At 63.9% G+C, this 47,741-nt stretch carries 46 protein-coding genes and 1 riboswitch; of the genes, 24 read left to right on the plus strand and 22 right to left on the minus strand.

Going from position 1 to position 47,741, the window contains the following annotated elements; genetic code table 11:
• Positions 1–105 precede the first annotated feature (105 nt).
• The 4 genes from ACYP01_RS18600 to ACYP01_RS18615 all read right to left on the minus strand — a co-directional run bounded on the left by ACYP01_RS18600 (position 106) and on the right by ACYP01_RS18615 (position 3,303).
• Positions 106–873 carry an adenosylcobinamide-GDP ribazoletransferase gene (locus ACYP01_RS18600; protein ID WP_134932273.1) on the minus strand — a complete coding sequence of 256 codons (768 nt, stop codon included), beginning with the start codon at positions 871–873 and terminating at the stop codon, positions 106–108.
• Between the two features lie 2 nt (positions 874–875).
• Positions 876–1,934: a nicotinate-nucleotide--dimethylbenzimidazole phosphoribosyltransferase gene (cobT, locus tag ACYP01_RS18605; RefSeq protein ID WP_459682223.1), complete on the minus strand. Its 1,059-nt coding sequence runs from the start codon at positions 1,932–1,934 to the stop codon at positions 876–878.
• 122 nt (positions 1,935–2,056) lie between these two features.
• Positions 2,057–2,644 (minus strand): bifunctional adenosylcobinamide kinase/adenosylcobinamide-phosphate guanylyltransferase, encoded by a 588-nt coding sequence (gene cobU, locus ACYP01_RS18610; protein WP_054828420.1) that lies wholly within the window; start codon positions 2,642–2,644, stop codon positions 2,057–2,059.
• A gap of 2 nt (positions 2,645–2,646) precedes the next feature.
• Positions 2,647–3,303: a DUF3043 domain-containing protein gene (locus tag ACYP01_RS18615; protein ID WP_007730051.1), complete on the minus strand. Its 657-nt coding sequence runs from the start codon at positions 3,301–3,303 to the stop codon at positions 2,647–2,649.
• Between the two features lie 134 nt (positions 3,304–3,437).
• Here ACYP01_RS18615 and ACYP01_RS18620 point away from each other — a divergent pair, with 134 nt between their 5' ends.
• The 3 genes from ACYP01_RS18620 (at position 3,438) to ACYP01_RS18630 (ending at position 6,180) form a co-directional block, all read left to right on the plus strand.
• Complete coding sequence (locus ACYP01_RS18620) at positions 3,438–4,505, plus strand: glycerate kinase family protein (protein ID WP_459681664.1); 1,068 nt, start codon at positions 3,438–3,440, stop codon at positions 4,503–4,505.
• Between the two features lie 150 nt (positions 4,506–4,655).
• Positions 4,656–5,006 carry a HesB/IscA family protein gene (locus ACYP01_RS18625; RefSeq protein ID WP_007730053.1) on the plus strand — a complete coding sequence of 117 codons (351 nt, stop codon included), beginning with the start codon at positions 4,656–4,658 and terminating at the stop codon, positions 5,004–5,006.
• Positions 5,007–5,202: 196 nt separating this feature from the next.
• A complete protein-coding gene (locus ACYP01_RS18630; RefSeq protein WP_308370771.1) occupies positions 5,203–6,180 on the plus strand; it encodes a carbohydrate kinase family protein in 978 nt (325 codons plus the stop codon).
• A 63-nt stretch (positions 6,181–6,243) separates the two neighbouring features.
• Here the strand turns inward: ACYP01_RS18630 and asnB are convergent, their stop codons facing one another.
• Positions 6,244–8,169 carry an asparagine synthase (glutamine-hydrolyzing) gene (gene asnB / locus ACYP01_RS18635; RefSeq protein WP_003941790.1) on the minus strand — a complete coding sequence of 642 codons (1,926 nt, stop codon included), beginning with the start codon at positions 8,167–8,169 and terminating at the stop codon, positions 6,244–6,246.
• A 319-nt stretch (positions 8,170–8,488) separates the two neighbouring features.
• Between asnB and ctaC the strand changes: the two genes are divergently transcribed.
• Both ctaC and ACYP01_RS18645 read left to right on the plus strand, forming a co-directional pair.
• Entirely contained in the window at positions 8,489–9,553 is a 1,065-nt protein-coding gene (gene ctaC / locus ACYP01_RS18640; RefSeq protein WP_030537048.1) for an aa3-type cytochrome oxidase subunit II, read from the plus strand.
• Between the two features lie 39 nt (positions 9,554–9,592).
• On the plus strand, positions 9,593–10,009 hold the full coding sequence (locus ACYP01_RS18645; protein WP_003941723.1) for a cytochrome c oxidase subunit 4: 417 nt from the start codon (positions 9,593–9,595) through the stop codon (positions 10,007–10,009).
• Between the two features lie 109 nt (positions 10,010–10,118).
• On the opposite strand, the gene ACYP01_RS18650 is transcribed toward ACYP01_RS18645, so the two are convergent.
• Complete coding sequence (locus ACYP01_RS18650) at positions 10,119–10,508, minus strand: DUF3224 domain-containing protein (protein WP_003941769.1); 390 nt, start codon at positions 10,506–10,508, stop codon at positions 10,119–10,121.
• A gap of 66 nt (positions 10,509–10,574) precedes the next feature.
• On the opposite strand from ACYP01_RS18650, the gene ACYP01_RS18655 reads away from it, so the two are divergent.
• Positions 10,575–10,871, plus strand: a complete 297-nt coding sequence (locus ACYP01_RS18655; protein WP_003941710.1) for an antibiotic biosynthesis monooxygenase family protein — start codon at positions 10,575–10,577, stop codon at positions 10,869–10,871.
• Positions 10,872–11,020: 149 nt separating this feature from the next.
• Here ACYP01_RS18655 and qcrB read toward each other — a convergent pair whose 3' ends face one another.
• From qcrB to ctaE, 4 genes are all read right to left on the minus strand, one after another.
• A complete protein-coding gene (qcrB, locus tag ACYP01_RS18660) occupies positions 11,021–12,625 on the minus strand; it encodes a cytochrome bc1 complex cytochrome b subunit (RefSeq protein WP_007730057.1) in 1,605 nt (534 codons plus the stop codon).
• A gap of 59 nt (positions 12,626–12,684) precedes the next feature.
• Positions 12,685–13,827, minus strand: coding sequence for a cytochrome bc1 complex Rieske iron-sulfur subunit (qcrA, locus tag ACYP01_RS18665; RefSeq protein WP_007730058.1), 1,143 nt, complete (start codon positions 13,825–13,827; stop codon positions 12,685–12,687).
• Positions 13,824–14,675 carry a cytochrome bc1 complex diheme cytochrome c subunit gene (gene qcrC, locus ACYP01_RS18670; protein ID WP_003941682.1) on the minus strand — a complete coding sequence of 284 codons (852 nt, stop codon included), beginning with the start codon at positions 14,673–14,675 and terminating at the stop codon, positions 13,824–13,826. Before qcrC ends, qcrA begins: the two co-directional genes overlap by 4 nt.
• 64 nt (positions 14,676–14,739) lie before the next feature.
• On the minus strand, positions 14,740–15,351 hold the full coding sequence (gene ctaE, locus ACYP01_RS18675) for an aa3-type cytochrome oxidase subunit III (protein ID WP_007730060.1): 612 nt from the start codon (positions 15,349–15,351) through the stop codon (positions 14,740–14,742).
• 127 nt (positions 15,352–15,478) lie between these two features.
• Here ctaE and ACYP01_RS18680 point away from each other — a divergent pair, with 127 nt between their 5' ends.
• Together ACYP01_RS18680 and trpD are read left to right on the plus strand one after the other, a co-directional pair.
• A complete protein-coding gene (locus ACYP01_RS18680) occupies positions 15,479–15,967 on the plus strand; it encodes a hypothetical protein (RefSeq protein ID WP_054826532.1) in 489 nt (162 codons plus the stop codon).
• A gap of 126 nt (positions 15,968–16,093) precedes the next feature.
• On the plus strand, positions 16,094–17,185 hold the full coding sequence (trpD, locus tag ACYP01_RS18685) for an anthranilate phosphoribosyltransferase (protein ID WP_459681667.1): 1,092 nt from the start codon (positions 16,094–16,096) through the stop codon (positions 17,183–17,185).
• An 8-nt stretch (positions 17,186–17,193) separates the two neighbouring features.
• Here trpD and ACYP01_RS18690 read toward each other — a convergent pair whose 3' ends face one another.
• Positions 17,194–17,469 carry an Lrp/AsnC family transcriptional regulator gene (locus tag ACYP01_RS18690; RefSeq protein WP_003941677.1) on the minus strand — a complete coding sequence of 92 codons (276 nt, stop codon included), beginning with the start codon at positions 17,467–17,469 and terminating at the stop codon, positions 17,194–17,196.
• A gap of 78 nt (positions 17,470–17,547) precedes the next feature.
• Positions 17,548–19,308 (minus strand): DEDD exonuclease domain-containing protein, encoded by a 1,761-nt coding sequence (locus ACYP01_RS18695; protein WP_459681669.1) that lies wholly within the window; start codon positions 19,306–19,308, stop codon positions 17,548–17,550.
• A gap of 521 nt (positions 19,309–19,829) precedes the next feature.
• Positions 19,830–20,008, plus strand: a riboswitch (cyclic di-AMP (ydaO/yuaA leader).
• 14 nt (positions 20,009–20,022) lie between these two features.
• Here ACYP01_RS18695 and ACYP01_RS18700 point away from each other — a divergent pair.
• From ACYP01_RS18700 to ACYP01_RS18715, 4 genes are all read left to right on the plus strand, one after another.
• On the plus strand, positions 20,023–20,580 hold the full coding sequence (locus tag ACYP01_RS18700; protein WP_003941754.1) for a C40 family peptidase: 558 nt from the start codon (positions 20,023–20,025) through the stop codon (positions 20,578–20,580).
• A gap of 324 nt (positions 20,581–20,904) precedes the next feature.
• Positions 20,905–21,957 carry a C40 family peptidase gene (locus ACYP01_RS18705; protein WP_459681671.1) on the plus strand — a complete coding sequence of 351 codons (1,053 nt, stop codon included), beginning with the start codon at positions 20,905–20,907 and terminating at the stop codon, positions 21,955–21,957.
• Between the two features lie 74 nt (positions 21,958–22,031).
• Positions 22,032–23,390: a peptidase MA family metallohydrolase gene (locus ACYP01_RS18710; protein ID WP_230691661.1), complete on the plus strand. Its 1,359-nt coding sequence runs from the start codon at positions 22,032–22,034 to the stop codon at positions 23,388–23,390.
• 78 nt (positions 23,391–23,468) lie between these two features.
• Positions 23,469–24,596, plus strand: coding sequence for a glycosyltransferase family 4 protein (locus tag ACYP01_RS18715; protein WP_064444143.1), 1,128 nt, complete (start codon positions 23,469–23,471; stop codon positions 24,594–24,596).
• Positions 24,597–24,692: 96 nt separating this feature from the next.
• On the opposite strand, the gene ACYP01_RS18720 is transcribed toward ACYP01_RS18715, so the two are convergent.
• Positions 24,693–26,504, minus strand: a complete 1,812-nt coding sequence (locus ACYP01_RS18720) for an AMP-dependent synthetase/ligase (RefSeq protein WP_070160817.1) — start codon at positions 26,502–26,504, stop codon at positions 24,693–24,695.
• Positions 26,505–26,663: 159 nt separating this feature from the next.
• Between ACYP01_RS18720 and ACYP01_RS18725 the strand changes: the two genes are divergently transcribed.
• The 8 genes from ACYP01_RS18725 to ACYP01_RS18760 all read left to right on the plus strand — a co-directional run bounded on the left by ACYP01_RS18725 (position 26,664) and on the right by ACYP01_RS18760 (position 33,294).
• Positions 26,664–27,050 carry an SRPBCC family protein gene (locus ACYP01_RS18725; RefSeq protein WP_003941776.1) on the plus strand — a complete coding sequence of 129 codons (387 nt, stop codon included), beginning with the start codon at positions 26,664–26,666 and terminating at the stop codon, positions 27,048–27,050.
• Between the two features lie 63 nt (positions 27,051–27,113).
• Entirely contained in the window at positions 27,114–27,551 is a 438-nt protein-coding gene (locus ACYP01_RS18730) for an SRPBCC family protein (RefSeq protein WP_459681673.1), read from the plus strand.
• Positions 27,552–28,802, plus strand: a complete 1,251-nt coding sequence (locus tag ACYP01_RS18735) for an ArsA family ATPase (protein WP_047270097.1) — start codon at positions 27,552–27,554, stop codon at positions 28,800–28,802.
• Positions 28,799–29,194 carry a hypothetical protein gene (locus ACYP01_RS18740; protein WP_042453569.1) on the plus strand — a complete coding sequence of 132 codons (396 nt, stop codon included), beginning with the start codon at positions 28,799–28,801 and terminating at the stop codon, positions 29,192–29,194. The genes ACYP01_RS18735 and ACYP01_RS18740 overlap by 4 nt, the downstream gene beginning before the upstream one ends.
• Positions 29,195–29,318: 124 nt before the next feature.
• On the plus strand, positions 29,319–30,359 hold the full coding sequence (locus ACYP01_RS18745) for an ROK family protein (protein ID WP_020969875.1): 1,041 nt from the start codon (positions 29,319–29,321) through the stop codon (positions 30,357–30,359).
• Positions 30,360–30,453: 94 nt separating this feature from the next.
• Positions 30,454–31,260 (plus strand): lysophospholipid acyltransferase family protein, encoded by an 807-nt coding sequence (locus tag ACYP01_RS18750; RefSeq protein WP_047270098.1) that lies wholly within the window; start codon positions 30,454–30,456, stop codon positions 31,258–31,260.
• A 66-nt stretch (positions 31,261–31,326) separates the two neighbouring features.
• Positions 31,327–31,818 carry a polyadenylate-specific 3'-exoribonuclease AS gene (locus tag ACYP01_RS18755; protein ID WP_003941683.1) on the plus strand — a complete coding sequence of 164 codons (492 nt, stop codon included), beginning with the start codon at positions 31,327–31,329 and terminating at the stop codon, positions 31,816–31,818.
• 90 nt (positions 31,819–31,908) lie between these two features.
• On the plus strand, positions 31,909–33,294 hold the full coding sequence (locus tag ACYP01_RS18760; RefSeq protein ID WP_007730070.1) for a class II 3-deoxy-7-phosphoheptulonate synthase: 1,386 nt from the start codon (positions 31,909–31,911) through the stop codon (positions 33,292–33,294).
• Positions 33,295–33,377: 83 nt separating this feature from the next.
• Here ACYP01_RS18760 and ACYP01_RS18765 read toward each other — a convergent pair whose 3' ends face one another.
• Both ACYP01_RS18765 and pknB read right to left on the minus strand, forming a co-directional pair.
• On the minus strand, positions 33,378–33,821 hold the full coding sequence (locus ACYP01_RS18765) for a protein-tyrosine phosphatase family protein (RefSeq protein WP_459681678.1): 444 nt from the start codon (positions 33,819–33,821) through the stop codon (positions 33,378–33,380).
• A 27-nt stretch (positions 33,822–33,848) separates the two neighbouring features.
• On the minus strand, positions 33,849–35,912 hold the full coding sequence (pknB, locus tag ACYP01_RS18770; RefSeq protein WP_007730071.1) for a Stk1 family PASTA domain-containing Ser/Thr kinase: 2,064 nt from the start codon (positions 35,910–35,912) through the stop codon (positions 33,849–33,851).
• A 303-nt stretch (positions 35,913–36,215) separates the two neighbouring features.
• Here pknB and ACYP01_RS18775 point away from each other — a divergent pair, with 303 nt between their 5' ends.
• The gene (locus tag ACYP01_RS18775) at positions 36,216–36,584 is read left to right on the plus strand and encodes an Rv2175c family DNA-binding protein (RefSeq protein WP_003941747.1); all 369 of its coding nucleotides are present in this window, start codon (positions 36,216–36,218) and stop codon (positions 36,582–36,584) included.
• Between the two features lie 20 nt (positions 36,585–36,604).
• On the opposite strand, the gene ACYP01_RS18780 is transcribed toward ACYP01_RS18775, so the two are convergent.
• The 4 genes from ACYP01_RS18780 to ACYP01_RS18795 all read right to left on the minus strand — a co-directional run bounded on the left by ACYP01_RS18780 (position 36,605) and on the right by ACYP01_RS18795 (position 41,970).
• The gene (locus tag ACYP01_RS18780) at positions 36,605–37,549 is read right to left on the minus strand and encodes a phytoene/squalene synthase family protein (RefSeq protein ID WP_007730072.1); all 945 of its coding nucleotides are present in this window, start codon (positions 37,547–37,549) and stop codon (positions 36,605–36,607) included.
• Between the two features lie 10 nt (positions 37,550–37,559).
• A complete protein-coding gene (locus ACYP01_RS18785; RefSeq protein ID WP_003941737.1) occupies positions 37,560–39,137 on the minus strand; it encodes an alpha-(1->6)-mannopyranosyltransferase A in 1,578 nt (525 codons plus the stop codon).
• Positions 39,138–39,235: 98 nt separating this feature from the next.
• The gene (crtI, locus tag ACYP01_RS18790; RefSeq protein WP_030537040.1) at positions 39,236–40,828 is read right to left on the minus strand and encodes a phytoene desaturase family protein; all 1,593 of its coding nucleotides are present in this window, start codon (positions 40,826–40,828) and stop codon (positions 39,236–39,238) included.
• Between the two features lie 2 nt (positions 40,829–40,830).
• On the minus strand, positions 40,831–41,970 hold the full coding sequence (locus ACYP01_RS18795) for a polyprenyl synthetase family protein (RefSeq protein ID WP_080961139.1): 1,140 nt from the start codon (positions 41,968–41,970) through the stop codon (positions 40,831–40,833).
• A 170-nt stretch (positions 41,971–42,140) separates the two neighbouring features.
• Between ACYP01_RS18795 and ACYP01_RS18800 the strand changes: the two genes are divergently transcribed.
• Complete coding sequence (locus ACYP01_RS18800; protein ID WP_003941803.1) at positions 42,141–43,130, plus strand: methylenetetrahydrofolate reductase; 990 nt, start codon at positions 42,141–42,143, stop codon at positions 43,128–43,130.
• A gap of 49 nt (positions 43,131–43,179) precedes the next feature.
• Here ACYP01_RS18800 and ACYP01_RS18805 read toward each other — a convergent pair whose 3' ends face one another.
• The 3 genes from ACYP01_RS18805 to ACYP01_RS18815 all read right to left on the minus strand — a co-directional run bounded on the left by ACYP01_RS18805 (position 43,180) and on the right by ACYP01_RS18815 (position 46,245).
• Positions 43,180–43,974 carry an LppM family (lipo)protein gene (locus tag ACYP01_RS18805; protein ID WP_064444269.1) on the minus strand — a complete coding sequence of 265 codons (795 nt, stop codon included), beginning with the start codon at positions 43,972–43,974 and terminating at the stop codon, positions 43,180–43,182.
• Positions 43,975–44,044: 70 nt separating this feature from the next.
• The gene (locus tag ACYP01_RS18810; RefSeq protein ID WP_042452826.1) at positions 44,045–45,643 is read right to left on the minus strand and encodes a phytoene desaturase family protein; all 1,599 of its coding nucleotides are present in this window, start codon (positions 45,641–45,643) and stop codon (positions 44,045–44,047) included.
• Positions 45,640–46,245 (minus strand): GNAT family N-acetyltransferase, encoded by a 606-nt coding sequence (locus tag ACYP01_RS18815; protein WP_003941672.1) that lies wholly within the window; start codon positions 46,243–46,245, stop codon positions 45,640–45,642. The genes ACYP01_RS18810 and ACYP01_RS18815 overlap by 4 nt, the downstream gene beginning before the upstream one ends.
• A 147-nt stretch (positions 46,246–46,392) precedes the next feature.
• Between ACYP01_RS18815 and ACYP01_RS18820 the strand changes: the two genes are divergently transcribed.
• Both ACYP01_RS18820 and ACYP01_RS18825 read left to right on the plus strand, forming a co-directional pair.
• The gene (locus ACYP01_RS18820; RefSeq protein ID WP_223304500.1) at positions 46,393–46,944 is read left to right on the plus strand and encodes an SAV_6107 family HEPN domain-containing protein; all 552 of its coding nucleotides are present in this window, start codon (positions 46,393–46,395) and stop codon (positions 46,942–46,944) included.
• 237 nt (positions 46,945–47,181) lie between these two features.
• A complete protein-coding gene (locus ACYP01_RS18825) occupies positions 47,182–47,628 on the plus strand; it encodes a DUF3040 domain-containing protein (protein ID WP_003941660.1) in 447 nt (148 codons plus the stop codon).
• Positions 47,629–47,741 lie beyond the last annotated feature (113 nt).

Below are 47,741 nucleotides of genomic sequence, written 5' to 3' on the forward strand. Positions count from 1 at the left end.
TCCATCAGCGACCCGATTCGCGATCAGGAGAAGGTCGGTGAAAACGAATATCTCGGCCGCCAGGCAACCTTCGTACGCAAGGACACCTACTCGCACGACGTCGGATCACAGTCCGAGAGTGAGGCCGACGGCCGTCAGCGTCACAGTGAGTTCGAGTGCGAATCCGAGAACGTCTCCGTTGAGTCCGCCGAATCTACGGACGCAGTGACGCACGCACAGCACACTGATCGCCAGCGCCGACGCGGTCACGAGAGGGCCGAGCCACCACCGGTCGGTGGCAAAGCCGGAAGCGGCGATCAGCGGAACCGACCACACGATTGCGGCCCACAGCGGTTGTGAATCGGCGACGAGCGCACCGAATCCGCTCGGGCTCGACGCGAGAATACCTCGGCGGCAGGCAAAAACGACGGCCACACGACCCGCAGCGACAGATACGAGAACGGCGATCCACTGCGTGGGGGAGTCGGCAACAGCGAGGACGCCGAAGGAGACCGATTGCAGCCCGAGGAAGATGAACAGCGCCGCGACCCCGAACGGTCCGGCACCGCCGCTGTGCATGACCTCGCGGGCGCGCTCCGGTGGACCGTAACAACCCAGTCCGTCGACGGAGTCTGCCAGTCCGTCCACGTGCATCCCGCGTGTCCCGAGAGCGAGCGCACCGACCGTCAGCAAGCCTGCGAGATAGGGATTCAGGCCGATACTGGTTGTGCCCCAGAGCAGAAACGTCGCGGCAATGCCGAGAGCGATCCCGGTGAGCGGAGCTGCCGCGATGGCGCGACGGCCGGCAGTTCGGTCGATGTCGGAGGGACCACGAACCGGAAGGACCGTCAGCCACGAGAAGGCCAGTGGCACTCCGGACAGCGGGCCCGCCACCCTCACTCCGCCGTATCGGTCTTGGTCAGGTCGATCGACTCGGGTTCGTCGGCAGGTGCGCTGCCCTGAGTGCTGACACCGGCTTCGGAGAATGTCGCCATCTTGCCCAGGATTGCCACTGCGCCCTGAAGAATCGGGAGCGCTGTGACTGCGCCTGAACCTTCACCGAGACGCATGTCGAACTCGACGATCGGGTCGAGACCCATGCGGGTCAATGCGATGGTGTGGGCGGGTTCGGTGGAGCGGTGTCCGGCGACCCACCATTCACGTGCGCCGAAAGCCAGTTCGTCGGCTACCATGGCGGCTGCGGTGACCACTACGCCGTCGAGGATCACCGGCGTACGACGCGAAGCTGCCTGGGCCAGAAAGCCGGCCATCGCGGCGAGGTCGGCACCCGAAGACGTGCGCAGCAGCGCGACTGTGTCGCGAACGTGCGGACGGGCACGCCGGAGAGCGTCGCGAATCGCTGCGGTCTTGCGGATCCATCCGGCGTCGTCGATACCGGTACCTCGACCCACGACCGCGACGGGTTCACTGTCCGTGAGTGCGGCGATGAGTACGGTTGCGGGCGTCGTATTGCCGATGCCCATGTCGCCGGCGATGAGAAGATCTGCGCCCCCGTCGATTTCCTCGTCCGCGATCGCTCGGCCGGCGGCGATGGCCTGAAGGGTTTCCTCGTTCGACATGGCGTCTTCGCGGTCGATGGACCCGGAAGACCTGCGCACCTTGTGGTTCGAGACGGACGGATCGGTATCGCCGTCCACTGCGATGTCGACGACGCGTACCGTGGCGCCGGCAACCTCGGCGAGGACGTTGACTGCCGCGCCGCCCCCGAGGAAGTTGGCGACCATCTGTGCGGTCACTTCCGGCGGATAGGCGGAGACCCCGTTGCGGGCGATTCCGTGATCACCCGCGAACACGACGACGCGAGGCCGAGCGAAAGCATGTGGGGGACAAACTCCTTGGCAGGCTGATGCCCAGCCGGCGAGAGCCTCCAGTCGGCCCAGCGAACCGGCCGGCTTGGTCAGATCACGCTGACGCGCATCGGCCTGCACTCGCACCTCGCGGTCGGGCGGGGTGACGGGTTCGAAGTCGGCGCTACTGACTGGCGCGACGTCAGGGTTGGATTCTGGGTTGGCAACTGAATTCGCCCCTGAAATGGCCCCTGGATTGGCCTCGGTACTCACATCGTGCCTTCCGGTTGTGCAGCAGTATCTTTCAAGATGAGCGGTAACCCTGCAACCACTAGTACGACACGATCGCACACCGCGGCGATACGAGCGTTGAGAGTGCCGATCTCGTCGCGGAACAATCGTCCCGACCGCGTCTCGGGGATGACGGCCAAACCCACTTCGGGGCTGACCAGCACCAGGTGTCCGCGATAGTTCTCGACACTGGCGACCAGGCTGTCCGCAGCGGGAGTGACGGTGCCGCGCGGAGCGTCCCAGGCGCCTTGCCGATCGAGTTCCGTGGTCAGCCACGTTCCCAGATCGTCGACCAACGTCGCTGTGTGTGAATCGCTTTCGAGCTGCGCCGCGAGATCGCCGGCATCTGCGGTTTCGACCGTCGACCAATGGGAAGGCCGCCTGTTGCGGTGCTGGTCGATCCGGCTCTCCCAGTCTGCGTCGGAGACATCGCGCCTTGCCGTCGCCAGGTACCGGATCGGTGCCGAACTTTCGGGTAGGTGGCCTCCACAAACCAAATCCTCGGCGTGCGCGGACTTACCAGACCGCGCGCCGCCGAGGACCAATGTTCTATACGTGTTCGTCACGCTCAGATTGCGTCGCCCGGCCCCACACGAGGCTTCGGTGCGCGCAGCTTACGGATCTGCGACGCGCGAACGAACGCGTACCAGCCGAGCTTGAATCCGCCGTCGGTGCTGTCGGGGAAGCGCTCGGCGACGCGGTTGTTGATCATGCGACCGAGCCAGATGCCTTCACCGACCATGAAGAGCATCATCACGAGCATTGCCAGTGTGACGATCTGCTGGAGCGCGGGCGTGACGAACATGGTCATGATGAGGATCAACGCGAGCGGCATGAACAGCCCGACGAGGTTGCGGCGAGCGTCGATGAAGTCACGGACGTAGGCGCGAACCGGTCCCTTGTCGCGGGGGAGCAGGTACTTGTCCTCGCCGGCGAGCATGCGGGCGCGGCGGTCTGCCGACGATGCGCGACGCTCGGCGGCTTCGGCCTTGCGGTCCTCCTTGGAGCCGCGGGTCGCCTTGCGGCGGGCGCGGGCTTCCTTCGCGGTCAGCGGGGCAGGGGCAACGGGGCCACGCCTCTTCGCCTCGGCGTCACGACGCTTGGGTGTGGGGCGGCCCTTGCCCACCTGCTCGATGGGCGCCTCTTCGGAGGCCGAGGATGCCTCAGTGCCCTCGACGTCACGTTTGTCGGAGTTGTCTGAGTCACCGCGGCGTAGCAATTTCACACCTCCAGGCTATTGGATAAGTGCACGGTCTGGGAAACCGACCTCGGTCTTTCTGAAAAACCCGATCGCCCGAGGCACTGAAACGCGCGCGATCGTGAAACATCGGGGTCATTCGCGACTCTTAGACTTCGGTTATGCGGGTAATAGTTGCTCCGGATTCATTCGGCGAAACCCTGACTGCCGTCGCGGCGGCCGAATCCATTTCTGCCGGCTGGCGGCGCGGTCGACCCGGCGACGACGTCGTCACCGCGCCACAATCCGACGGTGGTCCGGGATTCGTCGACGTCTTGGCCACGGCCGGGGGCGACATCCGGACTGCACGGGTGTCCGGGCCTTTGGCCGCCGCCGTCGACGCCACGTGGCTGTTCGATTCGGACACGGCGTACATCGAGTCCGCCGAGGCCGTCGGGCTCGGCCTGCTCGGAGGTCCGCCGACGCGGGACACTGCACTCGCCGCGCACAGTCTCGGTGTGGGAGAGCTGATCGCTGTCGCGCTCGAGGCAGGCGTGAAGACGGTTGTCGTCGGACTCGGTGGGAGTTGCTGCACCGACGGGGGACGTGGACTGGTGGAGGCGCTGGGCGGCCTGGAGGCTGCAACGGCGGCTACGGCAGGCATTCAGTTGGTCGCCGCCACCGACGTCGAACACGTACTTCTCGGCGAGCACGGTGCGGCAGCGGTGTTCGGCCCGCAAAAGGGCGCCGACGCCGAAGCCGTCGCAGTCCTCGAAGCGAGCAACGCGAGATGGGCCGAACAGTTGGAGTCCGTCACCGGAAAACGAGTGTCGAATTTTCCGGGTGCCGGCGCCGCGGGTGGTATCGGTGCCGCGCTCTTTGCGCTCGGTGCGCAGCGGCGATCCGGGGCCGACGTCGTCGCGGATCGCACCGGACAGGCCGCGCTACTGGCATCCGCTGACCTGGTGATCACAGGCGAAGGCAAGTTCGACCACCAATCGCTGCGCGGCAAACTCGTCACAACGCTCGCTTCGGCGGGGGCAGCGCACGGCGTTCCGACGCTCGTCTTTGCCGGCCAGGTGACGCTCGACGAGGCGGACTATGCGTCGACCTCGATAGTCGCGGCGAAGTCGGTGACGGATTTCGCCGGGTCGGTGGAACGTGCGATGGAGGAAGCGTCGGCGTGTCTCGAGGGACTCGCCGAACACACGGCACGCGAGTGGAACATCTGGCGCGGCGCCCGGAGGTGAGGATCCACAAGCGTCGACGCGCCGTTGCCGTGTCTGGAAGACCGGATAGGATGAAGACGAATCGCACCCGGTAAAGGACTGGCGGGAATAAGTCGGCAGCGGCGTACCGTTGAAGCGTTCACGGGTTGGTACGAACATTAGGGAGAGCCCATGACTGTGCAGAACGAGACCGCCACCCACGGCGTCAAGATGACCGAGGCCGCGTCCGCCAAGGCGAAGGCACTCTTCGATCAGGAGGGTCGCGACGACCTCGCGCTGCGTATTGCAGTGCAGCCCGGCGGCTGTGCCGGACTGAAGTACCAGCTGTTCTTCGACGACCGCACGCTCGACGGTGACCTCACTGTCGACTTCAACGGCGTCAACCTGGTTGTCGACCGGATGAGCGCGCCGTACGTCGAAGGTGCGTCCATCGACTTCCTCGACACCATCGAGCAGCAGGGCTTCTCGATCGACAACCCCAATGCAACAGGCTCCTGCGCCTGCGGTGACTCGTTCAACTGAGTCTGTCGATCACAACTCAATTCACGAACAACTGACGCGGAACCGACATTCGGTTTCGCGTCAGTTGTTTGTGGTGACTCGTACGTAGACCGTTCCGATCCGACAGCTCGGGCGCCGATGACGGCGCTACGGGCGGTAACGTGAACTTTTGCTCCTCTTTCATTCTTGTACTCACTTCGCTGAAAGGCCACGATCCGTGACTATTGCGGTAACCGGTTCCATCGCCACCGACCACTTGATGCGCTTCCCCGGCCGCTTCGCCGATCAGCTCCTCGCCGATCAGCTCGCCCACGTTTCGCTGAGTTTCCTGGTCGACGATCTCGTGATTCGCCGGGGTGGTGTCGGCGGCAACATCGCATACGCGATGGGCGTGCTCGGTGGGTCCCCGCTACTCGTCGGCGCAGTCGGTGCCGACTTCGCCGAGTATCGCACGTGGCTCGAGGACAACGGCGTCGACTGCAGCGCGGTCCGTATCTCGGACAAGGCACATACGGCGCGTTTCGTGTGCACCACCGACGAGGACATGGCGCAGATCGCGTCGTTCTACCCCGGCGCGATGAGCGAGGCTCGCGAGATCGAACTCGCGGCAGTGGCCAAGACTGCGGGCGCAGTCGAGTTGGTGCTGATCGGCGCCAACGACCCCGAGGCCATGGTTCGCCATACCGACGAATGCCGTCTGCTCGGGATTCCGTTCGCAGCGGATCCGTCGCAGCAGCTTGCCCGCCTGTCCGGTGACGAGGCCAAGGCGCTCATTCACGGCGCGAAGTACTTGTTCACCAACGAGTACGAGTGGGGTCTGCTTCAGCAGAAGACTGGTCTGAGCGAGGAAGAGATCCGCGCGCAGGTCGGCATCCGTGTCACCACCCTCGGCTCCAAGGGTGTGGAAATTGTTGACGCCGAAGGCAATTGGGTGCGCGTCGACGTAGTGCCCGAGACCGGCAAGGTTGATCCGACGGGCGTTGGCGACGGCTTCCGCGCCGGGTTCCTGCTCGCACACGGCGCCGGTCTGAGCTTCGAGCGTGCTGCACAGTTGGGATCCCTGGTCGCTGTGTTGATTCTCGAGACCGTGGGAACGCAGGAGTGGGTGTTCAATCGCGACGAGGCACTCAAGCGCCTTGCCGACGCATACGGCAGCGCGGCAGCGGACGAGATCGCAACGATCCTGCCGAAGTAAGGCTCCGCCCCGTGAGTGGTTGAGGAGTCCGGAGACTCCCTAACCGCTCACGGGGCCGAAGGCCTAGATATTGACCGGGTACACCGGCTCCTGGATCTGCGGCACGATGCGCTTCTCCACAAAGATTCCGTGCCAGACCATGAAGGTCAGGACGGTCCACAGGCGTCGGCTGTGGTCGGACACGCCCTCGCGGTGATCGTTGAGCATCTTCACGACGGCCTGCTTGTCGAAGATGTGGTCGGTACCCGACTCCTCGATCTGCAGATGTGCCCAGTCGAAGAGTTCGGTGCCGCGCAGCCAATGGCGCAGGGGAACCGGGAATCCGAGCTTCGCACGGTGCAGAACATGGTGCGGCACAATGCCTTCCAGGGCCTGGCGCAGTGCGTACTTGGTCGTGTCCTTCGTGATCTTCTGATCGAGCGGTACGCGTGACGCGACGTCGAAGACCTCGGGATCGAGGAACGGCACACGCAGTTCCAGCGAGTTGGCCATCGTCATCTTGTCTGCCTTGACGAGGATGTCGCCGCGCAGCCAGGTGAACAGGTCGAGATGCTGCATCCGCGCAACCGGATCCCAGTCCCGTGACTGCGCGTAGATCGGCGCGGTGACGTCCTGGTGCGTCCACTCCGGACGGAAGTCGCGCAGGACGGCGCGGAGCTGAGCGTCGTTGAAGCTACGAGCATTTCCGTAGTAGCGCTCCTCGAGGGTCAACGAACCGCGATTGAGCAGGCTCTTGCCGCGAGTGCCGTCCGGGATGCGTTCGGACAACTTGCCCGCGGCCCGACGCAGTCCCTTGGGGAGGTACTCGAAAGGCTTGAGCGACAACGGCTCACGGTAGATCGTGTAGCCGCCGAACAGCTCGTCGGCACCCTCGCCGGACAGCACGACCTTGACGTGCTTGCGCGCTTCCTTCGCGATGAACCACAGCGGAATCAATGCCGGATCGGCTACCGGGTCGTCGAGGTACCAGACGATCTCGGGAATGGCAGCGGCGAACTCGGCGGGGGAGACCACCTTGACGACGTGCTTCGCGCCGATCGCTGCGGCAGATTCTGCAGCGACGTCGACCTCGGAATAGCCCTCACGTTCGAAACCGGTCGTGAAGGTGATCAGGTTGGGGTTGTGCCGCATCGCCAGCGCCGCGATCGCCGTGGAGTCGATACCACCGGACAAGAACGAACCGACGGTGACGTCGGCGCGCATGTGCTTGGCGACCGAATCCTCGAGTGCCTCGGCGATTTCCTGGTAGCGCGCCTTCTCGGTGCCAGGTGCAAAAGGCTTGGCCGGGAACTTCGGCGTGAAATACCGCGTGAACGTGGGCTCCTCGCCCGGACGCACCCGGGCGAAGCTGCCCGACTCCAGGCGTCGGATCTGCTTGTGCAGTGTTTCCGGCTCCGGTACGTACTGCAGAACGGTGTAGTGCTCGATGGCACGCGGATCCAGCTCGGTACCGATGCCGATCAGATCGGTGAGTTCGAGCAGGCTCTTCTTCTCGCTGCCGAACGCGGTGCCGCCGGCGCCGGTCGCGATGAACAGCGGCTTGATCCCGAACGGATCGCGCGCGATGAACAGCTCGCGTGTGTCGGTGTCCCAGATCGCGAACGCGAACATTCCGCGCAGGCGCCGGACCGCGTCCTCACCCCAGTAGTGGAATGCAGCGACGATGGCCTCGGAGTCGCCCTCGGTGAAGAACTTGGCGTCGTGGTCCTTGACCAGTTCGGCGCGGATCTCCAAGTAGTTGTAGATCTCGCCGTTGAACGTGAGCGCATAACGCTCCGGGTTCTCCGGTGGGCCCCAACGCAGCGGCTGGTGGGAATGAGCGATGTCGATGATCGCCAGGCGGTTGAACCCGAAGACGAGGTGATCGTCGTTCCACGTCCCGTGTTCGTCCGGCCCGCGGTGACGAAGGCAATGCATCGCCTGGTCGACCCGCGAGACGGCGTCCTCGCTGGTTCCGCCAGATGTCAGTAGCCCGAGCAGTCCACACACAGCGTCCGGTTCCTCGATTCAGAATTTTTGTACAGAAGGCTCCCGGACACGAGTGTCGGGGAGAGGTCAACGAACTCTTGACGAAAGTATGCCGCAGATCGACGTCCCTGCCGATCGCGGCGGAACGAATCGACGTGATGTGCGTCGCCGAAACGACCTGAGCCGTTCCTGAGCAGCACCTGAGAGAGCTGTGTGACGTCCGCCGCGACACGGGCGAGGACCCGAGGATGGATAGCGCCCGGCTTTGGTCTACGCTGCGTAGTAATTGGGCCTTCCCTCCGGGCATGCCCTAGTTGAATTTTGTGGCGATCAGGAAGGCGTGAACGTGGCGCAAGGTCGGATCCTTCGGCGAGCGGGGCTGGCAGTATCTCTGGGCATTGCTGCCTTGCTGCTGTCGGGTTGCTCCATCGACAACGAAGTGCTTCGTTTCGGGTGGCCTTCGGGCATCACCCCGGAGGCGACGCGCATGCGTGAGCTGTGGACGTGGTCGGTTGTAGCCGCCCTCGTCATGGGTGTGCTGGTGTGGGGGCTGGTCTTCTGGGCCGTCATCTTCCACCGCAAGAAGAAGGACTCGCCGGAATTCCCGCGTCAGACGGCATACAACGTGCCGCTCGAACTCGGTTACACGGCAGTTCCCTTCGTCATCATCGCGGTTCTCTTCTACTTCACCGTCATCGTTCAGAACCATGTTCTGGACAAGACGGACAATCCTGACGTCGTCGTAGACGTCACGGCCTTCCAGTGGAACTGGAAGTTCGGCTACCGCTCCATCGAGTTCGGTGACGGCTCCGCCAAGTACAACGGAATCGACGTCGAGGCCGAAGAGGCTGCAAAGACCGAGGGCTCCACCGTGAACGAACACGGGGAAGAAGTCCCCGGCCCGATCCACGGCAACAGCACCGAGGACCTGAGCTACCTGCACTACGACAAGATCGAGACCGTCGGCTCCAGCCAGGAGATCCCGATCCTCGTTCTGCCCACCGGCAAGCGGATCCAGTTCGAACTTGCTTCCTCGGACGTCATCCACGCTTTCTGGGTGCCTGAGTTCCTGTTCAAGCGCGACGTTCTCCCGAACCCCAAGGAGAACCACTCGGACAACATCTTCCAGATCAGTGAGATCGAGAAGGAAGGCGCGTTCGTCGGGCGTTGTGCAGAAATGTGTGGCACGTTCCACGCGATGATGAACTTCGAGGTTCGTGCGGTTTCGCCGGAGGACTTCGCCAAGTACATCGAACTGCGCAAGGGTGACGCGGAGGGCAAGGGTGGTCTGACGACCGCCGAGGCTCTGCAGGCAATCGGTCAGTCGCCGGTGGCTACGTCGACCACGCCGTTCAACACCGACCGCGAGTACCGTCAGGCAACCGTCGCCACTGCAGGCAACTGAGCCGGCCAGCCTCTTCACTGAACAAGGACAAGTGCTGATATGAAGATCGAAGCCAAGCTCTTCGAGATCCTGACGATGTTCTTCATTCTCGTCGCGATCATCTACGGAGTGTTCACCGCTCTGTCACGCACAGGTATCGAGTGGGCCGGACTGACGGCCATCGTCCTGTCTGCAGGTCTGACGCTCATCGTGGGTACCTACTTCCGCTTCGTCGCCCGTCGTCTGGACACCCGTCCCGAGGACTACGACGACGCTGAAATCTCGGATGGTGCAGGAGAACTGGGCTTCTTCAGCCCGGGTAGCTTCTGGCCGATCCTGCTTGCCGCTGCTGCTGCACTCGCGGCAGTGTCGCTGGCGTACTTCCAGCCGTGGCTCATCGCAGTCGCAGTTGTCTGTGTGCTCGCCGCAGCCGCAGGCCTGGTGTTCGAGTACTACACCGGACCCGAGAAGCACTAGTTTCACCCGCACTCGAACAGAGGCGCCGCACCCACCCGGGTACGGCGCCTCTGTTGTCGTTTATGTGAGTTTCGGTGGTAGGAGGGTGCCTGTCAACAGCCGCTCTCTGTCAATCGTGGAGCGAGTATTCGAGGTCGTAGCGGTGCAGACCGGCGACGACCTCGAGCTCGAGAGTGCCTGAGATGCCCTTCAACTCGCCGGTTCCGGACCCCGGCACGATCTCGTACAGAAGCTTCTGCGTTCCGTCGATCATCTGACCGAACTGCTGCAGGGCGAACGATCCCACAGCTTCGTCGACCTGCCCCGTGACAAACTCCAAAGCGACATAGCCCGCTGCACCGGCTGTCGGATCGCCCGCGGACAGCATCAGTCCGGACGACGTGCCTTCGACGCCGCCGATGAACGTCTTGTCGAACTCGAAGCGTCCGACGCGTCCGGAGAGCTCAGGATCGGCGGGGCGAAGATCGATCTCGAAGGTGCCGCGTGCATGAGATGTCATGGTCCGAGTATCTCACCAGGCGACAACGCCTCGAGGGGACTCCCGAGAACGTGCAACACTCGGTAGATGATTCTCGAACATGCCGTCCTGCAGGTCGATCCGTCGCAGTCAGCGCAATTCGAGGCCGCATTCGACGTGGCCCGAACCATCATCTCCGAGGTTCCCGGATTCATCAGGCTGCGGCTCTCGCACTGCCTGGAATCACCGGAGCGATATCTCCTGCTGGTCGAGTGGGAAGACGTGGAGTCACACACCATCGGGTTCCGTAAGTCGCCAGGATACGAGAAGTGGCGAGAACTTCTCCATCACTTCTACGAGCCGTTCCCGACGGTGGAGCACTATTCGACTGTGCTCGAGGTCTAGCAAAGCGTAGTGCCTGCTGTTGTCGGCGCTCAGACGACGAACCGGGGGAGTGGTGCCCACTTGGAGGTTGTCCATACTGAATCGCTCAGAGAACGAGTGAGGCCCCGAACCGGAATCCGGTTCGGGGCCTCACTGGTCAACTGACGTTCTTAGTGGAGTTCTCCACTGGAACCATCGGACTTGCCGTTGGTTCGGTTCTGGTAGTCCAGAAGGATCTGAAGCTGCTCGTGCTCAGCTTCGTGATGAGCGGCTTCGAGAGCCTCGCTCTCCTCGACTGGGTCAGCGGTGATCAGGCTACCGCTACCGGGCTTGCCGGCGAGGCCGAGCTTGTTCATCTTCTTCGGGACAGCAGCACCCTGGTACTCGAGCGGGATCGGGTGTCCGTGCTCGTCGACGGGGCCGAGCGGCTGGTGGATCTCGATGTACTGGCCGTTCGGCATCCGCTTGATGATGCCGGTCTCGATGCCGTGTTCGAGGACTGCACGGTCACTGCGCTGCAGGCCGATGCAGAACCGGTACGTCACGAAGTACGCGATGGGCGGAAGGATGACCATGCCGATACGGCCGATCCACGTCATTGCGTTCAGCGAGATGTGCAGGTGGTACGCGATGATGTCGTTGATGCAGGAGATCGTGAGCACCAGGTAGAACGCGATGGACATCGCACCGATAGCGGTACGGACCGGCACGTCGCGCGGGCGCTGCAGGATGTTGTGGTGAGCGTCGTCTCCGGTGAGACGCTTCTCGATCCACGGGTACGCGATCAACAGTGCGAAGACGAGGCCCATGATCAAGGCGACGGCGAACACTGCAGGGATCGTGTACCGGTTGAACAGGTAGATCTCCCACGCCGGCCACAGTCGAGCAAGGCCGTCCGTCCACATCATGTAGATATCGGGCTGGGAACCTGCCGAGACCTGTGACGGGTTGTACGGACCGATGTTCCACACGGGGTTGATCTGGAACAGACCACCGAGCAGTGCGAGCACGCCGAAGGTCATGGCGAAGAACGCGCCACCCTTCATCGCGAAGACCGGGAGGATGCGGACGCCGACGACGTTCTGTTCCGTACGGCCGGGGCCGGGGAACTGCGTGTGCTTCTGGTACCAGACCAGCGCGAGGTGGCCGGCGATCAGAGCCAGGATGATGCCCGGGAACAGCAGCACGTGAGCGACATAGAGACGCGGGATGATGAGGTCACCGGGGAAGTCGCCGTCGAAGATCAGCCAGTGCATCCAGGTACCGACGATCGGGATACTCATCGTGATACCACCGAAGGCGGCGCGGAGGCCGGTGCCCGAGAGCAGGTCGTCGGGGATGGTGTAACCGAAGAAGCCTTCGAACATCGCCAGGATGAGCAGCAGGCAGCCGATGACCCAGTTCGCTTCACGCGGGCGACGGAAGGCGCCGGTGAAGAAGATGCGAGCGAGGTGAACGATGATCGACGCCGCGAACATCAGTGCAGCCCAGTGGTGAATCTGGCGAACGAAGAGACCGCCGCGCACCTCGAAGGAGATGTTCAGGGTCGTCTCGTAGGCGCGAGACATCGTGACACCGCGAAGCGGCTGGTATGCGCCCTGGTAGACGACGTGTGCCATCGACGGATCGAAGAACAGCGTCAGGAACACACCGGAGATCAGCAGGATCACGAAGCTGTAGAGCGCGATCTCGCCGAGCATGAAGGACCAGTGCGTCGGGAAGACCTTGTTGATCTGCCGGCGCATGCCTGCGGCGAGGTGGTAGCGGGAGTCCATAGCCTCCGCTTGTCCAGCCGCTGCCGCGCTGATCTTGGACGGTTTGGTTGTTGTTGTGGTCACGGTCGACGCTCCCAAAATGCCGGGCCGAGTGCTTCGATGAAGTCACCGTCGGCGACCAGGAAGCCCTCTTCGTTCACTGTAATAGGCAACTGCGGAAGTGCGCGAGCAGCGGGACCGAAGATCGGCTTGCCGTAGGTCAGTGCGTCGAACTGCGACTGGTGGCAGGGGCACAGAATACGGTTGCTCTGCTGTTCGTAGAGCGAGGTGGGGCAACCCAGGTGGGTGCAGATCTTCGAGTAGGCGAAGTAATCGCCGTAGTTGAAGCTTTCCTGGCCCTTACGCTTGGTGACACGCGCGGTGTCTTCCGTGCGGAGGCGGATGAGCATCACCGAGTTACGAATGCCGCGCAGTGCTGCGAGCAGAGCGTGCTCGTCGCCACGGTCGGACTCGCGGAACGGGAAGACCGTTTCCATCGAACCGGCATCGAGATCTTCCGGGCGAACGAGGACGATGTCCTCGGGACGGCCGGTGTCACGACGCAGGTAGATGGTCTCGCCCGGGTAGTTCGGGGTCCAGCCGGACACCCACAGAGGTGAGTCGTCGCCCTTGGCCCACGGGTTCTTGATGAGTCCGCCGAGGGGCATGACCATCATGACGCCGAGTGCGCCGCCGCCGAACATCAAGCTGCGCTTGATGGCCTTGCGGCGGGGGAGGGTGGACGTCTCGAGGGTGTCGCCGAGCTCGGCGACGATCGTGCGACGATCGACCTCGGTGGAACCACCGTCGTGGCGGTCCTGGATCGAGACCTCTTCGGGGATGAACTTCTTGGTGAACTGAACGGCACCGATGCCGACGCCGAGGATCGCCAGACCCATGGTCAAGCCGATCAGCGGGGTGTACAGGCTGTACTTGCCGTAGTTCTCGTCACCGGCGCCCGCGTACTCCCAGGGCCAGAACAGGTAGATCGCGATGAACGCGATCGCCGAAACGCCGGCGAGGCCGAACCAGAAGGCGACGTTGCGCTCGGCGCGCTTTTCCGCCCTGGTGCCCTTTACCGACCAACGATCACGGCGGTAGACGACATCGACGCCATCGAGATTGGTACCCAGCTTGACCAGGTCGTCGCGTGACATCGCGTCGAGCTCTTCATCTGTGTACTTCTTAGGCGTATCGCCGCCATGCTGGCCAGCGTCGCTCATGACCTTGCTCCGATCCACAATGCTGCACCGACGACAGCGATGATTCCGACGGCCCACATGGCGAGACCCTCAGAGGCCGGACCGAGGCCACCGAGCCCGTACCCACCGGGGTCCTTCGACTCGCCCGACGACTTGACGTAGGCGATGATGTCCTTCTTCTCCTCGATCGTCAGCTGACGATCCGAGAACTTCGGCATGTTCTGGGGACCGGTAACCATGGCAGCGTAGATCTGCTGCTCGCTGGCCGGATCCAGGACCGGGGCGTACTTGCCCGAGGACAGTGCGCCACCGCGGCCGGTGAAGTTGTGGCACGACGCGCAGTTGAGCCGGAAGAGCTCACTGCCGCGTCCGACGTCGCCACCGCGCAGCGAGGACTGGGCGATTTCGCCGTTCTCGTCGCGGATGAGCGTCGGGCCGCCGCCGTTGGCCTGGATGAAAGCGCCGAGGGCGTCGGTCTGCGCAGCATCGAACTTGGGGTCCTTGCGTGCAGCCTGGGCCTCGTTGCGAGCTGCCGGCATACGACCAGAGGAGACCTGGAAGTACACGGCTGCTTCGCCGACGCCGATGAGGCTGGGACCGCGGTCCTGCACGCCCTGCAAGTTCGCGCCGTGGCACGTGATGCATGACGTGTCGTACAGCTGCTTGCCTTCACGAATCAGGGCTGCTGAATCGTCACTGGCGGTCGCAACCTGCGGAGCTGGTGTCAACGCCGAAGCGAGGAAACCTGCGCTGATCAATCCCATCATCAATACGAGCGCGCCAGTGACGCGCCGGCGGATTTTCCGCTGGCGACGCGACTTCGCGGCATTCGCTGAGTTATCGGATGCGGGAGGGGGGGATGAACTCATCTGTATCCCTTTGGTATGTCGGGACGGAACTGGACGTCAGGGGCTGCCTGGGGCGTACAGCTGATTAACGGATGAAATAAATCGTGGCAAACAGCGCGATCCACACGATGTCGACAAAGTGCCAGTAGTACGAAACAACGATCGCGGCGGTGGCCTGGGCGGGCGTGAACTTGCTGACCCGGGTACGTGCGATCAAGAAGACGAAGGCGATGAGACCGCCGATGACGTGCAGACCGTGGAAGCCGGTGGTCATGTAGAACACCGAGCCGTACACGCTGCTCGAAATCGTGGTGCCCTCGTGCACGAGGTGGTAGTACTCGTAACCCTGGCCGGCGACGAAGAACGCCCCCATGACCAAGGTGATGGTGTACCAGCGACGAAGTCCGAAGACGTCGCCACGCTCAGCCGCGAAGACACCCATCTGGCAGGTGAACGAAGATGCGATAAGCACCAAGGTCACCGGCACGGCCAGATACAGGTTCAATTCGGTTGGCTCCGGCGGCCAATTTCCGTTCGCCTGAGCTCGTGCCACGAAGTACATGGCAAAGAGCCCTGCGAAGAACATGAGCTCACTTGACAACCACACGATGGTGCCAACGCTGACCATATTCGGCCGGTTCAGCGAGTGCACGCGTTGGGTGATTGCCGATCCTGAAGTCCCTACTGCGCTCGTCACAGACAGAAGTATGACGCTTCGTCGTAAGAGACGACCACTCGGGTCCACCATCGGCGCGTCGCTCGGCTCGAGTTCGCGGGATCGGGCGGCGAACGCGCTGGTGGCGTGGTCGGAATATGCTGGCGCGATGGCAGCTACACACAAGAGTAGACCGTGGTTCCTGAGAATTTTCGGCACGAAGATTCCGACACCGCTCGATGCAGGGCGGTCGGATCTGGTCGTCGTTGCCGAAGGCTTCGACGACGCCGAGGCGAGCTCGACGGCTCTCGAACGTGCCGCCTCCACCGAGCCGGAGTTCAGGGCGGAGTCCGAAGTGGTTCTGCGGCATCATCTCGACCTCCCGGAGGGCTCGGTAGCCGATGCCGAGAGCATCGTCGCCCAGGACGGATATGTGCGAGGCTCGAGTCGGCCCGAGGACGTGACTCCGGTGGTCGAGAATTCGGTTCGCGTCGTCTTCGAGCGTGTCCAGGTGCTTGACGCCCTGCATTGCTCCCAGGAGCGGTCACGAATGGCTGGTCTGGCGCAGCGACTCGGTGGTTCGGTCGCCGGGTGGGACGCGCTCCAGCCCCCGATACTTGCGGAGGCGCCGCCCAAACGCGGTCGCAGAAAGTCCTGAGCGGCCCTATTCGGTTTCCTCCTTACCTCACTGACTAGGCTGCGAGGGTCATCGGCAGCACAAAATGGCAGCGCGAAACGACAGCTCGAAATCCAGCCCACTTGAACGACAGGGGACCAAGGCACTATGGCCGGCACCGACGCATCCAACGCCGTGAACGTCGATTCGAGTGCAGTGGTGCGGTCCTGGCCGTTGATTCTCGGTTTGCTCACGGACGGCAGTGACTTGTCGGAAGCCGACAGTCGCTGGGCGATGGGCGAGATCATGTCGGACAACGCCACCTCCGCTCAGATCGCTGCTTTCGGGGTCGGTCTGAAGATGAAGGGCGAAACCCCCGCGGAGTTGGAAGGGCTCGCCGCCGCGATGCTCGAACACTCCAGGCGCGTGCCGGTCGATTCCGACGTCGTCGACATCGTCGGCACGGGTGGTGACCGCTCCAACACGGTGAACATCTCGACGATGGCCTCGATCGTGGTTGCCGCGTCCGGTGTGCGAGTTGTCAAGCACGGCAACCGCGCTGCTTCGTCCAAGAGCGGTGGCGCCGACGTGCTCGAGGCGCTCGGCGTTCGCATCAACCTCGGGCCGGAGCAGGTTGCGAGGTGCGTCGAAGAGGTCGGCATCGGCTTTTGTTTCGCGCCGGTCTTCCATCCCGCACTGCGCTTTGCGGCGGCGCCTCGCAAGGAAATCGGCATTCCGACGGCATTCAACGTGCTCGGTCCACTGACCAATCCGGCTCGTCCGCGTGCCGGGCTGATCGGGTGCGCATTTCCGAAACTGATCTCGGTCGTCGCGGGAGTCCTTGCGCAGCGCGGCAATTCGGCGTTGGTGGTACGGGGAGACGACGGACTGGACGAACTGACCACATCGACGACGTCGACGGTTCACATCGTCGGCGGTGGAAGTGTGCGAACTGTCACGCTGGATCCGCGTGACCTCGGAATCGACCGCGTTCCTCTCGAAGAGTTGCGTGGAGGCGACGCCGAAATCAACGCCACCGTCGCCAGAACGCTGCTTTCCGGGCAGAAGGCGCCGGTCCGGGACGCGGTCCTGCTGAACGCGGGAGCAGCCATCGCGGCATTCAACGGTGTCGGCGACGATCTCGAGAGTGCGATCTCTGCCGGGATGACTGCAGCCGCTGCCGCGATCGACAGCGGCGCGGGCGCTGAACTGCTTCACAAGTGGGCGGCGCTCACCGCCGAGCTGGCCGACCAAGCCTGATCGAGGGGCTATTCACCCAGCGAGAAACCGGCCTCGACGTCTGCGCTGGAGAATGACTGGAACGCAATGTGTGTGGCGGTTCGGAGAACGCCGGGCACCTTGTTGATTCCTCCGGTGACCACGTCGGCGATCTGGGCGTGGTCACGCACTTTCACGATGGCGATCAAATCGACGTCACCTGCGCACGAGTAGACCTCGGTCACTCCGGACAGGTCGGCGACGGCCTGCGCGGTTTCCGGGATCCGAGCAGACTCGGCGTGAATCATGACGATGGCGTTGATCATTTCTCTCCTCGATTTCCCTGCGGGTTGTGATGACCCGGTGGTTTCGATCGAGCTTAGGGGTGCCGCCCCGCCGTTACGTCATCGATGTTCGGATTCGGTTCCGGCTCGGGCGAGTCGGCACCAGGCTTCCCACTTGCCGGCGCCGCTCACAGGTTCGACGTATCCGGATGTCGCCGACACGATTCGGACACCGTCCGACGAGAGCCACCGTGCGATCAGTCCCAGTTCTTCGGGTGACGCGCCGCGGAACGGGGCGTCGTCCGGTAGGACGGTTTCGGCCGCCGCGGTGATGGCGTCGACGACGGGCATGGGGTGAGTCCCACGTCTGGCGAGCCCGGCGGACGCGAGACGCCCGGACCGGATCACCGACAGCTCCCAGCCGCCGTCTCCGGTGGGGCCGGCGAGAACGAGTTGTTCGATCGCCGCGACTGCAGCGAGTCGCTGAGTGCGCCGCACTGCGGTGGCGACTGCGACCGTTCGGTCACGCAGACGCGCAGCATTCTCGAACAACGCGTGTGCGGACAGCTCGTCGATCCGGGCCTGCATCTGTTGGAGGGGAGTGTCGTTGGTTCCTCGGAAGAATCCACGCACGGCCTCAGGGGCGGCCGCGTAGTCCTCTGCGTTGATTTCCGGGGTCCAGGAGGCTGGACACGCCCCCAGTTCGCGAGCGGGGCAGTCAGGGCCGTGAACGGCGCCGCGTCCGAGACGCTTGGTACACGTGCGCAGACGACTGAACTCTGCGACGGTGTCGGCGACGTCGACTGCGTCGGCGCGAGAGGTGAACGGGCCGATCGAATCGGCCGTGGGCGTGCGAACCACGGACAGTCTCGGAAACGCCTCGTCGGTGAGGGTGATCCACCATCCTCGCTTGGGAAACTTGGAGCGACGGTTGTACGGCGGCGCATGCGCGCTCAGCAGTCGTAGTTCACGCACCCCGGCTTCGAGAGCGTGCGCGCACTCGACATGGTCCACGCGGGTGGCCAGCGCGACCATTTCCTTCATCCGGCCGCGGGTCTCCGAACCGGTGAAGTAGTTGCGGACGCGGCGTCGAAGGTCGGTAGCAGTTCCTATGTAGAGGGCTTCGTCGGAAGGACCGCGGAAAAGGTAGACACCGGGGCTTCGCGGCAGGTTTGCGGCGAAGGACCGTTTAGCCCGTTGATGCGAGGAAATGTTGGGCAGGTAGTCGACTAGTTCGCTGTAACTGTGGACACCCTGGTTTCCGACCCTGTCGATCAGTCCGTGGAGGACGTCGACGGTCGCACGCGCGTCGTCGAGAGCCCGGTGCGTCGGCTGGGTGGTCACTTGGAAGAGATGGGCGAGTGCGGAGAGCTTCACCGAAGGTGCTTCGTCGCGTGTGAGTACGCGCCGGGCGAGTTTGACGGTGCACAGGACGCGGAACGCAGGCCACGGGCGCGCGCTGCGTGACGCCGCTGCTTTGAGGAAACCGATGTCGAACGGCGCGTTGTGTGCCACCAGCACCGCGCCCTCGGCGAACTCGAGAAATGCAGGCAGGACACGTTCGATGGGAGGTGCGCCGATCAGCATGGCCGTGGTGATTCCGGTCAGTTCGACTATGTAGGGCGGAATCGACCGGCCGGGGTCGACGAGTGTTGCCATTTCGCCCAGTACCTCGCCGCCGCGGATCTTGACGGCGCCGATCTCGGTGATGGAGTCCTGGTCGGCGCTGCCCCCTGTGGTCTCGAGGTCGACGACGACAAATGTTGTCTCGCTCAGCGGTGTGTCCAGTTCGTCGAAGCTCAGTTGCCGCCCGACGTCGAACTTCTCCCCGTCGGAGAACGGGGGCGGAGACGGAAATTCTCGGGCCGAGGCGGGACTCACACCGCAGACAGTAGAAGTACCCCCCGACACGAATTCGAGAGTGCAGACACGGAATCCGACCCGCACGGACTTCCGTTGCGAAATCGGTGGATGAACGCCCGACAAAAGTAGGAGAGACGAGGATCACACTTGCGGTGGGAACTCGCGAATGTGGACGCGCGCCTACTTGTGAGTAGGGCGAGTCGAGGGGTCTTCGGTGCGTCTGTCGACGGCTGAAACCGCGTCCGTGATCGGAACAGGTTCTAGTTTCAAGTAATCATCGTTGAACTGCATGGAAGATCGGATTGTCGGGTTTGGTGAGCCTTGGCAGTGGGTAGCGGGCGCGGGTTTGACGTCCAGGAGTGGGTCGCCGAACCGACCTGTTGTTATCTCCCCGTGACCCGCCGGGCGTATCGCGGGCGCGGCACCACGATTTCCGGCGAATCGGGCGCGATTGTCACGAAGCGGTCGACATCGTCGCGATCATTTCGTAACCTTCCTGAGACCTAACGAAGTCTTGCCGGACCAAACAGGACCGGCATCGTCAGGAACCGCCTAATCGGGATCTCCGCGAGGAACCCGAACCGGGAACCCAAGTTTCCACTGGGGTGAATCCCGCCTGGGGTGCAGCACGCAGGATCGCTGCAGACCACGCGGGTAGGGCTGATCTTCCCAGCCCGAACCCGTCAGCTAACTCGGTCGGCGGATGAATGGAAGAAATGGAGCACCCCTTAAGTGGCGTCACAGAGTTTCAAGCGTTCAGCGCAGTTGGCAGTAGCCGGCGCGCTCGCAGTCGGAGCATTCGCTGCAACCGCTGCACCTGCCTCGGCAGACCCCATCACCATCCCCGGCGTCGGCACGTTCGAGGTTCCGGGCGTTTCTATTCCTCAGTTGCCGGTCATTCCGGGCATCACCGACATCGCACCGGCTGCACCGGCCGCTCCCATCTCCAGTGTTGGTGAGCAGGCAGTTCGCGCCGCAGAGAGCAAGCTGGGCTCCCCGTACGTGTACGGCGCAGCCGGCCCGGACGCATTCGACTGCTCCGGTCTCGTTCAGTGGGCATACAAGCAGGCCGGTCTCAACCTGCCTCGCACGAGCTACGACCAGGCTGCAGCCGGCGTTGCCGTCGCACAGTCCGATCTTCAGGTCGGCGACGTGATCTCCTTCTACGGCGGATCGCATTCGGGCATCTACGCCGGTAACGGCAATGTCATCCACGCGTCGACCGCTGGTCAGCCCGTGAAGCTCGCTCCGGTGTCCTCGATGCCGTACGACGGCGCTCGCCGTTACTGATTTCTGAACACGCTCGACGGCTGTCTCCGGTAGGCAGTCGGAACGATCCGCCGCTGTGATGCGGCGGAGCTCGGGGGAGCTCCGGATCTTCGAATGTGGGCCTCGAATCTTCGATTCGGGGCCCACATTTTCGTTTCGCGACAATTCGCCCGGTACTTCACCCCGACACGCCTACCGGCGAGTAGACACAAACGTATGCCGTTCCGTAACCTTATCGAGACATTGCGCGGCCGAGACAGGTACTGTGGATAGTTGACAGCCAGCTAACAGATCGTCGACCGGTCCCGGTCGACGTCGCTTCACCGAGACGGAGAGTTGCATTCCGTGGTTTCATCGAAAAACAACAGTCGAGTACGGGTCGCATTGACAGTGGGAGTGCTGGCGTTCGGACTCGTTGCAGGGCCTTCGATGCAGGCCGGTGCCGACCCCGTCATCACCAACCCCACCGAGGCGCTCGACAAGCTCGGTGAACTCTCCCGGGTTTCCGAGCAGACCAACGAAGCGCTGCACAACGCGCAGATCGACCTCGACGCGAAGCTGGCAGTCGCGAATGATGCGGACGTGCGATCGGCAGCCGATCAGGGTCTTCTCGACGCGGCTTCGGCGCGCGTCGCCGAGTTCGCTCCGGCGGTAAACCGTATTGCCACAGCGAATTACCAGGGTGCGCGAACCAATCGCCTCTTTGCGTTGATGGTGAGCGACTCGCCGCAGCAGTTGCTCGACCAGATGTCTGCGCTCGACGTGATTTCCAACGACGCGGCAGTACAGGTCTCTCAGTTCAACCAAGCCACTGCCGATGCGCGTGCCGCCTCGGAAGCATCGAAGCGATCGGCCGAAGAAGCGCGAACCGCCGCCGATCAAGCCCGCGCGCTCAGTGACGATTTGCAGCGCAAGCAGAGTGAACTGCAGACGCAGATCGCCGACGTGACCAAAGCCTTCCAGAATCTCACCGACGACGAACGTAACCAACTGAGCGGTACGCCTTTCCCGCCGGACGTCGATCTCAGCAAAATTCTGGCTAACTTGACCCCTGGCTCGGGTGCTGCTGCTCTGCAGGCAGGCCTCACGCGGATCGGTGACCCGTACGTCTGGGGCGCGACCGGCCCGAACGAGTTCGACTGCTCAGGTCTGGTGGTATGGGCCTACAAGCAGATCGGAAAGACTCTGCCGCGATCGAGCCAAGCGCAGGCGCAGGGCGGTGTACCGGTGTCGAGGGACCAACTACAGCCCGGCGACGTCGTGACGTTCTACAGCGACAACTCGCATGTCGGCATCTACGCCGGCGACGGAAACATTCTGCATGCGTCGACGTTCGGCGTACCGGTGAAGGTCCAGTCGATGGCAGGCATGGAGTTCTCCACTGCGCGTCGTTACTGACGGCTTGCTGCGCCCGAGCGGCGTGTGGCCAGCCGCCGTGAAGCGTCGAGTCGAGTTCTCCTACACTCGGCACCGTGCCGACTGAACCGATGACGACGCCCGACGTCGGCGCAGATCGACCACGCCGTTGGGAGTATCCGGCCCTCGTGGCGCTCGGTGTAGCCGTGGTGCTCGTTCTGGGCCTGACGATCTTCCTGACGAACAGGTCCGATTCCGACGAAAACGCCGCCGCCGAACAGGACGCGGAACGCAGCGCTCAAGTCCAGAGCTTTCTCGATGCATGGGCCGCGGCTCAGATGTCCGACGATCCGTCGGGGCTGGCGAAGTTCGTCGACAGTTCTGCCGCACCCGGTGTGCTCGAGGCGGAAGTTCGACGAGCCACTGCAGCGGGAGCGCTCGAATTCTCCGATTGGGGATACGAGATTCCCAGCGGTGGCCTGACTCCGGCGCCGCGAACCGGTGCGCCGGGCGGAGACGTCGAAGTATGGAATGCGCAAGTTCTGTTGCGGTACGCCCTCGACGGCGTCGACGCATTGCCCACGCGCAAGGCAGTGTCCATGACGCTCGCGAAACGCGGCGATCAGTGGTCGGTTCTTGCGGACGGGTCGATCGTCGGACTGGACGGCGCCCGAACGGCGGGCGAATCCTGGAACGGCCCCTGGGACTTCGGCCCGCTTGCCGTCGCCGAGAATTCTGCGGGTAACGCGCTGGTGATCGGCCACCCGGGTCAGCAGGCGTTCGTCGACGCTTTGGCTGCCGATGTGGACTCAGCCATCGAGAACACGACGCAGTTGTGGGGGCCGTGGTGGTCCGAGCGCGCGGTGCTCATGGTGGCGGGGTCCGCTGAGGAATTCACCGCACTGGTCGGCTCCCATCACGACGGCGCTTCGATTGCCGCAGTGTCGGTCGCGGATGCGACGGCGGACGGGTCTTCCGACGTGAGCGGCCAGCGGGTGGTCTTCTCGCCTGCCGCGGCTTCGAGGTTGACCGACATCACCAGGCGAACGGTGTTGCGCCACGAACTGATGCACATAGCCGCCCGATCGAAAACCCGTGACGGGTCGCCGATGTGGGTATTGGAAGGGTTTGCCGAATACGCGGGAAACCGTGGATCCTCGCGGGCCTGGGGTGAGATCGCGCCGACTCTGGCAGCAGCGGTACGCTCCGGCGATACTCCGACCGAGTTTCCGGACGACACGCAGTTCAGCGGTGTACCGGTCGTGAGTTCACTGGCGTACGAATCGGCGTGGTCGATCAACGCGTATATCGCCGATCGATTCGGAGAAGCAAAGCTGACCGACCTCTTTCGCGCTCTCGCCTCCGGAAAGATGACGGCCGAAGACCTCGATTCGCGGATCCGAGCGGTCGTTGGCGTCGGAACCGAGGAACTGCGAGCCGGATGGGTCGACTGGACCAACAGCCATCTGGGCTGAGCGGTTCGCGGCTGGGTCGATTGCAGCGGCGAGGTGCCCTTCGCACGTTTGAAGCACCGAGTGCCCTACGGTGGACGGATGCGCCGGACCCTCTTGGTGACCAACGATTTTCCTCCTCGCCCCGGAGGTATCCAGTCCTATCTCCACACGTTCGCCGGGCATCTGCCGCCGGACAAGTTGGTGGTGTACGCACCGCGGTGGCGGGGCGACTCACACAAGAAGTTCGATGCGGCACAGCCTTTCGAGGTCGTTCGGCACCCGACGACGCTGATGCTGCCGTCGCCTTTTGTTGCTCGTCGAGCCGCGAAGTTGGTCAAGAAGCACGACTGCGAGTCGGTCTGGTTCGGTGCGGCAGCGCCGTTGGCGTTGTTGGCACCGGTTGTTCGACGCGCCGGAGCGAGCCGAGTGATCGCGAGTACTCACGGCCACGAGGTCGGATGGTCGATGATTCCCGGTGCGCGGCAGTCGTTGCGTGTGATCGGTGACCACACCGATGCGGTGACGTTCGTCAGCAAATACACCCGTGGGCGGTTCTCGGCGGCCTTCGGCCCGCAAGCGGCGCTCGAGCACCTTCCTTCCGGAGTGGACACGTCAGTGTTCCACCCGGACTCGGTCGCCCGCGCGGAACTGCGTAAGCGATACGGGCTGGGCGAGCGGCCCACGATCCTGTGCCTGTCGCGGCTCGTGCCACGCAAGGGGCAGGACATGCTCATCAAGGCGCTGCCGACCGTACGCAAGAGCATTGACGGGGCGGTACTGGTGATCGTCGGAGGTGGGCCGTACGAGGACTATCTCCGCCAATTGGCGCGTAAGACCGGGATGGACGATCACGTCGTCTTCACGGGCACGGTGCCCGCCGCAGAGTTGGCGGCGCACCACACGATCGCCGACGTGTTCGCCATGCCGTGCCGTACCCGAGGCGCCGGATTGGACGTCGAAGGACTGGGAATCGTCTACCTCGAGGCCTCGGCTACCGGTGTGCCGGTCATCGCCGGGCGCAGTGGTGGCGCTCCGGAAACGGTGCAGCAGAACAAGACCGGGCTCGTGGTCGACGGCACCTCGGTTCGCGACGTCGCCGAATCCGTGATCGAGGTGCTGTCCGATCGTGATCGCGCGGCCGCGATGGGAGCAGCCGGCCGGGCATGGGTTGCCGAAGACTGGAAGTGGGACACGCTCGCTTCGAAACTGCGTAATCTCCTCGGCTGAGCAGCCGGGACTCGAACGCGAACGGCCCGCACCGAATTCGGTGCGGGCCGTTCGTGTCGGCACGTTCGTGTCGGCAGAGGACTGATCGGCGAAAGACTACTTGGCGTAGATCTTTTCGATGTCGGCGGCAAAGCTCTCGTGCACGACGTTGCGCTTGAGCTTCATCGTGGGCGTGAGTTCGCCTGTGTCCTCGGAGAAGTCGACCGGAAGAATGCGGAACTTCTTGATCGCCTCGGCGTGTGAGACGAGCTTGTTGGCCTCGTCGATGGCGTCCTGGATTTCGCCGACCAGTTCGCCGTCCGAAACCAGGTCGGCCGCTGTGGTTCCTGCGGCCTTGTTGTTGCGCTCGTTCCAGGCGGGAAGAGCTTCGGCGTCGATGGTGATGAGGGCGCCGATGAAAGGCTTCTGGTCGCCGACCACGATGGCCTGGCTGATCAGCGGGTGCGCGCGAAGGGAATCTTCGAGCTGAGCGGGGGAGACGTTCTTGCCGCCTGCCGTGACGATGATTTCCTTCTTGCGGCCGGTGATGGTGATGTAGCCGTCCTTGTCGACGGTGCCGAGGTCGCCGGTGTGGAACCAGCCGTTCTCGATCGACTCGGCGGTGGCCTTCTCGTTGCGCCAGTAGCCGGTGAAGACCACCGGTCCCGAGAGGAGGATTTCGCCGTCTTCTGCGATACGAACGGAGTTGCCGGCCAACGGCTTTCCGACAGAACCGACCTTCTGTGCGCCGATGGTGTTGACGGCGAAGGCCGCGGTGGTTTCGGTCAGTCCGTAGCCCTCGTAGATCGTGACGCCGATACCGCGGAAGAAGTGGCCGAGTCGAGCGCCCAGAGGTGCACCACCGGAAATGGCCAGCTGGCACTGCCCGCCGAGCGCTGCGCGCAGCTTCGAGTACACGAGCTTGTCGAAGAGAGCGTGCTTGGCCTTGAGAACGATGCCGGCGCCGCCCTTGTCCTGCGCCTCGCTCCACGCGACGGCGGTGTCTGCGGCCGCGTCGAAGATCTTTCCCTTGCCGTCGCCGTGCGCCTTGGCGCGTGCGCTGTTGTAGACCTTCTCGAACACGCGCGGCACCGAGAGGATGAAGTCGGGCTTGAACTCGCCGAACGTCGGAACGAGGTTCGGGATGTCACTCGTGTGCCCCAGCGCTGCACCGGCGTCGAACGACGCGATGCTGACTGCGCGAGCGAGAACGTGCGCGAGCGGCAAGAACATCAGCGTGCGGACGCCAGGAGTCTTGAGCAGCGTGCCGAGGTTGGAGTCGAGGATGCCCTTCGACTCGGCAATCAGGTTGGAGTGCGTCAGCTGGCAGCCCTTGGGTCGGCCCGTGGTGCCCGACGTGTAGATCAGGGTCGCGGGATCGGATGCCTTCAGTGCCGCGACGCGGGCGTGGACGTCCTCGTCGGAGATGTCGGCGCCCAGTGCGGTCAATTCCTCGACGACACCCTTACCGCCCGCCGCGGCATCGATCTGGTAGACCGTGCGCAGCGCGGGGGCGGCTGCAGCGACGTCCTTCACGGTCGCGGCGTGAGTGTCGTTCTCGACGATGAGGTCGATTGCTTCGGAGTCCTCGAGAATCCAACGAACCTGCTCGGCTGCGGAGGTTTCGTAGATCGGAACCGTCACGCCACCGGCTGCCCAGATGGCGTAGTCGACGAGCGGCCATTCGAAACGCGTCGCCGACATGAGGCCGACGCGGTCGCCCTGCTCGACTCCGATCGCGATGAGGCCCTTGGCGACGGCAGTCACCTGAGCGGCGAAATCGCCTGCAGTGACATCGACCCATGCATTTCCGACTTTGCGCTTGTAGACAACCGCCGCCGGCTTCGTCTTCGCGAAGGCGAAGACCGAGTCGACCGCGGAGGCATCCTCGGGAATGGTGAACGTCTGGGGTGCGCTGAACTCAGGCACGAAATACCTCCGACACTGCGAAATACTGACGAGTAGGGTTTTCGTCTCCTACTGTAGTCGCATGTCCGACGCAGTTGTGGCCAGGCTTACAGTCTGTCCGGTATGTAGTGTTGCGACACCCCTCGACGCTTCGCGGACGCGATATGTGAAGCTACTTCGGTGAGCAGCATTCAGGTCGCAGACCAGACTTTCATCGCCGCCCCGCCCGAGCGGGTCGCCGAACTGTTGTCCTCGCGCGCGCAGTGGCGTCGCTGGTTCAGTGATCTCGAGCTCGAAGTCCGGGAAGATCGCGGTCCCGCAGGATTCCGTTGGGGAGTGTCCGGTCAGCTGGTCGGCACCATGGAGGTGTGGCTCGAACCGGTCATGGACGGGACGATCGCGCACTACTTCCTGCACTGTGAGCCGGTCGGCGTATCGCCGTCCGATCTGGCGACCCTCGACCTCGCCGGGATGAACCGCAAGCGTCGGGTCGATGGCAAGGTCATGTCGTTCCAGCTCAAGCGCGAACTCGAAGCGGGACGTGCCGCCGGAGTAGCACCGGACTGATAATCGAAGCACTGCACGTTGTGCAGGTTCTGGACTTTTGACGAAGGAAGGTAGCGCAGTCGTATGGCCGAGAAGACCAAGGGGTTGATCAGCATCGACGCTCCTGCCGACGCCGTGATGGACGTCATCGCCGATTTCGAGCGGTACCCCGACTGGGTGGCCGCGGCGAAGTCCGTCGAGGTGACGGCGCCGGGACAGGGCGGCCGCGCGGACCGAGTACGTTTCGTCCTCGACGCGGGGATGGTGAAGGACACCTACGAACTGCAGTATTCGTGGGCACCGGACGGTATGGCGGTGAGTTGGGAGCTGATCTCGGGCGAGATTCAGAAGTCCCAATTCGGTTCGTACACACTCGAGCCCGGCCCGAACGGCACCACGTCGGTCACCTACGAGTTGACGGTCGACCTGACGATTCCGATGATCGGTCTGTTCAAGCGCAAGGCCGAGAAGATCATCACCGACACAGCTCTGAAGGAACTGAAGAAGCGAGTCGAGGGCTGAGTGCCGGAGCAACGATCGCGCGTTCAACTGTTCGTCGGTAAAGGCGGAGTAGGCACGACGACGCTTGCCGCAGCGACTGCTGTGTCGGCTGCGACCGATGGGGCGAGAGTGCTGCTCGTGTCGATCGATCAGGCAGGTTCTCTTGCAGACGTCCTGGGCGTGCCGAATCCGCGAACGACCACATCTCTCACCGAGGGTCTCGACGTCCGGCAACTCGACACGTCAGCGCTCCTCGAGGACAAGTTCCGAGGATTGTCGGGGTTGATCGACGCTGCAGGAACTTTCGGAGCGGGAGATCACGAACACGGTTCGTCGTTCGAGGGCTTGGAACCGGAAGAGTTGACGGGATCCCTGGGCATCCAAGACATCCTCGGGCTCGCCGAGATCGTCAACTTCTCGGACAGCGGCGACTACGACCTCGTGATCGTGGACTGTCCGGCCGCCGCCGAAGCGCTGCGGATACTCGGCTCGCCGTCGATGGTGTCGGAGTATCTCGAGCGATTGTGGCCGCGGCACAGGCGGATGGTCGCTGTGACAGGTACGGACATGCGGCTGCTCCTGCTCGTGTCCGTCGTCGAACGCGTGCTCGCGTCGGTGGATCGGATCGCGGTTCACCTCTCGGATCGGGAGAACACCGGCGTGCGTGTGGTGACGTCGGCCGACGGCGTGTCGGTCGCGGCGACTCGTCGGACGTTGTCCGGGCTGGCTCTGGCCGGGTTGCGAGTTGACGGGATTGTGGTCAACAACCTTGTCCCGCAGTTCAACTCGTCCGCCGGGAAGGGTGTCGACGATTCACCGGCGGCGCAGTGGCTCGCGTCGATCCGGGCGGCTCAGGCACTCGTCGTGGACGAACTGCGTGGATCAACCGATGGAATGTCCGTCACAACGGTCGAACGCGCTTGCGCCGAACCGGTAGGGTTGGCCGCTCTGGGCGAGATCGCGGCCACGTTCGAGGGTGGAACGGGCACGGATTCGGGCACCGTCGGTACCGCGGACAACATCGTGGTGTCGTTGGAGTCCGGGACCGGAGTCGATTCGGTGTACGTGATGCGGATGTACCTTCCGCTCGTGGATCCGTCGTCGTTGTCGTTGGGCCGGGTGGAGGACGATGTGCTGGTGGGAGCAGACGGCGTACGACGCAGAGTTCGTTTGGCGTCGGTGCTGCGTCGTTGTGTCGTGAACGGGGCGGAGTTGGACGGCAGTTACCTGATCATCCGGTTCAGCCCGGATCCCGCGGTGTGGCCGGTATGAGCGAAGAGCACGAGCGCCTCGTCGCGGAGTTTCGCGCGCTGGCGGAAACCGTTCTGACGCGCCTGGAACCGGTGCTGCAGAAGGCCGCAGCAGCGACGGCAGACGTTGCGAGTGACTCGGCGTCCACGGACACGCAGCCGGTGTTCACCGGCTGCAGCTGGTGCCCGGTGTGCGCCCTCGCCGCACTGGTTCGCGGTGAGCACCACGAACTGTTGGCATTCCTCGCGGGTCAAGCAGCAGCATTCCTTGCGTTGCTTCGTGAGATTCTCGACGAGTTTCTCGGGGGGCCGTCAGGTCCCGATCGTGGACCGGACGGCGGTCCGACGACGCCAGGTGCGGAGCGAACTCGCACGGCGGCATTTGTCCCGATCAACGTGACGGTCAAGGACTGACTCAGTACCCCGGGTAGAGCGAACGGCCCGAGATGAGCACAATCGACACAATGGTCACCGACGCACGAGGCACCGATTCAGGGTGCGCACTCCAGCGGACGCCGCTCGCGCGGGAATCGTCGCGATGAGCGCGCGCCGCTTGAAAGCGGTCTCCGACTCCACCATGGACGACATCTTGACGGTCGGCATCGACGTCGGCGGGACGAGTATCAGGGCCTCCGTCGTGGACGTCGACGGACAAGTGCTCGAGATGATTCAAGCCCCGACCCCGCAGTCGGCCAGGGCACTCGAAGACGGTCTCGATCGCGTCGTGCGCGAATTGGTCACCAGGCACGAGGTATCGGCCGTGGGGTTGGCGGTCGCCGGCTTCATCACCTCCGATCGAAGCTCGGTTCGGTTCGCTCCGCACTTGCCATGGGTGGACGCGCCGGTCGGAAGTGACTTGAGCAAGCGGCTCGGCTTGCCGGTCGTTCTCGAACACGACGCCAATGCAGCGGCGTTCGCGGAGCACCGATTCGGCGCGGCCGCAGGTGGCCGCAATGTCGTGATGGTGGCGATCGGGACCGGAATCGGTGGAGCGCTGCTGATCAACGGTGAGCTGTACCGGGGGAGTCACGGCGTCGCTCCCGAACTGGGCCACATCCAGGTCGTTCCGGGCGGGCGTCAGTGCGCGTGTGGCAAACGTGGGTGTTGGGAGCGCTATTGCAGCGGAACGGCGCTCGTCGACACGGCAATCGAACTGCTTGCCGCCGACCCGGCCGCGTCGACGGTCCTGGCGCGTGAGGTAGCGGTGGATCCTGGTTCGCTCACCGGTCGCCGGATCGCCAACGCCGCGCAGGACGGTGACCCACTCGCGCTGGCAACGATCGCCGAGTTCACCCGTTGGCTGGCCGTGGGTCTGGCCATGGTCGGTGACGTCTACGATCCCGATCTGGTCGTGATCGCCGGCGGCGTCGCGAGTTCTGCCCCACTGTTTCTCGACGACGCCCGCGAGCAATACGCGACATTGTTGACCGGGGCGAAGCACCGCCCACTGGCCCGCATCCGTTCCGCTCAGCTGGGCGAAGCTGCGGGCATGGTCGGCGCCGCCGCTTTGGCCCGATCGGTAGTGCCTCAGGATCTCGGTGGGGTCGACGGCGCTGGAACCACGTCTGCCGGACTGTGATCGGGTCGATCCTGCAGGGGCGTGTGTAGCGGGGGTTACCGGTCGGCAGTAAGGTCGTACTCAGCGAAATTCAGCTGTGAATGGGAGGGACGCCGTGTGGTATTGGCTCTTCAAGTATGTGTTGCTGGGGCCGATTCTCTGGCTGCTCGGGCGTCCGACGGTCAAGGGTCACGAGAACATTCCGACTGACGGGGCGGCCATTCTGGCCAGCAATCACCAGGCGGTTCTGGACTCGTTCTACCTTCCGCTTCGCGTCAACCGCCGCATCACTTTCCTTGCCAAGAGTGAGTACTTCACCGGTTCCGGTCTGAAGGGCGCTTTCCAGAAGTGGTTCTTCACCGCGGTCGGTCAGGTCCCCATCGACCGAACCGGTGCAGACGCGGCGCAGGATGCACTCAACGCCGGTCTCAAGGTCCTCGGTTCGGGCAGCCTGCTGGGTATCTACCCCGAGGGGACGCGCTCGCCTGACGGTCGCCTCTACAAAGGCAAGACCGGAATGGCGCGCCTCGCACTTGAATCGGGCGTCAAGGTGATCCCGGTAGCGATGGTCGGCACCGACAAGATGAATCCGATCGGCTCACGGATGTGGCGTCCCGCCAAGGTCACCGTGATCGTCGGCGAACCCATCGATTTCTCCCGCTTCGAAGGCATGGGCGGAAACCGCTTCGTCGAGCGCGCTGTGACCGACGAGGTGATGTACAAGTTGATGAAACTCTCCGGCCAGGAGTACGTGGACATCTACGCGGCGAGCCTCAAGAACCAGGCGCCCACGAAACCCGAAGCTGCCGTCGACGTTCCGGCGGAAGGCAGCGAGTCGGTTGTCGATCTCGTGGCCTCGGCCGAGTCGAAGGAATCCGCGAAGACCGACAAGGATTCGCTCCCGGACGCACAAGCCAGCTAGAGATTTCCCACACCGGCCGCACGCGCATTGGCTCCAGAGCCTGCGCGTGCGGCATAGTTTTCGGACGTGCGCTACTTCTACGACTGTGAATTCATCGAAGACGGTCGAACCATCGATCTCGTGTCCATCGGCGTTGTCTGTGAGGACGGCCGAGAGTACTACGCGGTTTCGACGGAGTTCGATCCCGCCCGTGCAGGTAGTTGGGTGCGCAAGAACGTGCTGCCGAAGTTGCCGCAGCCTTCGTCGCCGCTGTGGAAATCACGCGAGAAGATCCGCGACGATCTTCTGAAATTCTTCGTTCCGCGGCCGATGGTGGTTCCGGAGCTCTGGGCGTGGGTCGCCGCCTACGACCACGTCGCGCTGTGCCAGTTGTGGGGCGACATGACGGAACTACCGCAGTCGATGCCGCGGTACACCCGCGAACTCCGACAGTTCTGGGAAGACAACGGCAGTCCTGCCCTCCCGTCGGCGCCCGCCGACGCACACGACGCACTTGCCGACGCCAGGCACAACCTCGTGAAGTTCGACGCCATTTCGGCTGCACGGTCACTTCGCTGACCCAGGTTTCGGTGCGCGGGAAGTGTTCCGATTGGGCTGCGATCGAGAGCCTGTGTGACGCGCCGACGAGCGAGCGAATATCCTGTAGAGGTGAACTGGACTGTCGACGTGCCGATCGACCGCTTGCCCGAACTCCCGCCGCTGCCTGCCGGACTGCGTAAGCAGCTCGACGAGGCGCTCGCGAAGCCCGCTGCTCAGCAGCCCTCGTGGCCCGCTGACCAGGCGGCCGCCATGCGGACTGTGCTCGAGAGCGTGCCTCCCATCACGGTGGCCAGCGAAGTCGAGGCGCTGCAAGAGCGTCTCGCGCAGGTCGCGCGTGGTGAGGCATTTCTGCTCCAGGGCGGTGACTGCGCCGAGACCTTCGCGGACAACACCGAGCCGCACATCAAGGGAAACATCCGCACGTTGCTGCAGATGGCCGTCGTGCTCACCTACGGTTCCTCGATGCCGGTCGTCAAGGTCGCTCGCATCGCCGGCCAGTACGCCAAACCGCGCTCGGCCGACATCGACTCGTTGGGTCTGAAGTCCTACCGCGGCGACATGATCAACTCGCTCGTCGCCGACGAGGCAGTCCGCGCCCACGATCCTTCGCGACTGGTGCGTGCATACGCCAACGCCAGCGCCGCGATGAACCTGGTTCGCGCACTCACCGGCGCCGGCATGGCCGACCTGCACAAGGTGCACGATTGGAACCGCGAATTCGTCGCAGCGTCGCCCGCGGGCGCACGCTACGAGCAACTGGCAGCCGAGATCGACCGCGGCCTGCAGTTCATGAACGCGTGTGGCGTCACCGATCCGAGCCTGCACCAGGCACAGATCTTTGCCAGCCACGAGGCCCTGGTTCTCGACTACGAGCGCGCGATGCTGCGTCTCGACAACGACAGCGATCACCCCAAGCTCTACGACCTGTCGGCTCACTTCCTCTGGATCGGTGACCGCACTCGTCAGCTCGACGGCGCACACATCGCCTTCGCCGAGTTGGTGTCCAACCCGATCGGCCTCAAGATCGGCCCGAGCACGACGCCGGAAATGGCGGTGGAATACGTCGAGCGTCTCGACCCCACCAACAAGCCAGGTCGTCTGACTCTGATCTCGCGCATGGGCAACGGCAAGGTCCGCGACCTGCTGCCGGCGATCATCGAGAAGGTCCAAGCCACCGGTCACCAGGTCATCTGGCAGTGCGATCCGATGCACGGCAACACCCACGAAGCCTCCACCGGGTACAAGACGCGCCACTTCGACCGCATCGTCGACGAGGTCCAGGGATTCTTCGAGGTCCACAACGGTCTCGGCACGCATCCGGGTGGCATCCACGTCGAGCTGACCGGTGAGAACGTCACCGAGTGCCTCGGCGGCGCGCAGGACATCTCCGACCTCGATCTCGGCGGTCGCTACGAGACGGCGTGCGACCCCCGATTGAACACCCAACAGTCGTTGGAGCTCGCGTTCCTCGTGGCCGAGATGCTGCGAGGCTGAAACCCTGCTTCGCCGAAGCTGATTCGCGCCGGCATAGATTTTCGGCAAACGCCCTCACCCGCTCGCGCAGGTGGGGGCGTTCGCTATTGCGTGAATCGTGTGACGAATCGGCGCTGCCAGGGCATTTCGACGGCGCGAGGTGAGTAACGTGCGCGAACGTACGCGGTGGCGTCCTTACTGGGCACTCCGTCACTGGGCACTCCGTCCATGACGGCAAGAGCGGCCAACGCTGTTCCGGTGCGGCCGTATCCACCACCGCACGCGATCTCGACTCTTTCGGTTTCCGAGCGCACCCACACTTCGTGCAAGGCCCTGCGCAGCGCATCGGGATCGCTAGGCAACCAGAAATCTCGCCAGCGGACCCACTCCGACTCCCACTCGGTGTCGGGAGGTTCTTTACCGGTCAGATAGACGCCGAAGGTGGGGAGAGGTCCCGAAGGAAGTGGATTGCGGAGTCCTCGACCCCGAATCGATCTCCCCGACGGCAAGTCGAGTATCCCAATGCTCTCGGGTTCCCACGTGGCCATGAATTCAGATTAGGCCGAAGCGGACTGTCAGGGAATTGCGACGACGCTGATGTCGGTGCCCTTGGCAACGAGGTCGTTCTTGACGCTCTGGCTGATGATGACCGAGCTGTCGTTCTGGGTGAGCTGACGCACGGTGATCTCGAGGCCGAGGCGGCCGAGTTCTTCGCGTGCTGAAGAGACGGAGCGGCCGATCAGCGAGGGAACCTTGACGGAGTCGGAGATGAGCAGAACCACGGAGGTGCCGGCGTTGACGGAGGACCCGACTGCGGGATCGGTGCCGATCACGCCTCCGCCCTCGACGGCGTCGTCGAACGTTGTTCTGGTGGTGCTGACTGAGATACCTACCTTGTCGAGGGCGGCGCGCGCAGCGTTCTCGGACATGCCCTTCACATCGGGAATGTCCACGGGCGGTGACCCTTTGGATGTGATGACCTTGACCGAGGAGCCCACGGCAACTTCGGTTCCCGGTGCCGGGTCGAGCGCGGCCACGCCGCCGATCGGGATCTTGGAGCTGAATGTGTCCCCGCCGTCGACCGCGACGAGAGTGCGATCGGCGAGTTGTGCGCCCAGGGCCGAGACGTCGCCGCCGGCCGGAATGGGCGGGACAGTCGGACGCCCGAGCGAAGTCAGCAGCGCGACGGTCGAGCCTTTGGTAACCCTGGAGCCGGAGGCCGGGTCTGTCCCGATCACCGTGTCGATGGGTTGGGCGTCGGAGTACTGACCCTGGACGTCGGGGGAGAGCCCGGCGTCCTGCAGAGCGGTGACCGCAGTGTCCTTTGTCAGCCCGTCGATCGAGGGAACGGCTGTATAGCGGCCCGATCCCATCCACCATCCGCCGAAGCCCAACGCGAGCGCGAGGACCGCGATGACGAGCAGCCAGATCAGGGTGGCTCGTCGCGATTTGCGTCGTGCCTCGACAAAATGAGCATGCGGATCGTCGTGCCCCGGGTGGTCGTCGCCGAAATCGGAACCGTCGTCGAAATCCGAGTCGCCGTCGACCATCGCCGGACGAGCAGTTTGTGCGGTGACCGCGCGAGTGTGCTGGATACCGCCAGGGGGAGGAGAGCCCGTGCCGAGCGCCGTGGTGGCTGCCACAGCCGGGGCCACGCCGGACGCCAATACAGTCGTGGCAGCAGGGTTCGGGCGCGCAGCAGAGTTCGGGTGTACCTCCGTGGGAGGCGCAGGCGCCGGTTGTGGCCGGGCCGGGGCAACTTGCGCGCTCTGGTGCTGGGCGCTTCGACGCGGAGCGGGAACGCGGTATGACGGAAGTTCCAGTTGCTCGCTCACACTGCGAAGTGCAGCTGCCATCTCACCGGCGTCGGCGAAACGATGTGCGGGCTCGCGGTGAGTGGCTTCGGCAACCAGACGATCGAACTGCGCCGGTACACCGGGGATACGTGAACCTGGGCGCGGGACATCGTCGTGGATGCGTTGGTAGGCGATGGAGAGTGACGTATCGCCGGTGAACGGTGTTGTACCGGTGAGAAGTTCGAACATCAACACGCCGGTGGAATAGACGTCGCTTCGAGTGTCGGCAATTCCTGACGTCACCTGTTCCGGCGACAGATAGGCCGCGGTGCCGAGGATCACGCTGTTGGAGGTGGTGGTTGCTGCCGCAGCTGCACGCACCAATCCGAAGTCGGCGATCTTCACTTCGCCGGTGTCCGAGATCAAGATGTTCTCGGGTTTGACGTCACGGTGCACCAGTCCCGCTCGATGCGCCACCGCCAACGCGTCCAGGACAGGTGCCACGACTGCAGCGACTGCGTGTGGCGGCATCGGTCCGCGCTCACGAAGGAGTTCACGCAAGGTTCCACCGTCGACGAGTTCCATCACGAGGAACACGTGATTGCGATCGCTGCCTTGGTCGTAGACGGCCACAAGGGCCGGATGCTTGAGTCGGGCCACGGCCCGGGCCTCGAACTCGAAACGAGTCAGGAACGCTGGATCGCCGGCGAATTGCGGGTCCATCACCTTGATCGCGACAGGTCGATCCAACCGTGTATCGAGGCCTCGATACACGGTCGACATACCGCCGCGCGCGATCGGTGCGTCCACTCGATAGCGGCGCTCGAGCATTTCGCCGATCAACCCTCGACCTCCGTAATGACTGTTCCTCCGTGCTTGCGATCTGTCTGCTTGCGGTCTAGGTGGTAGCTGTCGGCATGTGGGTGGTTGTTTACCGCGTACTGGCTCCCGCAGTGAGGGCACCCATTTACATCCACCGCGAAATCCCGGTTACTGATACGCCGCATCCCGTCCATCGTAGCCAGCGATACCGACGCGGAAGTCTCGAGAACGTCACAGAGCGCTGTGACCTGAGCGGAGCGGCAGTTTCGAGCACTGCACCGGGCGGTACACAGCGGGCTCGCCGGACCGGATAAACTTCTCGCGGTGAGCGCGATTCCTTATTGTGATGATGTCCTGGATTCTTCGGTTTCCCTGTTCCAGCTGGTGGATGTGGCGAAGAACGTCGGGTTGCCGGTGAGCAAGGTTCACCAGTTGCTTCGCGATCACAAGATCATCGCAGTCAAGCGGCATGGCGTTCTCGGTGTCCCCGAAGTGTTCTTCGGCGAGGACGGCCAGATCGTCAAGTGGCTGCCCGGTCTGCTGGCGGTGCTGCACGACGGCGGCTACACCGATGTCGAAATCCTCCGCTGGTTGTTCCTGGCCGACGATTCCCTGCCGGGGCGCCCGGTGGACGCACTGCATGGTGATCTCGCGCGTGAGGTCATCCGCCGCGCACAGGCCATGGCTTTCTGAGCTGCCGGCCTTCTGACAACTCACCGCATGCGGTTTTTCGCCGCGTAGGTTGCCGACCGGACCAGACCCGGCGCAGCGACTCGAAGTCGCGTGCGTCCGGGAACGGACACACGTCGATGCAGTATCCGGAAGTCGGCGCGCTCGACCTGGTCGAGAATTGCTCCGTACAACACGAAAGCCGTGCGGATCGACGGCTGGACCCGCCGATCGAGCATCGGGATGCCAGATTCGGCAGACCGATACCTCCCCCGCGTCACGGCAATGAAGTGTGCCAGCGCGCGCTTGACCCGAACGTCCACCGTTCCGGTTCTGCGCCCGTGCTCGAGCATCTCGATGTCGACCCCGAATGCGGCGAACTCGCCCGCCGGTAGATACAGACGTCCCCGGTCGAGGTCTTCACCGACGTCGCGGATGAAGTTGGTCAGCTGAAACGCCTCACCGAGATTCGACGCGGGCACTACAGCTTCCTGCTGCGGAACGCTCACTCCGAGAATCGGGAGCATCTGCAAACCGATGACGACGGCAGAGCCGTACATGTACTCGCTGAGTTCGTCCATCGTGTTGTAAACGGGTCGAAACTTCGCCGTGTCGGGGGCGTCCATCCGCATGGACTCGAAGAAGGCGTCGAAATATGCGCGCGGGATGTCGAACGTCTTCACAGCATCCGCGAAGGCCGGGAGTACGCGTGTCAGGTCGAGGGGAACCGTCGACGGGAAGCCACCTGTCGCAGTGGGGTTGTCGAGTGCGTTGACGGCTGCACGTTCGACGTCGGCGAGCACCGTGCCTCGTTCATGCGGACCCGAGGGTTCGTCCACGATGTCGTCGACGACGCGAGCAAATGCGTAGAGCGCGTGAACTGCGCGGCGTCGAGGTACGGGCAACAACCGGGTGGCCAGAAAGTACGTTCGGCCGTGTTCCCTCGTCACGTCCTCGCAGAATTCATAGGACGCAGGCAGTGCGTTCATGACACGCGGATCACGCAGATCCTGACGTCGAGGGCGCCGAGGCGGCTGACGTCATTTCGATCGGTTTCTCGTGTTTGCGTCCACGAAGTCGCAGTGGGTCTTCCGTCTGCAAGGACATCGCCGCGATCACGGCAGCGACGATGGCCAGAGCCACGTGCGGGAACGTGTAGAGGCCGATCGATCCGTCCGGCTGGAACACCAGCATCAGCCAGGTGGACAGCCCGGTCAGTACGGCGAGAGTCGTCGGCGACATTGCGAAACCGGCAGCTACTGCCAGCGGCCAGGAGTAGTACCAGGGGAGTGCTGCGGGGGACAGAACGACGATGGCGACCATCACGATCACGATGCCCATGACGGCGTCGCGCTCGGTCTTGCGGTAGCGCCACCACACGACGGCGATGATCGCGATCAACACAACCGCCGAGATGGTCCGGGAGACTTCGAGGATGTCGTTGAAATGGTCGCCGGCGAACCAGGAGGTTGCCATGGTTCCGATGTGCGCCACGATCGTGGGCAGCGAGAGCCAGTTGATGATCTTTGCCGAACCGGAGAGTGCCGTCGTCCAGCCGAGGCCGACTCCGGCGATCAGTGAGGTGGATCCGAGTACCGCCACGAACACCGCGAAACCTGCGCCGGCCGTTTTGACGAACGATCGGATCGGTGACGCCGGTTCTCGCCCGGCCGCTGCGGCGTCCTCCCGCTCGTGGATCATCCAGATCCAGACTATGAAGGGAAGTGCGACGCCTGCGGTTGCCTTGATCGCGACGGCGAGCGCGATCAGCCCGATCCCGAAGAGGTGCTTGCGTTCGAGAGCGAGCGCAATGCCTGCGGCCATGAGGCCGACCATGAGCATCTCGTTGTGAACGCCGCCGATCAGGTGGATCAGGACGAGGGGATTGAGTACTGCGAGCCACAGGGCGATCGAGGTGTTTCCGCCGAGCTTCGTCGCGAGATGGGGAACGGCCCACATCATCAGGGCGAGTCCGGGGAGCATCGTGATCCGCAACAGCATCGTGCCGGCGATGACGTTCTCACCGGTCAGCCGAACGATGGCGTCGGCAAGGAGAAGGTGAACCGGACCGTACGGGGTAGTTGTCGTCGTCCACACGTTGGAGACGTTGTCGAGCAGGATTCCCGGATTGACGACGGGGCCGACGGCATACGGGTCGAAGCCGTTGCGCAACAACGCGCCTTGCGCCAGGTAGGAGTAGGCATCACGGCTGAACATGGGCACCGCGAACAGCAGCGGAAACGTCCAGACCGGGACGACGTAGCGCAATCCGCGCAACGAGACGTCACCGCGCAGAGTCGAGCGGCCCAGTCGAACCCAGGCGGCGATCATGCACAGGACACCGATCCAGACGATGGCCGCCGACAGAATCGATCCGTGTCCGAAACGGAGCCAGGACAGATGCATCGACTCGAGCAGCGGATCTTGGCGCCGGACGCTACCGGCACCGAATCCGCCGAAAGTGATCATGACTGCGCCGAAGAAACCGAGCAGTGCACTGTGACCTTCGGGAGTCCGAAGGAAATTGGCGGCCCTTAGGTGCCACGGTCTTTCAGTGGCTGCGGCAGAGGACGTCATCGGTGCAGGTTCCTCCCCCGAGGAGATCGGTGTCGATCGGCGCATGCAGCGCCCGAGTCGGTGAATCGTGGATGAATGGTCGGTTACGAGGGGCTAGTTTAGTTGCTCGCACGAGTGCCCACCGCGCTGGCTCGCTCGCGTGTACCGGTAATACGTTCGGCGGCGAGCCGTCCGGACAGCAGAACGGTCGGTACTCCCACCCCCGGAACGGTTCCCGATCCGGCGAGAACGACGTTGTCGAAGCCGCGGGCGAGGTTCTTGCGTCGGAACGGCCCCGTCTGGGTGAAGGTGTGTGCCGCTGCGAACGGGCTACCCGCGGCCATGCCCTTCTCGAGCCAGGTCTGCGGGGTGTCGACGTGATCGATCTCGAACCCTTCGACCAGTCCCGTGTAGCCACGTTCTTGCAGCGTGAGGATGATTTCGCGCACGTAGGGCGGGCCGAGAGTCGACCAGTCGAGACTTGCACTGTCCAGATTCGGACACGGCGCGAGGACTGACAGCGGTTCACGGATTCGGCCGTCTCGCGAGAAGGCCAGGCTCGGATCGGTCTGTGCCGGTCGGGTGACGAGCAGTGACGGATCACTCATCAGTCGCCCGCGGCCGCGGCGTGCCGTGATCTCGGCGAAGGTACGCTTCCACGCCTCGCCGAAGTCGATCATGTGGTGTCGCTGCGCGGGCCATTCGTCGGCGACCGCGGAGGAAACAGTGCCGTGAATCACGACAGCGGACGGCGATGTACGCACCGGGCGCGGACGCAATCGCGTATGCGGGCGCAACAGCGAGTCCGTGACGGCCATGTCGGGAGTGAGGACGGCGGCGTCACAGTCGAAGCGCTCGCCGTCGCGTGTGTGAACGGTGTGCACGCGCCGATCGCTCACCTCGAGGCGTTCGACAGTGCGGCCGAGATGCAGAATTCCGCCGGCCTCGGTGAAGGCGTCGGCCATCGACTCGGCGATCGTGCGCATTCCGCCCTCGGGGAAGTAGACGCCGAGTGAGGTGTCCATGTGAGCGATCGCCCCGTACACCGCGAGGGCCCGAGACGGAGCAACGCCCGCATACAGCGCTTGGAAGGTGAAGATCCGCCGGAGGCGAGGGTCGCGGATCTTGCGATCCACCTGCCCGCCCAGTTTCCCGAATCCTCCCAGTGCGACGAGCCGGCTCAGATCTTTGACTGCGTCACGCGAATTGACCAGTCCGAGGGGAGAATCGAAGTCGGCGTCCATGAAGCGGTCGAATTCCGCGTCGAAGATCCGGTTCAGCCATCGCCGCAACGCACGGTATCGCTGCGCTTCTTCCGGCCCGCAGACACGGGAGACCTCGGCAGCCATGTCTTCTGGATCGGCGTGGACATCGAGAGCGGTGCCGTCTGCGAATCGCGCGTGGTACGTCGGATCGAGCTTGTGCACAACGAATTTGGGGTTTGTCGAGGCTGGGTCGGCACCGACGGCGGCAAGCGCGTCTTCGACGAGTTCGGGCATCGTGAGCACCGTTGCGCCGTTGTCGATGCTGTAGTCATTGCCCTGGTAGACACCGACTCGCCCACCGACCGAGCTGTTGCTCTCGAGAATCGTGACGTCGCGGCCGGCGCCACGCAGATACAACCCCGCAGACAGTCCGGCAAGTCCCGCGCCGACGATCACGACTCGATCGGTCGGCGAGCTGACGGTTCGAGTGCGGTGCACGTGTGCCACGGTCAGTAGCTTCGCTTCGTGGCCGCGATCGCCATGTCGGTCAGGCGAGCCTTGGACTCTGCCGTTGCCGTGCTCGAGTCGAGGGCGTTCGCAGCTGCCTCGACGAGGGTGTCGATCTGCGTTTCGACGTCGGTGACGGCGCCCAGATCGGTGATCACCTGGCGCAGAGTGTCGACCTCGGTGTCGGTCAGCTGCGTGCCGATTCCGTTGCGGAGCAGTTCTGCTGCCGCCGGATCTGCGGCGTCGGCGCGGGCAAGCGCCATCGCGAACAGGACAGTTCGCTTACCGGCGATGAGATCGTCGCCCGACGGTTTGCCCGTGACGGACGGATCTCCGAAGACACCGAGCAGGTCGTCGCGAAGTTGGAAGGCGATACCGATGTCCGTGCCGAAGGACCGGTAGGCATCGACCAACTCGGCGTCCGCACCGAACAGCGCGGCGCCGAGGTGCAGTGGGCGTTCGATCGTGTACGCGGCGGTCTTGTAGCGGTTGACCCGCATGGCTGCCTCGACGGTCTCGTCGCCTCGGGCTTCGTTGCTGATGTCGAGGAATTGGCCACCGAGCACCTCGGTGCGCATTGCCGACCAGACCGGGCTGACACGTGCGGCCGCCTCGGGGCTGATCCCGGATTCTCGGATCATGTCGTCCGCCCAGGCCAAGGCCAGGTCGCCGAGAAGAATGGCGACGGCCTCGCCGAAGTGCGCGGAGTCGCCGCTCCACTCCTCGTCTCGGTGCTGGTCCTCGAATTCGACGTGAACGGTCGGGAAGCCGCGCCTGGTCGTGGATGCGTCGATGATGTCGTCGTGGACGAGCGCGCAGGCCTGCACCAGTTCGAGGGCGGCGCACGCACGAATCACCGCGTCTGCGTCCTTCCCGTTCGGGTCGCCTCCGGCGCCGAGCCATCCCGTCCAGGCGAACGACGGTCGGACGCGCTTTCCTCCGCGCAGGACGAAGGCCTCGAGGGTGCTGACGGCCTTCTCGTATCCACCGCCGATGTTCGTGACGAGTTCGCGGCGTGAAGCGAAGAAGTCGCGGAGCGCTGCTTCGAACAAACCTGGCAGTTCGAGTGAGGTCGGATGCGGTGCGGTGTTGGTCGAACTCTGTCCAACGCGCGCGGTTCCTGCGGACAGGGTGGCCTCCAAGATCGGTATGTTCTCGCGCCGGATGGTTACACGGAAGCGAGCTTGGGGCCCAGCTTAGTAGGGGCTGGAATCAACGGCGGGTCGGGCCGTGAACTGCGCGATCCTGACATTCGGGATACGCAGTACTGGGCGATGAGCTTGTTTGCAGCTGGAAAACATATGCTTGACCGGTGACATTCGATCCAGTCAGGGGCCGCTCCAGCGAGGGGTGGGCCACCCGAACACCGTCGATCGTCGATCGGATCGCTTCCTCGACAGGTAGCCGTATTCCGTTCTCGGTCGAGTTTTCGCCGCCGCGTGACGCGGACGCCGAAGCGCGCCTGTGGCGTGCGGTGCGTACCTTCGAGCGGCTCGGACCGGCGTTCGTCTCGATGACCTACGGCGCAGGTGGCTCGACGCGCGATCGTACGGTGCGTGTCACCGGCGAACTTGCCGAAGAGACGACCCTGCTGCCGGTTGCTCACCTGACTGCTGTCTCACACAGCACCGAAGAGCTTCGCGCCATGGTCGGTGCCTACGCCGATCGTGGGATCAGCAACATCCTCGTATTGCGCGGCGATCCGCCCGGCGATCCGCTCGGCGAGTGGAAGAAGCATCCCGAAGGCGTCGAGTACGCCGAGGAACTCGTGCGGATGGTCCGTGACCTGGGCGACTTCCACGTCGGCGTCGCATCGTTCCCCGAGGGGCACTACCGCGCTCCGGACTTGGCATACGACACGAAGTACCTGGTGTCGAAGTTGCGTGCCGGCGCAGAGTACTCGATCACACAGATGTTCTTCGACGTGGAGGACTACCTGCGTCTTCGTGACCGGGTGAGTGCGTACGACGCAGAACAGGGCGCCAAGCCGATCATCCCGGAGATCATGCCGGTGACGTCGCTGCGCTCGGTGCGGCGCATGCTCGAGCTCTCGGGCTCGTCGTTGCCCCCCGCTCTCGAGCGTCGATTCGACGCCGCGGCCGGAAGCGGTCCGGACGAGAACCGTGCAGCGGTCCGCGAACTCGGCATCGATCTGGCCACCGAGATGGGTGAGCGGTTGATCGCCGAAGGCGCTCCGTGCCTGCACTTCATCACGTTGAACTTTGCGCGCGCCACCAGTGAGGTCCTCGAGCGACTCGGTCTCACTCCCGACACTTCGGTCGGGACAGCACAAGCCGTCTGATCTCCGGTTGCCCCGCTCGACACCAATCGAGGGGGGCAATCGTCAGGCGCTATTTCGTGGTGTTTTTCGGATTCTTGTTGTCAGCTTGCTTGCTGGCAGGTGATTTCGTGACAGGCGTCTTCATGACCGGTGCTTTCGCGGCCGGCGCGCGCTTGATCGGTGCTCGATTGCGCGCCATCCAGGCCATCGCACCGACGACAATCGCGACACCGAGCGCCAGCCCGGCCATGATTCCTGCCCACCCGGCGAAGCTTCGGGTGCTTGGGTCCGCGTAGTTGACCTCGGCGCGCATCGTGGACACCTCGCCGGCGGGCAAGGTCCACGACACCCGGGAATCGCCGTCTCGTGTTCCGTTGGTCGTGCCGACCCGTGCCGGGAAGGCGATGCTGACCTGGACGTCGGCGCCCTGAGTCGGAACCGTCTTCAGGTCTGCCTTGCCGTCGAGCGTGACGGTGTCCCCGGATCGCTTGAGGGTGATCTGGAACGACCCGGACCCCTCGGCGTACATGGAGCCCAGTTGGGCGACGTCACCGAAGGACAAGTCGCTGAAGAACGCCTGGCTGCCGACGTACCCGTCCTTCTTGTACTCCTGAACCCGTATCTTGTCTTCCAGCGACGAAGGTGGGGTCAGCTGCGGACCCTTGTCCGCCTCGTTCGCCGGAATAGCGGCAGCTACCACCTGTCCGGTCACACGATCGTTCGCGGACACTCCCATCGACACCTGCACGCGGATGCACCCGGCAAGCAAGGGAACAAGCATGAGGGCGAGCGCGGCAACCGTCAGGAAACGTTTCCGACTGGTCGGCTTGGCGGCGGGATCGGTGGACTGTTGCACAGTGGTCATCGTGCCAGCCGTGGCGTAGCCAGTCATCGAGGCGGGGGCGTGTCGGCGGGTGAAGTTCGGCGGGTGACCTTCACGACCTGCTCGAACGACGCATCCAACGACGAGTCGCGCCCCGGCGGCTGTCCGACAGTGCGATTCGAGCCGCACTGCGACCGCTGGCTCCGGACACACCGCCACCGGGATGAGTCGATGCTCCGGTCAGATACAACCCGTCTGCTCCCGGAACACGATGGCCGGACAGTTCCGGAAGCGGTCGCCACAACATCATCTGATCGAGTGACATCTCGACGTGCATGACATTTCCGCCGATCATCCCCAATTCCGACTCGATGTCCCGGGGAGTCTGAATGAACCGGTCGAGGACGGAATCGGCGAACCCGGGTGCGAAAGCCTCCATCTCGCCGACGATCCGGTCGGCCTCCGCCTCGGCGACCGATGCCCAATCGCGATGTCCGCTGAGGCGATACGGTTGCCACTGCGACCACAGTGTCACCTGATGCCGACCGGCCGGGGCGATCGTGGGATCGATTCCGCTGAAACTCATTCCGAGAACCGCAGGGCGAGGAGGAAGTTCCCCCGCCAGTGCTGCGCCGTGTGCAGTGCGCAAGTGTGCGCGATCGGAGACGAGTAATTGCAATCCCGAGGTACTTTCCCGTGTCGTGGCGTCGCCGCGGTACGACGGAAGCGCGGATGTCGCCAGTCGAAGTACCGCGCCGATGCCGGGGCCGACCCTGATTTTCCGCCGCCAGTGATCGAGCGTGGTTCGGTCGAAGCCCCCTCGGCCCAGGAGGTCGAGCGTGGTCAGGATGTGGCACCCGGCGATTACCTTGCGAGCGTGAACTTCTCGACCGCTCTCGGTTGTGGCGGTCCAGTGACTCGAGTTTCGACGGATCGACGTCACGCCGTCACCGAGCGCGACCGTGGCGCCGTCGACAGCCATCCGGGAGGCCAACGCAGCACTCAGTGCGCCGCTTCCACCGACTGCTCGCCCTGGCGGCAAGACGTGCATGAGGGCCGCGAAGCCGACCATCGGAGCGGTTCCCGGTTCCGACATCGCAGGCCCGGACTGGGCGCCGAACCACGCAAGTGCTGCTTTGAGTGCCTCACTGTCGAAATACTCGTCGAGCAGTGCGTCGCCAGGCGCGAGGAACTGCCGAGACAGTTCGCTGTTGCCGCGTGCGGTGGCGAGACCTCCGAACGCACCGATCAGGTTCGATCCGGTGGGCGGTGCGGAAAACGCTTTCATGACATGTCGACTGCGCTCCGACCAGACCGCGACGAATCGCCGGTAGGAGTCGGCGTCCTTTGTCCCGCATGCTCGTTCGATGGACCAGCAGGTTGCGTCGAGGTCGCGGTGAAACACGATGCCCGGCCCGTCGGTGCCCGGGGCGGGCGGCGCGAACGCCCACGGGTCACAGTCGATGTAGCGCAGTCCGTGCGCGCCGAGTCCGAGTTCCTCGATGATGCCGCTGTGTCGGATCATGAGGTGTGCCGACGACCCCCGGTCCACCTTGTATCCGGGAAATCGCTCGACGGTCGAGACGGCGCCGCCGAGAACCGTGTCCTTCTCCAGAACCTCGACCGACCAACCCTCGCGTGCGAGGTAGGCGGCCGATACGAGCGCGTTGTGTCCGGAGCCGACGACGACGGCGTCGAGAAGCGCGCTCACAGCGGCAGTCCACGGCCGAGGACTGCGAACGGCCGGTTGTCGCCGGCAAAACGAAATCTGCGGAGCACGTCACGAAAGCCGAGGCGACGGTACAGCCGCCAGGCTCGGTTGTCCTCGTCGTACACCTCGGGTGTCGACAACAGAACACTGCGTTCGGGTCGATCGACGAGGAGGTGGCGCAAGAGCGATTCGCCCAACCGGTGACCTTGTCCGTTCGGATGCACGTGAAGTTCGGTGAGTTCGAAGTAGTCGCTCAGAATCGCGTCGATCTCGCTCTGGGGACGACCCGAGCGCCGAAGCCCGTGCAGTACCTGTTGATGCCACCACTGGTCCGGGCTCCCGCGATACCCGTAAGCGATCCCCACCAGCGGCAGATTTTCGTGTGACGGTTGCTGAGGAACCGCCAATGCGCCGACTGCCTTCCAGCCAGGCCGGTTCGCGTGCTCCTGCCACATCGGTGCGCGATGGAACTCGGTTCCTCGCGGATAGTCCATCGCGGTGACGTACACGGCCAGTGCCTCGTGGAGTCGACTCGCGAATTCTGCGCGATCGAGGTCGACCGTATGTGGTGTCCAGGCGATCTGCGGGTCGACCGGTCTCACCTCTTCTCTTGACGGCGTGTCGGTGGGTGCAGTTATATTGAATAGGTCGAACAGATGTTCGATGTGGGTGATCCGGAGATGCCCGAAGGGAAGCGGGCATCTCCGGCCCACCTGGTCTTGGATCCTCACGGTGCAGGAGGTGCCCCGATGTCCGAGCGTGTGAAGCCTGAACGTGTGAAGTGCCAACGAACTCTTCCTGCCGAGTTGTCGAGTCCGTCGGATGCCGCAATTTCTCGATTGCCGATGTCGGCGAGGCGGTCCTTCGGCGCGAGGGACGCCAGCGACCGCACTGCTCGAGTGGGAAAGTCCGGTGTGGCGTGGGGGCTGCTCCGGAAGGCGGATGCGCTTCTCGAGGAAGCGATTGGGGCGGGCGATCCTGCCGACCGGTTCCGGTGTGCCTACCTGGCGGCCCTACGTGGTGCCGGGGCAGTGTTGGCCGCAGCTCCTGCCGGTGCCGGCTCGAAGCGCAAGCGAAGCGGAAACGCGTGGGTTCTGATGGACGCCGCAGCGCCCGCGTTCGGAGCGTGGTCGAAGTTCTTCGCAGGGTGGTCCTCTACGCGTGCGGCCGTGGAAACCGGCGTGTCGATCGTGATCACGGACTCCGATTCCGACGCATTCTTCGCCGAGGTCGGCCGTTTTCTCACGGCGGTCGAAGATTTCATCGGTCAGGACGCGTCCGAGCATTTGCGAGCGTCGTGAACAAATGGTCCGTGTCGGCAGTTGTTTCCGGGGAATTTCCTGGTCCGCACAGGCAAATGGAGCCGAATCGGGGCCCTTCGACACGAATACGTACGCTTGTGGCGGAACTCGTACCCGGAGTTGGTGGTCCGAGACCTAAACTGCTCGTATTATGAAAACAGGTAATCGTCCAACTTGATTACCCGCCGCCTCACACCGTGGGGTGGTTGCCAAACTTCCAGTGCCGGGGGAGGTACCGTGCCACTCTCCGAGCACGAGCAGCGCATGCTCGATCAGATCGAGAGCGCTCTCTATGCCGAAGACCCCAAGTTCGCCTCCAATGTGAGGGGCGGCCGTATGCGGGCGCCGTCGAGTAGACGGCGGTTCCAAGCAGCGGCTCTATTCGTGCTGGGTCTGGTCCTGCTGATCGCGGGGGTTGCACTCCCGCTCAAGCCGGGCGGTTTTCCGATCATCAGCCTGTTCGGTTTCTTGTTCATGTTCGGCGCAGGGGTGTTGTTCCTCTGGGGTGGTGGACGTAAGTCTGCGCCGGCCGCCGACTCCGCTTCCGAAGGTGGCAATCATCCCTCCGGTCCGCCGGGTAGGGGTAGTGCCGGCGGATCCGGGCGGGGACGCGGCCGGAAGTCCGGCGGCGGATTCTCGTCGCGGATGGAAGATCGATTCAAACGCAGGTTCGAGCAGGACTAGCTCTCCCGCCCTTCTTCGGGCGTACTTCGAGAGTGATGCAGTTCGGACGTGACGCCCTCTTCAGGGCACGGACGACCACACGTGTGGCGGTCGGCAACCAAGGTTGCCGACCG

The organism is Rhodococcus sp. no. 34 (genome assembly GCF_054589475.1).

What these genes read in the sequence shown, in the direction of transcription:
- ACYP01_RS18620 (WP_459681664.1), top strand. Translation starts at nt 3,438, where the DNA reads ATGCGGGTAATAGTTGCTCCGGATTCATTCGGCGAAACCCTGACTGCC.
- ACYP01_RS18625 (WP_007730053.1), top strand. Translation starts at nt 4,656, where the DNA reads ATGACTGTGCAGAACGAGACCGCCACCCACGGCGTCAAGATGACCGAG.
- ACYP01_RS18645 (WP_003941723.1), top strand. Translation starts at nt 9,593, where the DNA reads ATGAAGATCGAAGCCAAGCTCTTCGAGATCCTGACGATGTTCTTCATT.
- ACYP01_RS18650 (WP_003941769.1), bottom strand. Translation starts at nt 10,508, where the DNA reads ATGACATCTCATGCACGCGGCACCTTCGAGATCGATCTTCGCCCCGCC.
- ACYP01_RS18655 (WP_003941710.1), top strand. Translation starts at nt 10,575, where the DNA reads ATGATTCTCGAACATGCCGTCCTGCAGGTCGATCCGTCGCAGTCAGCG.
- qcrB (WP_007730057.1), bottom strand. Translation starts at nt 12,625, where the DNA reads ATGGACTCCCGCTACCACCTCGCCGCAGGCATGCGCCGGCAGATCAAC.
- qcrA (WP_007730058.1), bottom strand. Translation starts at nt 13,827, where the DNA reads ATGAGCGACGCTGGCCAGCATGGCGGCGATACGCCTAAGAAGTACACA.
- qcrC (WP_003941682.1), bottom strand. Translation starts at nt 14,675, where the DNA reads ATGAGTTCATCCCCCCCTCCCGCATCCGATAACTCAGCGAATGCCGCG.
- ACYP01_RS18680 (WP_054826532.1), top strand. Translation starts at nt 15,479, where the DNA reads ATGGCAGCTACACACAAGAGTAGACCGTGGTTCCTGAGAATTTTCGGC.
- trpD (WP_459681667.1), top strand. Translation starts at nt 16,094, where the DNA reads ATGGCCGGCACCGACGCATCCAACGCCGTGAACGTCGATTCGAGTGCA.
- ACYP01_RS18690 (WP_003941677.1), bottom strand. Translation starts at nt 17,469, where the DNA reads ATGATCAACGCCATCGTCATGATTCACGCCGAGTCTGCTCGGATCCCG.
- ACYP01_RS18715 (WP_064444143.1), top strand. Translation starts at nt 23,469, where the DNA reads ATGCGCCGGACCCTCTTGGTGACCAACGATTTTCCTCCTCGCCCCGGA.
- ACYP01_RS18730 (WP_459681673.1), top strand. Translation starts at nt 27,114, where the DNA reads ATGGCCGAGAAGACCAAGGGGTTGATCAGCATCGACGCTCCTGCCGAC.
- ACYP01_RS18740 (WP_042453569.1), top strand. Translation starts at nt 28,799, where the DNA reads ATGAGCGAAGAGCACGAGCGCCTCGTCGCGGAGTTTCGCGCGCTGGCG.
- ACYP01_RS18745 (WP_020969875.1), top strand. Translation starts at nt 29,319, where the DNA reads ATGAGCGCGCGCCGCTTGAAAGCGGTCTCCGACTCCACCATGGACGAC.
- ACYP01_RS18765 (WP_459681678.1), bottom strand. Translation starts at nt 33,821, where the DNA reads ATGGCCACGTGGGAACCCGAGAGCATTGGGATACTCGACTTGCCGTCG.
- ACYP01_RS18780 (WP_007730072.1), bottom strand. Translation starts at nt 37,549, where the DNA reads ATGAACGCACTGCCTGCGTCCTATGAATTCTGCGAGGACGTGACGAGG.
- ACYP01_RS18785 (WP_003941737.1), bottom strand. Translation starts at nt 39,137, where the DNA reads ATGACGTCCTCTGCCGCAGCCACTGAAAGACCGTGGCACCTAAGGGCC.
- ACYP01_RS18805 (WP_064444269.1), bottom strand. Translation starts at nt 43,974, where the DNA reads ATGACCACTGTGCAACAGTCCACCGATCCCGCCGCCAAGCCGACCAGT.
- ACYP01_RS18820 (WP_223304500.1), top strand. Translation starts at nt 46,393, where the DNA reads ATGTCCGAGCGTGTGAAGCCTGAACGTGTGAAGTGCCAACGAACTCTT.